The following is a 57,671-nucleotide window of genomic DNA, read 5'->3' on the forward strand; positions in this document are numbered from 1 at the left end:
TTTCGTCCGAGGACGTTAAGAATCCATGTCACTTTGAGTGCCCACACAGATTGTCTGATAAATTGTTAAAGAGCAGTGCCGCTTCGTTTTTCGCTGCGGCGCGGGGTGTGCATATTACGCTTTCCCGCTGCAGAGTCAAGCATTTATTTTCGCTTTTCTCTGCGAGGTTCTCACCGGAACCCCGCTGACCCGGCGGCTTGCTTGCCGTTGTTCCGTGTCAGTGGAGGCGCATTATAGGGAGTAATTCTGAGGTGACAAGGGGAAATGCAAAAAAACTTTTCAACCGTCTCTTTTTTCAACAATGCGGCGAGGAATGTCGCAAAAAACCGCCGTTTTGCTGTTTTAACCGACGAAACGGGGCGCCTGGTGGCATACTGTTAGTGTAGAGAAAAGAAAGGAACGGCATTTATGTCTTTAAGCGCACAGCAACTGGCGGCACAAAAGAACATCTCCTGGGTACTGGCCGAGAAGCTCGCCCAAAAGATACTGACTGGCGAATATCAGCCGGAAAGCATTCTTCCCGGCGAAATGGAGTTAGGGGAGCAGTTCGGCGTGAGTCGTACCGCCGTCCGCGAAGCGGTGAAGACGCTGACTGCAAAAGGCATGCTGCTGCCCCGCCCTCGCATTGGCACCCGGGTAATGCCGCGCAGCAGCTGGAACTTCCTGGATAAGGAACTACTCTCCTGGTGGCTCACGGAAGATAACTTCGAAGAGGTGGTGAGCCACTTTCTCGTCATGCGCAGCAGCCTGGAGCCACAGGCCTGTTTCCTCGCCGCCGCCCACGGCACCGCGGAACAGAAAGCGCAGCTCAATACCCTTATGGAAGAGATGATTGCCCTGAAACGTCATTTTCAGCGCGATCGCTGGATAGACGTCGATATGGCCTGGCATGAACATATCTATGAAATGAGCGGCAATCCTTTCCTCAGCTCATTCGCCTCTTTATTTCATTCCGTCTACCACACCTACTTCACGTCGATTACGCAAAATGAAGTCGTGAAGCTCGATCTCCACCAGGCGATCGTCGATGCCATTCTCAATAGCGATGCGCCAGGTGCCTTGCTCGCCTGCCAGGCGCTGCTGAACGCCCCACACCACGTACATCAATAACAAGGATTTGGCATGAGCGGAAAAAAAGGGCGCAGCATGGCTGGCCTGCCGTGGATCGCGGCGATGGCCTTCTTTATGCAGGCGCTGGATGCCACCATTCTTAACACCGCCCTCCCGGCTATCGCCCACAGTCTTAATCGTTCTCCCTTAGCGATGCAGTCGGCCATCATCAGCTATACGCTGACGGTGGCGATGTTGATCCCGGTCAGCGGCTGGCTGGCCGATCGCTTCGGCACGCGCCGGGTCTTTATCATCGCCGTTAGCCTGTTTACTCTCGGCTCCCTCGCCTGCGCGCTCTCGAGTTCATTAACGGAGCTGGTCATTTTTCGCGTTATTCAGGGGGTCGGCGGGGCGATGATGATGCCGGTGGCGAGGCTAGCCCTCCTGCGCGCCTATCCGCGCAGCGAACTGCTGCCGGTACTGAACTTTGTCACCATGCCGGGACTGGTAGGACCGATTCTGGGCCCGGTTCTCGGCGGGGTATTTGTGACCTGGGCCAGCTGGCATTGGATTTTCCTGATAAACATTCCCATCGGCGTGATCGGCATTCTGTATGCCCGTAAATATATGCCAAATTTCACAACGCCGCGCCGACGCTTCGATATAACCGGTTTTCTGTTATTTGGCTTAAGCCTGGTGTTATTTTCCAGCGGTATTGAACTGTTTGGCGAAAAAATCGTGGCGACATGGCTGGCGCTGGCGGTGATCGCCGTCAGTCTGATACTGCTCCTGGCCTATGTCCGTCACGCGCGCCGCCATCCTGCGCCGCTGATCTCGCTCTCTTTATTTAAAACCCATACGTTCTCGGTCGGCATTGCCGGAAACCTTGCCACGCGGTTGGGTACCGGCTGCGTACCTTTTCTGATGCCGCTCATGCTGCAGGTTGGCTTTGGCTATCCGGCCATTATCGCCGGCTGTATGATCGCCCCCACCGCTATCGGCTCGATTATTGCGAAATCTACCGTTACCCAGGTGCTGCGCTGGTTTGGCTATCGTAAGACCCTGGTGGGGATCACCGTGTTTATTGGCCTTATGATTGCCCAGTTCTCGCTGCAGTCGCCAGAAATGCCGCTGTGGATGCTGCTTCTGCCGCTGTTCGTGCTGGGGATGGCGATGTCCACGCAGTTTACCGCCATGAATACCATTACCCTGGCCGATTTGACGGATGACAATGCCAGCAGCGGCAATAGCCTGCTGGCAGTCACCCAGCAGCTTTCCATCAGTCTCGGAGTGGCCATCAGCGCTGCGGTGCTGCGCTTCTATGAAGGTTTTGACAGCGCCAGCACCGTAGAGCAGTTTCACTACACCTTTATTACCATGGGCGTGATAACCATCGTGTCGGCGCTGATGTTTATGCTGTTGAGAGCGAAGGATGGCCGCAACCTGATTAGCGAGCGGCACAAACGCTAAGCGGAGCCGCGGACCACCAGCTCCGGGGTTAACTGTACGCGCTGCTGTTTTTGCTGCGGGTCGGCCATGCGATGGATCAGCACGTCGATGGCCAGTTCCCCCAGCTCATCTTTCGGCTGGTGAATGGTGGTTAACGGCGGCGTCATATAGCGAGCCAGTTCAATATCATCGTAACCCACCAGCGCCATATCCTGCGGGATCTGCAACCCGGCCTGGTATAACGCCTGATAAGCGCCAACCGCCATGGCGTCGTTACCGACAAACACCGCCTGCGGCCGCTGCGGCAACGCCAGCAGCTGCTGCATCGCGCTAAATCCGCCGCCAAACTCAAAATCACTGGTCACCACGTCTCCCTCGGCTACGGGCAGACCGCAGCGCGCCATCGCGGCATGGTAACCTTCAAGGCGCAGACGCGCCGGGGTTTTATCCAGCGGGCCGGCAATGCAGGCAATGTGTGAATACCCTTGATCGATCAGGTACTGGGTCGCCATATCGCCACCGAGCAGCGAGTTATCCTGAATCAGATCGCTATCGCCATCAAACGGCGCCCAGTCCATCATGACCGTCGGAACCGACGGATAGCGCTGCATAATTTCCGGGGAGGGTTGGTGGGTCTCAGTGCACAGCAGCAGTAATCCATCGACGCGTTTTTGCATTAACGTCTCCAGATTACGATTCATTCGCTGCTCATCACCTTCCGTATTACAGAGTACGAGACTATAACCCCGCTCAAAGCAGCTGCGCTCCACGCCCCGCACCAGCTCGGAATAAAACGGATTGGTACTGGCGGTGATCAGCATGCCGATGGTGCGGGTTTGATTAAGCTTGAGGCTACGCGCCAGCGCCGAGGGGGCGTAGTTGAGGCTTTTGATCGCGGCGTCGACTTTGGCGGTAATCGCCTCGCTGACAAAGCGGTCCTTATTGATGACGTGTGACACCGTCGATGTGGAAACGCCCGCGACGCGGGCCACATCTTTCATCGTAGCCAAGCATTACCCCTGTTGTGCTAAAAATTCATCAATCTCTGTGCGCCACGGCACGGAAGGCTGCGCGCCTTTGCGAGTCACGGCAATCGCCGCCGCGGCATGCGCAAAGCGGATCGCCTCCGGCAGGGCGGTCCCTTCCAGCAGCGCGGTCACCAGCGCGCCGTTGAAAGTGTCGCCGGCCGCGATAGTATCAATAGCCTGCACGCGAAACCCTGGGATCCGGCGGCTTTCGCCTTCGGCACTGAGCCAGACGCCGCGACTGCCGAGGGTGATCATTACCGTACCAATGCCTTTGGCATGCAGCACGTCGGCGGCTTTTGCCGCATCCTCGTCACTCTCAACGCGAATCCCCGTCAGCTTTTCCGCTTCGGTTTCGTTGGGGGTAATGATATCCACCAGCGCCAGCAGTTCATCGGACAGTTCACGCGCTGGCGCGGGATTAAGCACCACGGTGGTCTGATGGTGATGGGCGATTTTCGCCGCCGCCAGCACGCTCTCCAGCGGCGACTCGAGCTGCATCAACAACGCCTGCGCGCTGGCGATCCGCTCTTTTTCCGCCTCTACCTGAGCGACGGATAAGGCCGCATTGGCGCCGGCATGAATACCGATGACATTCTCACCTTCGGCGTTAACGAAGATTAACGCCACGCCGGTTGCTTCCCCGGCGACCGCGCGCACAGGCGCCACATCGATTTTATCGCTCGCCAGCTGGCGGCGGATGCGTTCACCGATGTCGTCATCGCCGGTGCAGGCAATAAACGCGATATCCGCCCCGCTGCGCCCGGCGGCCACCGCCTGGTTGGCCCCTTTACCACCGAACGCCAGCTGGTAGTGGTTGCCGGTGACGGTTTCACCCGGCGTCGGGAAAGCGTCAAGGTTGAGAATGTGATCGGCATTGATGCTGCCAAGGACGACAAGTTTGCCTGCAGTTTTCATCGTTTCTGTTCCCGGGAAAGCGCGCCACCGGGATCCGGTGGCGCATGCCCTGCTTTTCTTTTTTTATATTGTCCCTCGGACCGTTGCCAGTCCGAATCGCATATTACTGCTTAACGACCAGCTTCAGCTCAACCGGGTAGTTAGCTTCCACTTTTTCGCCCTTCAGTACCTTATCAGCAGTCTCAACGCCTTTCGCGCCGATCTGCTCCGGCAACTGTGCGACGGTCGCCGCCAGTTTGCCACTGTTTACTGCTTTTTCGCCATCCGGAGTGCCGTCAAATCCAACCACCATCACATCGGACTTGCCTGCGGTCTGCAGCGCGCGCAGAGCGCCGAGCGCCATTTCATCATTCTGCGCGAACACCGCCTGGACGTCAGGATGGGCGGTCAGCAGGTTCTGCATCACGTTCAGCCCTTTGGTACGGTCGAAATCGGCCGGCTGGCTGGCCAGAACGTTGAACTTGTGCGCCGCCACGGCCTGTTTGAAGCCTTCGCCGCGCTCACGCGCCGCGGAAGTCCCGGCAATGCCCTGCAGCTCAATGACTTTCGCACTTTCACCCAGCTTTTTCGCAATGTAATCGCCCGCCATTTTTCCGCCCTGCACGTTGTCAGAGGCGATGTGGCTCACGACATCCCCTTTTGTCGCCTGACGGTCGAGGGTGATGACCGGGATTTTCGCCTGGTTCGCCATCTTCACGGCATTGCCGACGGCATCAGAGTCGGTTGGGTTGATCAGCAACAGCTTCGCGCCGCGCACCGTTAAATCCTGAACGTTAGCCAGCTCTTTCGCCGGGTTGTTCTGGGAATCGAGCACCACCAGGTTGTAGCCCAGTTTGTCAGCTTCTTTTTGCGCGCCGTCTTTCAGCGACACGAAGAAGGGATTGTTGAGAGTAGAGATAACCAGAGCGATGGTGTCTTTGGCCATCGCGTTCGCGCTAACGGTCGCACTTAGCGCAACAGCAGAGACCAGGGTCGCCAGTTTTTTCATATTCATAGTTAAGATGTCCTGTAGAGTTCTCAGTTACTGCTTTTTGTTATCTACCAGTACCGCCAGCAAAATCACCACCGCTTTAACGATCATCTGGTAATAGGAAGAAACGCCTAAAAGGTTCAAACCATTATTCAGGAAGCCAAGGATCAGCGCGCCAATCAGCGTGCCGACAATGCGTCCTTTGCCGCCCGCCAGGCTGGTGCCGCCGAGCACGACTGCCGCAATGGCGTCCAGCTCATAGCCTGTCCCGGCCGTCGGCTGCGCGGAGGAGAGGCGCGCCACTTCGATAATCCCGGCCAGCGACGCCAGCATCCCGCACAACGCGTAGACGATAATTTTGACTTTATTGACGCTAATCCCGGACAGGCGCGTCGCCGCCTCATTACCGCCAAGGGCGTAGATATAACGACCCAGGCGAGTATGGTGCAGCATGTACCAGGCCGCCAGGAAGACAATCGCCATGATCCATACCGGCGTCGGGATCCCCAGCGGACGCCCGATACCAAACCAGCCGAACAGATCGGCATTATCGCTAAAGCCGGTATTGATCGGGCTGCCGTTGGTGTACACCATGGTCACGCCGCGCAGCAGCAGCATCATCACCAGGGTGGCGATGAAAGCCTGCACGCGGCCTTTCGCCACAATCACCCCGGTGACTGCGCCGATCGCCGCACCTAATGCGAGGGCAGCAGCGACCGCCACCAGCGCATTCACTTCAATGCCAACGATCGACGCCGCCACCGCGCCGGTGAGCGCCAGCAGGGAACCGACGGACAGGTCGATCCCCGAGGTCAGTATGACCAGCGTCATCCCTACCGCCATAATGGCGTTAACGGAGGTCTGCTGCAGAATATTGAACAGGTTATTGACGGTAAAAAAGTTGGGGCTCATGGTCGATACCACCGCGATCAGCACCAGCAGGGCAATCAGCGATTTTTGCTCCATCAGCCACGCTTTCGTGAAATAACGGCGACCAGAAACAGCCTGGGTTGTCATCTTTCTTACTCCTGATTCACACGGTTAAGCTTGCCCACAGCGGCAGCCATCAATACTTCCTGGGTGGCCTGCTCGCGTGTGAATTCACCGCCGAGATGCCCTTCATGCATCACTATGATGCGATCGCTCATGCCCAACACTTCCGGCATCTCGGAGGAGACCAGAATGATGCTCAGGCCATCGGCTTTGAACTGATTGATAAGCTGGTAGATCTCTTTCTTCGCCCCAACGTCGACGCCACGGGTCGGCTCATCGAGGATCAGGACCTTCGGCCGGGTCATCAGCCCGCGGGCGATGGCGACCTTTTGCTGGTTGCCGCCGGAGAGCAGGCCGATCGCCTGCTCCATGGACGGCGTTTTCACGTTAAACAGCCGGATGAAATCACTGACCGCCTGCTGTTCATCTTTATGCTTGAGACTCCCCCCCGTCCGGCTGAAGTAGCGCAGGGCGGTCAGGGACATGTTTTCTTTTACCGACATCCCGAGCACTAAGCCGTCACGCTTACGGTCTTCGGAGATATAGACAATGCCGTTCGCCAGACCATCCTGCGGCGAACGGGTCACCACTTCGTGACCGTCGAGCGTCACGGAGCCGCTGCTGCGCGGCAGCGCGCCATACAACACTTTCATCAGCTCGGTCCGCCCGGCGCCCATCAGCCCGGCGACGCCGAGGATTTCCCCCTGGCGCAGGGTAAAGGTCACGTTTTCCACGCCCGGGCCGCAGAGATTATCGACTTTCAGGCGCACCGCGCCCGGCGCCTTAGCCAGATGCGGATACTGATCTTCCAGCTTCCGGCCAACCATCATTTCAATCAGACGGTCTTCATCCAGCGAGGAGACCTCGCGTTCGGCAATAAACTGCCCGTCGCGGAACACGGTCACGTCGTCGCAAATCTCGAAGATCTCTTTCATGCGGTGGGAGATGTAGACGATGCCGCGTCCCTGCGATTTCAGTTCGCGGATCACACGGAACAGCGATTCGGTTTCGGTATCGGTCAGCGCGTCGGTCGGTTCATCCATAATGATGACCTTCGACTCGAAGCTCAGCACTTTGGCGATCTCCACCATTTGCTGATCGCCAATCGACAGATCGCCCACCAGCTTCTGGCTGGTAAAACGGAGATTCAGCTTCGCCAGCAGCTTGTCGGCTTCGGCATACATCCGCTTCCAGTCGATTTTGCCAAAGCGGTTAACGAATTCGCGGCCGAGGAAGATGTTCTCGGCGATCGTCAACTGCGGGATCAGGTTCAGCTCCTGATGGATAATGCCGATCCCGGCTTCCTGGGAAGATTTTGGGCCGCTAAAGGTGGTCTCTTTGCCCAGCCACAATAAAGCGCCAGCATCACGGGTATAGATCCCGGTCAGCACTTTCATCATGGTGGATTTACCGGCGCCGTTCTCACCCACCAGCGCCATCACCCGGCCAGGGTAGACATTCAGCGAGGCGCCGGAGAGCGCCTTGACGCCTGGGAACGCTTTATCGATCCCTTTCAGTTGCAATAAGGCTTCCATGACGGCGATCTCAGAAGGTGACGCCGGCACAGAGAATGATATTCGCAAACGGGGAACACTCCCCGCTGCGAATTACCGCCTGACTGTCTGCGGTTTGTTTTTTGAACTGCTCATGACTGGTGTAACGAATTTCAATGGTGTTTCCCTGGTGCTGCTGCAGCTGCTCAAGATAGTTGAGCAACGTCGCGTGGAGCTGCGGATTATGCGTCTTAATTTCCTCCGCGATGACAGCCGCTTCAACCTGCATTTCCGTCGTCACCACTTCCAGAACCTGCATAAATGAAGGTACGCCCTGGGTCAACGCCATATCGATGCGCGCGCTGCTGCGGGGAACCGGTAATCCGGCATCGCAGACCACCAGCGTATCGGTGTGGCCCAGGCGGGAGATAACCGCGGAAATATCAGCGTTAAGTACGGTGCCTTTTTTCATTTTTTCTCTTTTGCTCCACTAGCGAAACGTTTCGCTAAAATAATTATTATCAATGCGTGAGCAGAAAACCATCACCAGAAGAGAGAAATGTGATCGCTATCGAAACGTTTCGCGAGACAGCGACAGGAGATGACAGCCGGAGTGAGAAACAAAAAGCCCTTCGCAACGGAAGGGCTTTTTTGACATCAGATTTCGACCTGAGTACCGAGCTCGATAACCCGGTTTGGCGGGATTTCAAACTGATCCGGCGCGCGCAGGGCGTTACGCTGCAGCAGCAGATAAAGCTTGCCGCGCAGGCGCAGATACCACGGCCGTTTGCCGATAATCAGCGACTCATGGGACATAAAGAACGAGGTCTCCATCATCCGGCAGCTGAGTCCTTCCAGGCCACAGCGATGGAACACCTCTTCGACATTTGGCGTTTCCCGCCAGCCGTAGCTGGCCACCACCCGCCAGAACGAGGGCGACAGCTGCTCAATCTGCACCCGGCGAACGTTATGCACGTAAGGCGCGTCTTCGGTGCGCAGGGTCAGGAGGATCACTCGCTCATGCAGCACCTTGTTGTGCTTCAGGTTATGCAGCAGGGCAAACGGGATCACGTTCAGGGCGCGGGACATATACACCGCAGTACCCGGCACGCGCACCGGCGGCGATTTCTCCAGCGAAGAGATCATCGCTTCCAGCGAGTTGCCGTGCTCGTGCATTCGACGCAGCAGGCGGAAACGCTCGCTCTTCCAGGTAGTCATCACCGTAAACATCACCAGACCCAGGGACAACGGCAGCCAGCCGCCGGAGACAATCTTATCGAGGTTCGCCGAGAACAGCGGAACATCAATGCACAGGAAGGCCACCAGCATCAGCCCAACGAACAGTTTATTCCAGTGCCAGTTTTTGCGCGCCACCGTTGCCGACAGGATGGAGGTCAGCACCATGGTCCCCGTGACCGCGATACCGTACGCCGCCGCCAGGTTAGACGAATGTTCGAAGCTGACGATGACGATCACTACCGAGACATACAGCAGCCAGTTAATGAACGGGATATAGATCTGGCCGGACTCCATTTCCGAGGTGTGGATGATGCGCATCGGCGACAGATAGCCCAGACGCACCGCCTGACGGGTTAAGGAGAAGACTCCGGAGATCACCGCCTGCGAGGCGATAACCGTCGCCAGTGTGGCGATAATCAGCATCGGGATCAGCGCCCACTCCGGCGCCAGCAGGAAGAACGGGTTTTTAATCGCTTCCGGATGCTTAAGCAGCAATGCCCCCTGGCCAAAATAGTTCAGCACCAGCGAAGGCAGCACGACGGAGAACCAGGCGACACGGATCGGCAGTTTGCCGAAGTGCCCCATATCGGCGTACAGCGCTTCCACCCCGGTAATCGACAGCACCACCGCGCCAAGCGCAATAAAGGAAACCGTTTTGTACTGCAGGAAGAAGTGCACCGCCCAGTAGGGGTTTAGCGCCTGCAGAACTTCCGGGTTAGCGTAAATGCTTCGCGCGCCAAGCACCGCCAGCAGCAAGAACCAGATCAGCATAATCGGCGCAAACAGCTTGCCGACCATCCCGGTCCCGTGCTTCTGGATCATAAACAGCAGGGTAAGCACGATAATGGAGATCGGCACAATCCAGCTATCGAGCTGCGGAGCGATAATTTCTAACCCCTCTATCGCCGACATCACCGAAATCGCCGGGGTAATCACCACTTCGCCATAGAAGAAACTGCCGCCGATCAGGCCGAGGATCACCAGCACAGAGGTCATCCGCGCCGAGGTATTGCGTCCGGCCAGCGACATCAGCGTTAAGATCCCGCCTTCCCCGGCGTTATCCGCCCGCATCACGAAGGTGATGTATTTAATCGATACGGTAAAGATTAACAGCCAGAAAATCAGCGACAAAAAGCCAAATACGGCATCGCGCTCAACGCCAAAGCCAAACTGACCTGACAGGCATTCACGCAGGGTATACAGTGGACTGGTACCGATATCACCGTACACCACGCCGATGGCCGCCAGCGTTAACGCCGGCAACGATTGTTTATTATCAGTGCTCATAGACTAGTCTTTTCGTTTATAAAACAAATGTGTGCCTAGTCCCTTGGCCCACAAAAAGCGCACAGTATGCACGATTATTTGTGAAATCGTACCCCTAACAGACACCATATTAACCTGGCTCAAAAAAAATAAATCGATTCTTCAGGCTATTACCGCCCCTGCTCTAACATCTATACTCGTCCCAATAACGATACATGACAAAGCACGCAACTCAATTATGGCTCAAACACATTTACTGGCTGAAAGAATTTCCCGACTCAGCGCGGCACTCGAAAAAGGACTCTTTGAACGCAGCCACGCGATACGCCTGTGCCTGCTGGCGGCGCTCAGCGGCGAGAGCGTATTTTTGCTCGGTCCGCCGGGGATTGCCAAAAGCCTGATTGCCCGCCGCCTCAAGTTCGCCTTCCAGCAGGCGCGCGCTTTTGAATACCTGATGACCCGCTTTTCCACCCCGGAAGAGGTTTTTGGCCCGCTGTCCATTCAGGCGCTGAAAGATGAAGGCCGCTACGAGCGTTTAACCGCCGGCTACCTGCCGGAAGCAGAAATCGTGTTCCTCGATGAAATATGGAAAGCGGGTCCGGCTATCCTCAACACCCTGCTGACGGCGATTAACGAACGTCACTTTCGCAATGGCGCTCACGAAGAGAAAATCCCGATGCGCCTGCTGGTGGCCGCCTCGAACGAACTGCCCGAAGCCGACAGCAGCCTGGAAGCGCTGTATGACCGCATGCTGATCCGTCTGTGGCTCGATAAAGTACAGGATAAAGGTAATTTCCGTTCGATGCTGGTCAGCCAGCAGGATGAAAACAGCAATCCTGTGCCCAGCGCGCTGCAGGTTAGCGATGAAGAGTTTACGCAATGGCAGCAGCAGATCGGCAATATCAAACTGCCGGACGCGGTGTTTGAGCTGATATTCCAGCTGCGCCAGCAGCTGGATGCCCTGCCAAACGCGCCATACGTTTCGGATCGCCGCTGGAAAAAGGCTATTCGCCTGCTGCAGGCCAGCGCCTTCTTCAGCGGCCGCGACAGCATCGCGCCGATAGATCTTATCCTGCTGAAAGATTGTCTGTGGCACAACGTCGAGAGCATGAACCTGATGTCGCAGCAGCTGGAAACGCTGATGACCTGCCACGCCTGGCAGCAGCAGGCGATGCTGACGCGGCTCGGGGCGATTGTGCAGCGACGCATTCAGATCCAACAGCAGCAAAGTGACAAAACGGCGCTAAAGGTCACCCGCCTTGGCGGAATGTTTAGCCGCAAGCCGCACTATGAGCTGCCGGCGGAGATCCAGGGGACCCCCCTGACCCTGCTGCTGCAGCAGCCGCTCAAACTCCACGATATGGAAGTGATCCACATTACTTTTGAGCGCGAGGCGTTAGCCAGCTGGCTGGAAAAGGGCGGCGAGATCCGCGGCAAGCTCAACGGGATCGGCTTTGCCCAACTGCTCAATATGGATGTCGACACCAGCCAGCATCTGGTTGTTCGCGACGTCAGCCTGCAGGGCTCACGCCTCTCGCTGCCCGGCAGCGCGTCGCAGGAAAACATGCCGGCGGAAATTCGCCAGCAGCTGGAGGCGCTGGACGATGAGTGGCATCAGCAACATAACCGCTTCAGCGAGCAGCAGAAGTGCCTGTTTATCCCGGTCGAGTGGCTGGGAAGAATCGAAGCCAGCCTGCAGGACGTCGGCGCGCAGATTAAACAGGCGAAGCAGCCATGACGCTCGATATGCTGAATGTCATGCTGGCAGTCAGCGAAGAGGGAATGATCGAGGAGATGCTGCTGGCGCTGCTGGCCTCTCCGCAGCTGGCGGTTTTCTTTGAGAAATTTCCCCGCCTGAAAAACATCATCGCGGCGGATATTCCGCGCTGGCGGGAAGCTGTTCGCGCCCGCTTAAAAGAGGTTAACGTCCCGCCGGATCTCGACGCCGAGGTGCAAACCTATCAGCAGGCTCAGCTGCTCTCTACCTCGCAGTTTATCGTCCAGCTGCCGCAGATCCTCGGCAAGCTACACCAGCTCCAGTCCCCTTTTGCCGCCCAGGCGCAGAAGCTGGTGGACGACAATGCGACCTTTACCCCGGCGCTGCATACGCTGTTTTTACAGCGCTGGCGCCTGAGCCTGGTGGTGCAAGCCACCAGCCTTAACCAGCAGCTGCTGGATGAGGAGCGCGATCAGTTGCTCAGCGAGGTCCAGGAACGAATGACGCTCAGCGGTCAGCTCGATCCGGTGCTGGCTGAGAATGACACCGCCGCCGGACGCCTGTGGGATATGAGCGCCGGCGAACTCAAACGTGGCGACTATCAGCTGATCGTGCGCTATGGCGATTTTCTTAACCAGCAGCCGGAGCTACTGCAGCTGGCGGAACAGCTGGGGCGCTCACGGGAAGCGAAATCCGTGCCGAAGAAAGACGCGCCGATGGAGACCTTCCGTAGCCTGGTGCGCGAGCCAGCGACGGTGCCGGAACAGGTCGACGGCCTCCAGCAGAGCGATGACATTCTGCGCCTGCTGCCGCCGGAGCTGGCGACGCTCGGCATCACGGAGCTGGAGTTTGAATTTTATCGCAAGCTGGTGGAGAAACAGCTCCTGACCTACCGGCTGCACGGCGACGCCTGGCGAGAAAAAATCACCGAACGCCCGGTGACGCGGCAGGATTTTGATGAACAGCCGCGCGGGCCCTTTATTGTCTGCGTCGATACGTCAGGATCGATGGGCGGTTTTAACGAGCAGTGCGCCAAAGCCTTTTGTCTGGCTCTGATGCGCGTCGCGCTGGCGGATAACCGCCGCTGCTTTATTATGCTGTTCTCCAGCGAAGTGGTGCACTACGAACTGACCTGCGAGGGCGGCCTGGAGCAGGCGATCCGCTTTCTGAGCCAGCGCTTTCGCGGCGGCACCGATCTGGCCAGCTGTTTTCGCGCCATTATTGAACGTCTGCAAAACCCGCAGTGGGTGGATGCGGATGCCGTGGTGATCTCCGACTTTATTGCCCAGCGGTTGCCGGATGAGGTGATTGCTCAGGTGGGGGAGTTACAGCGAAAGCATCAGCACCGTTTTCACGCGGTGGCGATGTCGGTACACGGCAAACCCGGCATCATGCGCATCTTCGATCATATCTGGCGCTTTGATACCGGGTTGCGTAGCCGCCTGCTGCGACGCTGGCGGCGCTAATCGTTACAGCAGCGCGGAAACGCTTTCGCGAACCTGTGCCGGCCATACGCCGCACTGCACCTGGCCGATATGGTCGAGCTGCAGCAACAGCATCGTCAGCCGAGACTGGCCAATGCCGCCGCCGATAGTCTGCGGCATCTCGCCGCGCAGCAGCGCCTGGTGCCACTCCAGTTTCAGGCGATCTTCATCGCCGGTCAGCGCCAGCTGGCGTTTCAGCGCCGCGGCGTCAACGCGGATCCCCATTGAGGAGATCTCGAACGCATCTTCCAGCGCGGGGTTCCACACCAGGATATCGCCGTTCAGTCCGGCAAAGCCTTCAGAAACCTCAGTGCTCCAGTCATCATAGTCCGGCGCACGTACATCATGGCGCTTGCCATCAGAGAGTTTGCCGCCGATGCCGATTAAGAAGACGGCGCCCAGCTCTTTAGCAATCGCTCGCTCGCGGCCCTTGGCATCAAGATCCGGATAGCGACTCAGCAGCGCCTGGCTGTGAACAAAGTGGATCTGTTCCGGCAGGAACGGCGTCAGGCCAAATTCCTGGCTGACCGCCAGCTCGGTGGCTTTGATCCCGGCGTAAATCGCTTCGACGGTCGCCTTCAGCGTGCCGACGTGGCGCTCTTCATCCCCCATCACCCGCTCCCAGTCCCACTGGTCGACATAGACGGAATGGATCGGCGTCAGACGGTCTTCATCGGGGCGAAGGGCCTTCATGTGCGTGTACAGCCCTTCGCCCGCGCTGAAGTCGTGTTGTCCCAGGGTTTGACGCTTCCACTTCGCCAGCGAATGAACCACTTCGAACTGGGCGTCGGGCAGTGTTTTCACTTTCACCTGAACCGCTTTCTCACAGCCGGACAAGTTATCCTGCGTCCCATCGCCCACGCGGCTTAAGATTGGCGCCTGGACTTCAATCAGGCCAAGCTTCTCTTCCAGCTGACGGGAAAAGTGGGATTTAACGAAACTGATCTGGCGTTGTTTTGCGATATATGCGGTTTTCATTTTTATGACTCCTGCGTCCTGTTGCCATTGATTAAGCAACAAAAAAGGCCAACAATACAATAATCAATCAATAAAAAGGCTCATCAACTTTTAATTCATCAAAATATGGCGCTAAAATAGTAAGAACCCTCAAACTTCATAAGAAAAAGATATGGAAAATTATCAGATCGACAATCTGGACCGCGGCATTCTCGATGCGCTAATGGCCAACGCCCGTACCGCCTATGCCGAACTGGCCAAACAGTTCAGCGTCAGCCCCGGCACTATTCATGTACGCGTCGAAAAGATGAAACAGGCGGGCATCATTACCGGCGCGCGCATTGACGTCAGCCCCAAACAGCTGGGCTATGACGTCGGCTGCTTCATCGGCATTATTCTCAAAAGCGCCAAAGACTATCCCTCCGCCCTCGCCCGCCTGGAAAGCCTGGAGGAGGTCACCGAGGCTTATTACACCACCGGCCACTACAGCATCTTTATTAAGGTGATGTGTAAATCCATCGATGCCCTGCAGCAGGTACTTATCAACAAGATCCAAACAATTGATGAAATTCAGTCCACCGAGACCCTGATCGTGCTGCAGAACCCGATCATGCGCACCATTAAGCCCTGATCGTTTTTTTTAATCCCACATTTTTCCACAGGTAGATCCCAGCTCGCTCACAGCGTACAATACGCCACTCTGAACAGTTGAGCGGGCGATCGGCGATCTATGGCAGACATTACACTTATCAGCGGCAGCACCCTGGGCAGTGCGGAATACGTAGCGGAACATCTGGCGGAAAAGCTGGAAGAAGCAGGCTACAGCACTGAAATCCAGCACGGCCCGCTGGTGGACGATCTGCAGGCGCAGGGGATCTGGTTAGTTATCTCTTCCACCCATGGCGCCGGCGATATTCCCGACAACCTGGTTCCCTTCTATGACGCGCTGCTGGCGCAGCAGGCCGATCTTTCCGCCGTGCGCTTTGGCGCCATCGGGATCGGCAGCCGCGAATACGACACTTTTTGCGGCGCGATCGATAAATTAGAAGCGGCGCTGAAGGCCTGCGGGGCAAAACAGATCGGCGAGACCCTGAAGATCAACGTGCTGGAACATGAAATTCCCGAGGATCCGGCGGAAATTTGGCTGGGATCCTGGAAAAATTTGCTCTGAGATTTGTAAAGATCGTCCGTTCTTCTGTGGATAACCATGCTTAAAAGCTTGGATCAACCGGTAGTTATCCAAAGAATAACCGCAGTACGCTTTTTGAGCTGTGTATAACCCTTCATTCTGATCCCAGCTTATACGGACCAGGATCACCGATCATTCACAGATAGTGATCCTTCTTAAGCTTTTGATCTTACTTCGCGGATCCGACTTATCCACAAAGAGAGTCGATCCTAATAAGAGATCACAATAGAACAGATCTCTATATAAAGATCTTCTTTTTAATACTCAGGATCCCGGAGTCTTTCTCAAAAGACCAAAGCCGAGTAGAATCCACGGCCCGGGCTTCAATCCATTTTCAAACCGCGTTATGCGAGGCAGACCACCATGTTTTATCAGGATCCTTTTGACGTCATTATCATTGGCGGGGGTCACGCAGGCACTGAGGCCGCAATGGCCGCAGCGCGTATGGGTCAACAGACCCTGCTTTTGACACACAATATCGACACGCTGGGGCAGATGAGCTGCAACCCGGCGATTGGCGGCATTGGGAAAGGACACCTGGTAAAAGAAGTGGACGCGCTCGGCGGCCTGATGGGCAAAGCGATCGATCAGGCAGGCATCCAGTTTAGGATACTAAACGCCAGCAAAGGCCCCGCGGTGCGCGCCACTCGCGCCCAGGCTGACCGCGTGCTGTACCGTCAGGCGGTACGCACTGCGCTGGAGAACCAGCCGAATTTGATGATCTTCCAGCAGGCAGTGGAAGATCTGATTGTCGAAAACGATCGCGTCGTAGGCGCAGTCACCCAGATGGGCCTCAAATTCCGTGCCAAAGCGGTGGTGCTGACCGTCGGAACCTTCCTTGACGGCAAAATCCATATTGGTCTGGATAACTACAGCGGCGGACGCGCCGGCGATCCGCCGTCGATCCCGCTGTCTCGTCGTCTGCGTGAACTGCCGCTGCGCGTAAGCCGACTGAAAACCGGGACCCCGCCGCGCATTGACGCGCGCACCATCGATTTCAGCGTGTTGGCTCAACAGCATGGCGATAACCCGATGCCGGTCTTCTCGTTTATGGGATCTGCCGATCAGCATCCGCGTCAGGTGCCGTGCTACATCACCCACACTAACGAGAAAACCCATGACGTGATCCGCAATAACCTCGATCGCAGCCCCATGTACGCCGGGGTGATCGAAGGGATCGGTCCACGCTACTGCCCGTCGATCGAAGACAAAGTCATGCGCTTTGCCGATCGCAACCAGCATCAGATCTTCCTCGAACCGGAAGGCCTGACCTCAAACGAAATTTATCCGAACGGCATCTCCACCAGCCTGCCGTTCGATGTGCAAATGCAAATCGTCCGTTCCATGCAGGGGATGGAAAATGCGCGGATCGTCCGTCCTGGCTACGCTATTGAGTACGACTTCTTCGACCCGCGCGATCTGAAACCGACGCTCGAGAGCAAATTCATTCAGGGTCTGTTCTTCGCCGGTCAGATCAACGGCACTACCGGTTATGAAGAAGCGGCGGCTCAGGGTCTGCTGGCCGGTCTTAACGCTGCTCGCTTCTCGGCGGAAAAAGAGGGCTGGGCGCCGCGTCGCGATCAGGCCTACCTCGGCGTGCTGGTGGATGACCTGTGTACTCTGGGTACCAAAGAACCGTACCGCATGTTTACCTCTCGTGCTGAATATCGTCTGATGCTGCGCGAAGACAACGCCGACCTGCGTCTGACTGAGCAGGGGCGTGAGCTGGGTCTGGTGGATGATGAACGCTGGGCGCGTTACAACGAGAAGCTGGAAAGCATTGAGCGCGAACGCCAGCGCCTGAAATCGACCTGGGTGAACCCGCAGGCTGAGAGCGCTACCGAAGTGAACGCTCACCTGACCGCGCCGCTGTCGCGCGAAGCCAGCGGTGAAGATCTGCTGCGTCGCCCGGAAATGACCTACGAGCAGCTGGTTCAGCTCTCGCCGTTCGCGCCGGGGCTGGAAGATCGGCAGGCGGCTGAGCAGGTTGAGATCCAGGTGAAGTATGAAGGCTATATCGCGCGCCAGCAGGATGAGATCGAGAAACAGCAGCGCAACGAGAATACCTTGTTACCGGCGACACTCGACTACCGTCAGGTCACCGGACTGTCTAATGAAGTGATCGCTAAACTAAACGACCATAAACCGTCGTCGATAGGGCAGGCGTCACGTATTTCCGGGATCACTCCGGCGGCGATCTCTATTTTGCTGGTTTGGTTGAAAAAGCAGGGGATGCTGCGTCGCAGCGCCTGATTGCGGCAGCCTGCCGCGCTGATTTCCCACTTGCATAATCAGCGTTCGCCTTTATCATTCCTGGCCCGGTAAGCGTTAGCGCCTCCGGGCTCATTATTTTTTGAAGGTACTTACCGTGCTCAACAAACTTTCTCGTCTGCTGGATGAAGCGGGTATTTCGCTCACCGATCACCAGAAAAATCAGCTGGTGGCTTACGTCGGGCTGCTCGATAAGTGGAACAAAGCCTATAACCTGACCTCCGTTCGCGATCCAAATGAGATGCTGGTGCGTCATATCCTCGACAGCATCATCGTCGCGCCTTATCTGCAGGGCTCGCGCTTTATCGATGTCGGTACGGGACCGGGGCTGCCGGGGATCCCGTTGGCTATCGTGCGCCCGGAGTCGCATTTCACCCTGCTGGACAGCCTTGGCAAACGCGTGCGCTTCCTGCGTCAGGTGCAGCATGAACTGAAGCTGGATAACATCACCCCGGTGCAGAGCCGCGTGGAAGCTTTCCCGGCCGAGCCGCCGTTTGATGGCGTGATAAGCCGCGCCTTCGCGTCGCTTAATGATATGGTGAGTTGGTGCCATCATTTGCCGGCCGCGAACGGTCACTTCTATGCGCTCAAAGGGTTAGCGCAAAAAGACGAAATGGAAAACCTGCCGGGAGGGTATGCCATAGCCGAGGTCATTGAGCTGCATGTTCCTCAGCTGGAAGGGGAGCGGCACCTGGTGGTGATTACGCCAAAAGCGAGTTAATTTTTATCAAAAAATGTGGAAAAAATGTGGCCCATGAATGTTACAAAAATAAAGGTCACCTCCTGATATTATCGGGCTGCATTTAACCATGTTTTTACTATGGTTTTTCTTGCGGTTAACTTAGCGTAAGTGATTCACTGACAAAATAGTCAACTTTGAAAATATCAGGGTGCTAAAAATCGACAATGATGATCAGCATCGTGATGTTAAATTTTTATTATAAATGTCAATAAAAGGTTTTTATTGTATGTGGGGTTGTTTTAGATAATGTCCTCACTTTTTATCTTGAATATCAAAAACATGAAAAATAGTGTTTTATGTCCTTGATTCATTAAAGGGCGCTTGAAATGTTTATTATGTGATCTAATGCACGCTTTAATTGCCGTGTTTCCACGTTATTTGCAGTTTTGTATGACCGCTCACAGAACGCTGAAATGCACGGAAAGTTGTCCGTTGGAAAATAATTAAACATTTATTCACTATTTTGCTACTTATTGTTTGAAATCACGGGGCGTCACCGTATAATTTGTCCGCTTTTTGATGCTTGACTCTTCGTCTTAAAGGACGTTTTATACGACACGCGACATACCTCAAAGGGAGCAGGAGTAAAAACGTGATGTCAGTGTCGCTCTTGAGTCGAAACGTTGCTCGCAAGCTTCTGTTTATTCAGTTACTGGCAGTAATGGCAAGTGGACTGCTGTTTAGCCTCAAAGACCCCTTCTGGGGCATTTCCGCGGTATGCGGCGGTTTGGCAGTGGTTTTGCCAAACCTGATGTTTATGATTTTTGCCTGGCGTCATCAGGCGCATACACCAGCAAAAGGCCGTGTGGCCTGGACCTTCGCCTTCGGTGAAGCCTTCAAGGTGTTGCTGACCTTCGCCCTCCTGGCGGTGGCGCTGGCCGTTTTAAAAGTGGTATTTTTGCCACTGATCGTGACGTGGGTTTTGGTGCTGGTGGTACAAGTTCTGGCGCCAGCTGTAATCAACAACAAAGGGTAAAAGGCATCATGGCTTCAGAAAATATGACGCCGCAGGAATACATAGGTCACCATCTGAACAACCTTCAGATTGATCTGCGTACTTTCTCGCTGGTGGATCCGCACAACCCCCCGGCCACCTTCTGGACGCTCAACATTGACTCCATGTTCTTCTCGGTGGTTCTCGGTCTGCTGTTCCTGGCCATGTTCCGTAGCGTTGCTAAGAAAGCGACCAGCGGCGTACCAGGGAAATTCCAGACCTTCATCGAAATGATCATCGGCTTCGTCCATGGCAGCGTCAAAGACATGTACCATGGCAAGAGCAAGGTTATCGCGCCGCTGGCGCTGACCGTGTTCGTCTGGGTCTTCCTGATGAACCTGATGGACCTGCTGCCAATCGACCTGCTTCCTTATATCGGCGAACACATTTTCGGCCTGCCTGCACTGCGCGTGGTTCCGTCTGCTGACGTGAACATCACCCTGTCGATGGCGCTTGGCGTGTTCATCCTGATTATTTTCTACAGCATCAAAATGAAAGGCGTAGGTGGGTTCGTTAAAGAACTGACCATGCAGCCGTTCAATCACTGGGCGTTCATTCCTGTCAACTTAATCCTTGAAGGGGTAAGCCTGCTGTCCAAACCGGTCTCTCTCGGTCTGCGACTGTTCGGCAACATGTATGCCGGTGAGCTGATTTTCATTCTGATTGCTGGTCTGCTGCCGTGGTGGTCACAGTGGGTTCTGAATGTGCCTTGGGCCATTTTCCACATCCTGATTATTACGCTGCAAGCCTTCATCTTCATGGTTCTGACGATTGTCTATCTGTCGATGGCGTCTGAAGAGCATTGATTTTTACCAACACTACTACGTTTTAACTGAAACAAACTGGAGACTGTCATGGAAAACCTGAATATGGATCTGCTGTACATGGCTGCCGCTGTGATGATGGGTCTGGCGGCAATCGGTGCTGCGATCGGTATCGGCATCCTCGGAGGTAAATTCCTGGAAGGCGCAGCGCGTCAGCCGGATCTGATCCCTCTGCTGCGTACTCAGTTCTTTATCGTTATGGGTCTGGTGGATGCTATCCCGATGATCGCTGTAGGTCTGGGTCTGTACGTGATGTTCGCCGTCGCGTAGTAAGTTGTTAGAAACCTAAGCCACAGAGTTAATTAAAGAGGTATTGTGCTGTGAACATGAACGCAACAATCCTCGGCCAGGCCATCGCGTTTGTTATCTTCGTATGGTTCTGCATGAAGTACGTATGGCCGCCTTTAATGGCTGCCATCGAAAAACGCCAGAAAGAGATTTCTGACGGTTTAGCTTCTGCAGAACGCGCTAAGAAAGATTTGGACCTTGCACAGGCCAACGCGACCGACCAGCTGAAAAAAGCGAAAGCGGAAGCCCAGGTAATCATTGAGCAGGCGAACAAGCGCCGCTCTCAGATTCTGGACGAAGCTAAAGCTGAAGCAGAACAGGAACGCACCAAAATCGTTGCACAAGCGCAGGCTGAAATTGATGCTGAGCGTAAACGTGCACGCGAGGAGCTGCGTAAGCAGGTCGCTATCCTGGCTGTTGCTGGCGCCGAGAAGATCATCGAACGTTCCGTGGATGAAGCTGCTAACAGCGACATCGTGGATAAACTTGTCGCTGAACTGTAAGGAGGGAGGGGCTGATGTCTGAATTTGTAACGGTAGCTCGCCCCTACGCCAAAGCAGCTTTTGACTTTGCCGTCGAACACAACAGTGTTGAACGCTGGCAGGATATGCTGGCGTTTGCCGCCGAAGTGACCAAAAACGACCAAATGGCAGAGCTTCTCTCCGGTGCTTTGGCGCCGGAAACGCTCTCAGAAGCGTTTATCGCTATCTGCGGCGAGCAACTTGACGAAAACGGCCAGAACCTGATTAAGGTGATGGCGGAAAACAATCGTCTGAAGGTGCTCCCGGACGTTCTTGAGCAATTCATTCACCTGCGCGCGGCCAGTGAGGCCATCGCAGAGGTAGAAGTCATATCTGCCAACCAACTGAGTGATGAACAGCTTGCCAGGATCGTCAGCGCGATGGAAAAACGTCTGTCACGCAAAGTTAAGCTGAATTGCAAAATCGATAAGTCTGTTATGGCAGGTATTATCATCCGTGCGGGTGATATGGTCATTGATGGCAGCGTACGCGGCCGTCTTGATCGCCTTGCAGACGTCTTGCAGTCTTAAGGGGACTGGAGCATGCAACTGAATTCCACCGAAATCAGCGAACTGATCAAGCAGCGCATTGCTCAGTTCAATGTTGTGAGCGAAGCTCATAACGAAGGTACTATTGTTTCTGTAAGTGACGGTGTTATCCGCATCCACGGCCTTGCCGAATGTATGCAGGGTGAGATGATCTCCCTGCCGGGTAACCGTTACGCTATCGCACTGAACCTGGAGCGCGACTCCGTTGGTGCGGTGGTGATGGGTCCGTACGCTGACCTCGCCGAAGGCATGAAGGTGAAATGTACTGGCCGTATCCTGGAAGTTCCGGTTGGCCGTGGCCTGCTGGGCCGCGTGGTTAACACCCTGGGCGCGCCAATTGATGGTAAAGGTCCGCTGGAAAACGACGGTTTCTCCGCCGTTGAAGCGATCGCGCCGGGCGTAATCGAACGTCAGTCCGTCGATCAGCCGGTACAGACCGGTTATAAATCCGTTGACGCCATGATCCCAATCGGTCGTGGTCAGCGTGAACTGATCATCGGCGACCGTCAGACCGGTAAAACTGCGCTGGCTATCGATGCCATCATCAACCAGCGTGATTCCGGCATCAAGTGCGTCTATGTTGCTATCGGCCAGAAAGCGTCCACCATCTCTAACGTGGTGCGTAAACTGGAAGAGCACGGCGCGCTGGCTAACACCATCGTGGTGGTAGCGACTGCATCCGAATCTGCTGCACTGCAATACCTGGCGCCATACGCGGGTTGCGCAATGGGCGAATACTTCCGCGACCGCGGTGAAGATGCGCTGATCGTTTACGATGACCTGTCTAAACAGGCTGTTGCTTATCGTCAGATCTCCCTGCTGCTCCGTCGTCCGCCAGGACGTGAAGCGTTCCCGGGCGACGTATTCTACCTCCACTCTCGTCTGCTGGAGCGTGCTGCGCGTGTTAACGCCGAATACGTTGAAGCCTTCACCAAAGCTGAAGTGAAAGGGAAAACCGGTTCTCTGACCGCGCTGCCGATTATCGAAACCCAGGCGGGTGACGTTTCCGCGTTCGTTCCGACCAACGTAATCTCCATTACCGATGGTCAGATCTTCCTGGAAACCAACCTGTTCAACGCCGGTATTCGTCCTGCGGTTAACCCGGGTATCTCGGTATCCCGTGTGGGTGGTGCAGCGCAGACCAAGATCATGAAGAAACTGTCCGGTGGTATCCGTACCGCGCTGGCGCAGTATCGTGAACTGGCGGCGTTCTCCCAGTTTGCATCCGACCTTGACGATGCAACCCGCAAACAGCTGGACCACGGTCAGAAAGTGACCGAACTGCTGAAACAGAAACAGTATGCGCCGATGTCCGTCGCGCAGCAGTCTCTGGTTCTGTTCGCAGCAGAACGTGGTTATCTGGCTGATGTAGAACTGGCGAAAATCGGTAGCTTCGAAGCCGCTCTGCTGGCTTACGTCGACCGTGATCACGCTCCGCTGATGCAAGAGATTAACCAGTCCGGTGGCTATAACGACGAAATCGAAGGCAAGCTGAAAGGCATCCTCGATTCCTTCAAAGCAACCCAGTCCTGGTAACGTCTGGCGGTCTGTCTTAGGGCAGGCCGCAAGGCATTGAGGAGAAGCTCATGGCCGGCGCAAAAGAGATACGTAGTAAGATCGCAAGCGTCCAGAACACGCAAAAGATCACTAAAGCGATGGAGATGGTCGCCGCTTCCAAAATGCGTAAATCGCAGGAGCGCATGGCGGCCAGCCGTCCTTACGCAGATACTATGCGCAAAGTGATTGGTCACCTTGCGAACGGTAATCTGGAATATAAGCACCCTTACCTGGAAGAACGCGACGTTAAGCGCGTGGGCTACCTGGTGGTGTCGACCGACCGTGGTTTGTGCGGCGGCTTGAACATTAACCTGTTCAAGAAACTGCTGGCGGAAATGAAAGCATGGTCCGATAAAGGCGTTCAGTGCGACCTCGCAATGATCGGCTCTAAGGGCGTCTCTTTCTTTAACTCCGTTGGCGGCAACGTCGTTGCACAGGTGACCGGTATGGGGGATAACCCATCCCTGTCCGAACTGATCGGCCCGGTAAAAGTGATGTTGCAGGCCTATGATGAAGGCCGTCTGGACAAGCTGTACGTTGTCAGCAACAAATTTATTAACACCATGTCTCAGGTTCCGACGATCACTCAGCTGCTGCCGTTACCGGCATCAGAAGACGCTGATCTGAAACGTAAATCCTGGGATTACCTGTATGAGCCCGATCCGAAAGCGCTGCTGGATACCCTCCTGCGCCGCTACGTCGAGTCTCAGGTTTATCAGGGCGTGGTTGAAAACCTGGCCAGCGAGCAGGCCGCCCGTATGGTGGCGATGAAAGCCGCGACCGATAATGGCGGCAGCCTGATTAAAGAGCTGCAGTTGGTATACAACAAAGCTCGTCAGGCCAGCATTACTCAGGAACTCACCGAGATCGTCTCGGGGGCCGCCGCGGTTTAACCAGGTTATTTCGTAGAGGATTTAAGATGGCTACTGGAAAGATTGTCCAGGTAATCGGCGCCGTGGTCGACGTCGAGTTCCCTCAGGATGCCGTACCACGCGTGTACGAAGCCCTTGAGGTACAGAATGGTAATGAAGTTCTGGTGCTGGAAGTTCAGCAGCAGCTGGGCGGCGGTATCGTGCGTACCATCGCCATGGGTTCTTCCGATGGTCTGCGCCGCGGTCTGGATGTAAAAGACCTCGAGCACCCGATCGAAGTCCCGGTTGGTAAAGCTACGCTGGGTCGTATCATGAACGTACTGGGTCAACCGGTCGACATGAAAGGCGACATCGGCGAAGAAGAGCGTTGGGCTATCCACCGCGCAGCACCGTCTTATGAAGAGCTGTCCAGCTCTCAGGAACTGCTGGAAACCGGCATCAAAGTTATCGACCTGATGTGTCCGTTCGCGAAGGGCGGTAAAGTCGGTCTGTTCGGTGGCGCGGGTGTAGGTAAAACCGTAAACATGATGGAGCTGATCCGTAACATCGCGATCGAGCACTCCGGTTACTCCGTGTTTGCGGGCGTAGGTGAACGTACTCGTGAGGGTAACGACTTCTACCACGAAATGACCGACTCCAACGTTATCGACAAAGTATCCCTGGTGTATGGCCAGATGAACGAGCCGCCGGGAAACCGTCTGCGCGTTGCGCTGACCGGCCTGACCATGGCTGAGAAGTTCCGTGACGAAGGTCGTGACGTACTGCTGTTCGTCGATAACATCTATCGTTACACCCTGGCCGGTACGGAAGTATCCGCACTGCTGGGTCGTATGCCTTCAGCGGTAGGTTACCAGCCGACCCTGGCGGAAGAGATGGGCGTTCTGCAGGAACGTATCACCTCCACCAAAACCGGCTCTATCACTTCCGTACAGGCGGTATACGTACCGGCGGATGACTTAACTGACCCATCCCCAGCCACTACCTTTGCTCACTTAGATGCAACCGTAGTACTGAGCCGTCAGATCGCATCCCTGGGTATCTACCCGGCCGTTGACCCGCTGGACTCCACCAGCCGTCAGCTGGATCCGCTGGTTGTTGGTCAGGAGCACTACGACACCGCTCGTGGCGTTCAGTCCATTCTGCAGCGTTATCAGGAACTGAAAGACATTATCGCCATCCTGGGTATGGATGAACTGTCTGAAGAAGATAAACTGGTGGTAGCTCGCGCACGTAAGATCCAGCGCTTCCTGTCCCAGCCGTTCTTCGTGGCAGAAGTATTTACCGGTTCTCCGGGCAAATACGTCTCCCTGAAAGACACCATCCGTGGCTTTAAAGGCATCATGGAAGGCGAATACGATCACCTGCCGGAGCAGGCGTTCTACATGGTCGGTTCTATCGACGAAGCCGTGGAAAAAGCCAAAAAACTTTAACGCCTTAATCGGAGGGTGATATGGCAATGACTTACCACCTGGACGTCGTCAGCGCAGAGAAACAAATGTTCTCTGGTCTGGTCGAGAAAATCCAGGTAACGGGTAGCGAAGGTGAACTGGGTATTTACCCGGGGCACGCGCCGCTGCTCACCGCCATTAAGCCTGGTATGATTCGCATCGTTAAGCAGCACGGTCACGAAGAATTTATCTACCTGTCAGGCGGCATTCTTGAAGTGCAGCCGGGTAGCACGACCGTCCTGGCGGATACCGCAATTCGTGGCCAGGATCTCGACGAAGCGCGAGCCCTGGAAGCGAAACGTAAGGCTGAAGAGCACATTAAGAGCTCTCATGGTGACGTGGATTACGCTCAGGCGTCCGCGGAACTGGCCAAAGCGATCGCTAAACTGCGCGTTATCGAGTTGACCAAAAAAGCGATGTAACACCGGCTTGAACGTAAAAAGCCAGTCTGGTTTCCAGGCTGGCTTTTTTTATGGCCAGCTGCTGACGAGCGGATGAAGTGAAAACAGAGTTCACCCTTAATTGTTATTGATTAGTTAAATGATGAAGCGTAGACTCTGTTTTATGTGATGTGTGTCACATAAAATAGCGTTATCAAATTGCACCTGCGTCAGGAATTCATCATGAAACTGTTCCATAAAATCATCGCTAAATTTAGCGTCCTGAGCTTCTAAGCTCCGCGCTATCTCCCCCGCTGACACGACGTATCGCCCATCAAAACGACAACACTGGCGATGTGAAACCGGGCAAAGAAGGTCACCTGACGGTGGCCTTTCGTTTTTAATCACTACATCAATCACTTTGCCGCCCTCCCCCCGCCAGCGACTGGCGACGATTATCCTGGTTCTTCCCGCTATGGGTGCTGAAAACCGCTTTCCGCAGCGGCTTTATTCAGGTGGCGAAAAAACAGCAAAAGCAGTGAGATAGTCAATGATTATCCTCCCTACCCTCCTTTTTCAGCGTTAAACTGATTTGCAGTGGTTAAAAATAGCGTCATAAAATGGTGTATAGCGGTGAGCCTGGACGTTTTCTCCACGTCTCGTTTTATGATGAAAAATATGTAGAAATTTCAACGTGAAAGGCTTTTACTTTTCGTTCTAACTACCGTCAGGATGAGTATGTCAAATAGTGCGATGAGCGTGGTTATCCTTGCCGCAGGCAAAGGGACCCGCATGTATTCCGATCTTCCTAAGGTGCTGCATACCCTGGCCGGGAAGCCAATGGTGCAGCATGTCATTGATGCCGCTAACGATTTAGGCGCATGTGCGGTACACCTGGTGTACGGCCACGGCGGCGATCTGCTGCGTCAGACGCTGCATGAAGACAACCTGAACTGGGTGCTGCAGGCCGAGCAGCTAGGAACCGGGCACGCCATGCAGCAGGCGGCGCCGTTCTTCAATGATGATGAAGACATCCTGATGCTCTACGGCGACGTGCCGCTGATCTCCGTCGAGACGCTACAGCGCCTGCGCGCCGCGAAACCGCAGGGCGGGATTGGTCTGCTGACGGTGAAGCTGGATGATCCAACCGGCTATGGCCGCATTACCCGTGAGAATGGCCAGGTGACAGGCATCGTTGAGCACAAAGATGCCAGCGAGACGCAGCGCCAGATTCAGGAAATTAACACCGGGATCCTGATCGCCGGCGGAGCAGATCTCAAGCGCTGGCTGGCGAAGCTCACCAATAACAACGCCCAGGGCGAATACTACATCACCGATATCATCGCCATGGCGCATCAGGAAGGTCACGAGATCGTTGCCGTGCATCCCCAGCGCCTGAGCGAAGTCGAAGGCGTCAACAATCGCCTGCAGCTTGCGCGCCTGGAGCGCGTCTACCAGGCTGAGCAAGCGGAAAAGCTGCTGCTGGCGGGGGTGATGTTGCGCGATCCGGCGCGTTTCGATCTGCGCGGTACGCTGCAGCACGGGCGCGATGTGGAGATCGATACTAACGTTATTCTGCAAGGCCGCGTCGTGCTGGGCGATCGCGTGAAAATCGGCGCCGGCTGTGTGATTAAAAACAGCACTATCGGCGATGATTGCGAAATCAGCCCCTACAGCGTGGTGGAAGATGCCCGGCTGCAGGCGGCCTGCACCATCGGCCCATTTGCCCGTCTGCGCCCGGGCGCCGAACTGCTGGAAGGCGCCCACGTTGGCAACTTCGTGGAAATGAAAAAGGCGCGTCTCGGCAAAGGCTCCAAGGCGGGTCATCTGACCTATCTGGGCGATGCGGAGATCGGTGATAACGTCAATATCGGCGCGGGCACCATCACCTGCAACTATGATGGCGCGAATAAATATAAAACGATTATTGGCGATGATGTTTTTGTCGGCTCGGATACCCAGCTGGTGGCCCCGGTCACGGTAGGCAACGGCGTCACGATCGCCGCCGGCACCACCGTCACACGCAATATCGCCGATAACGAACTGGTGTTGAGCCGCGTACCGCAGGTCCACAAACAGGGCTGGCAGCGTCCGGTGAAGAAAAAATAAACAGGATTGTCGCCGGGGGTGAAAAACGCCCGGCGAACCAGGATGAGAGGGTCAATATAGATCCCCGTCCGCAGGCAGTACCATAACAATAACCCCACTCTCTACAAGGCTCGGGGCGCCCGGAAAACGGGCAAATACAGGTCAGCGACAACGCATGGCATATCGCCATTATCAGGAAATTTAACTATGTGTGGAATTGTTGGCGCAGTCGCGCAGCGTGATATTGCTGAAATCCTTCTCGAAGGTTTACGTCGTCTGGAATACCGTGGCTATGACTCTGCCGGTCTGGCGGTAGTCGACAGCGAAGGTCATATGACCCGCGTGCGTCGCCTGGGTAAGGTACAGATGCTGGCTCAGGCGGTCGAAGAGCAACCGTTACACGGTGGTACCGGGATCGCCCATACTCGTTGGGCGACGCACGGCGAACCGTCTGAGAGCAATGCGCATCCGCATGTTTCTGAACACATTGTGGTGGTCCATAACGGGATCATCGAAAACCACGAGCCGCTGCGCACACTGCTGCAGTCTCGCGGCTATGTCTTCGTCACTGAGACCGATACCGAAGTTATCGCCCATCTGGTGCACTGGGAGCTGGAACAAGGTGGTACCTTACGTGAAGCCGTGCTGCGCGCCATCCCGCAGCTGCGCGGCGCCTACGGCACCGTCATCATGGATACCCGCGACCCGGGAACTCTGCTGGCGGCCCGCTCCGGTAGCCCACTGGTTATCGGTCTGGGCATGGGTGAAAACTTTATCGCCTCCGACCAGCTGGCGCTGCTGCCGGTTACCCGCCGCTTTATCTTCCTCGAAGAGGGCGATATTGCGGAAGTGACTCGTCGCTCGGTGGTGATTTTCGATAAATCCGCTGCGCAAGTGAAGCGCCAGGAGATCGAATCCAATCTGCAGTATGACGCCGGCGATAAAGGTATCTATCGCCACTATATGCAGAAAGAGATTTTCGAACAGCCGAACGCGATTAAGAACACCCTGACCGGGCGTATCAGCCACGGCGAAGTCGATCTCAGCGAGCTGGGGCCGAACGCCAATGAAATGCTGGCTCAGGTCGAACATATTCAGATTGTTGCCTGCGGGACTTCCTATAACTCCGGGATGGTCTCCCGCTACTGGTTTGAAGCGTTAGCCGGCGTGCCGTGCGATGTGGAAATCGCCTCCGAATTCCGCTATCGCAAGTCCGCGGTGCGTCGTAACAGCCTGATGATCACCCTTTCCCAGTCCGGTGAAACTGCCGATACGCTGGCGGCGCTGCGATTGTCGAAAGAGCTGGGCTATCTCGGCTCGCTGGCCATCTGCAACGTGCCGGGCTCGTCGCTGGTGCGCGAATCCGATCTGGCGCTGATGACCAAAGCCGGAACGGAAATTGGCGTGGCCTCGACCAAGGCCTTTACCACTCAGCTGACGGTGCTGCTGATGCTGGTGGCGAAACTGGCGCGATTGAAAGGTCAGGATGCGTCCATTGAGCATGATATCGTCCACGGCCTGCAGGCGCTGCCGAGTCGTATCGAGCAGATGCTCTCTCAGGACAAGCGTATTGAGCAGCTGGCAGAGCGTTTCTCTGATAAGCACCATGCGCTGTTCCTCGGCCGCGGCGATCAGTATCCGATCGCCATGGAAGGGGCGCTGAAGCTGAAAGAGATCTCCTACATTCACGCGGAAGCCTACGCGGCGGGCGAGCTGAAGCACGGCCCGCTGGCGCTGATTGATGCGGAAATGCCGGTGATCGTGGTGGCGCCGAACAACGAGCTGCTGGAAAAACTGAAATCCAACATCGAAGAAGTTCGCGCCCGCGGCGGTGAGCTGTACGTCTTCGCCGACGGTGACGCCGGCTTCAACGGCAGCGACAACATGCACATCATTGAGATGCCGCATGTCGAAGAGACCATCGCCCCCATCTTCTACACCGTGCCGCTGCAGCTGCTGGCTTATCACGTTGCGCTGATCAAAGGCACAGACGTTGATCAGCCGCGTAACCTGGCGAAATCGGTCACGGTTGAGTAACGTATTACCTCTTTTGCAAAGGGCTGCCGGCGGTGGCCCTTTTTTTATTTTCACCTGCTGTTTTTCGCCGATCTTGTGCGCAATATGTGGGATGGCGATAGACGACAACCGATCGTTTTGCACTGCGATTTGGCTGTCATAAAAATAAAATTATTCCGTCATTGTATGGTCATGCTTGCAAGTAACCATTTGAGTTATAAGCGTATTATTTGACGCAAAATCCCGTCTCCCGGCCTGTCATAAAACTGTCATAATTCGTACATTTTACTGTCACCTCTTTGACCTATTTTGCTCACCATAGCCTCGAAACAATGATTTACGAATCCCAGCAGGAGACATTATGAACGTTATGCGTACCACCGTCGCAACAGTTGTCGCCGCGACCTTATCGATGAGCGCTTTCTCTGCTTTCGCAGCAGCAAGCCTGACTGGCGCAGGTGCAACTTTTCCTGCGCCGGTGTATGCCAAATGGGCTGACACCTATCAGAAAGAAACCGGCAATAAAGTGAACTACCAGGGTATTGGTTCCTCTGGTGGCGTTAAGCAGATTATTGCCAACACCGTTGATTTCGGTGCTTCTGATGCTCCGCTGGCTGATGACAAACTGACCCAGGAAGGTCTGTTCCAGTTCCCGACCGTGATTGGCGGCGTGGTGCTGGCGGTTAACCTGCCTGGCGTGAAATCCGGCGAGCTGGTGCTGGATGGCAAAACCCTCGGCGATATCTATCTGGGTAAAATTAAAAAATGGGATGACGAAGCGATCGCTAAACTCAACCCGGGTCTGAAGCTGCCGTCGCAGAATATCGCCGTGGTTCGCCGCGCCGATGGTTCCGGTACCTCCTTCGTCTTCACCAGCTACCTGTCCAAAGTGAATGAAGAGTGGAAATCGAAAATCGGCGCAGGCTCTACCGTTAACTGGCCAACCGGTCTTGGCGGTAAAGGCAACGACGGTATCGCCGCCTTTGTTCAGCGTCTGCCGGGCTCGATTGGTTACGTCGAATACGCTTACGCCAAACAAAACAATCTGGCGTACACCAAACTGGTCTCTGCCGATGGCAAACCGGTTAGCCCGACTGAAGACAACTTCGCTAACGCCGCAAAAGGCGTTGACTGGAGCAAGTCTTTCGCTCAGGACCTGACTAACCAGAAGGGTGAAAATGCATGGCCGATCACCTCAACCACCTTCATCCTGGTGCATAAGGCGACTAACAAGCCTGAGCAGACCGCTGAAGTGCTGAAGTTCTTCGACTGGGCGTATAAAAACGGCGGGAAAGAAGCGAATGCGCTGGATTACGCATCGCTGCCGGAAAGCGTGGTTGAGCAGGTTCGTGCGGCATGGAAAACCAACGTCAAAGACAGCAGCGGTAAAGCGCTGTACTAACAGTAGATTTTTGACGAAGATGGCGGGGGCGTTCAGCGCTGCCCGCCCTACGGTTCAGACTGTAGGCCCGGAAGCGAACGCCACCGGGCATTTATTCGAACAAGCTTTAATACGTAAAGAGTAATCTATGGCTGCAACCAAGCCTGCATTTACCCCTCCGGGGAAAAAGGGTGACATGATTTTCAGTGCGCTGGTAAAACTGGCTGCGCTGATTGTGCTATTGATGCTGGGCGGCATCATCGTTTCCCTGATCATCTCTTCCTGGCCGAGCATTCAAAAGTTTGGCTTTGCCTTTTTGTGGACCAAAGAGTGGGATGCGCCCAACGAAATCTTCGGCGCGCTGGTGCCGATTTACGGGACCCTGGTGACTTCTTTTATCGCGCTGCTGATCGCCGTACCGGTGAGCTTCGGCATCGCGCTATTTCTGACGGAACTGTCCCCCGCCTGGCTCAAGCGTCCGCTGGGCATTGCGATTGAGCTGCTGGCCGCGATCCCGAGTATCGTGTACGGCATGTGGGGCCTGTTTATTTTCGCCCCGCTGTTTGCGACTTACTTCCAGGAGCCTGTCGGTAACGTCCTGTCGACTATTCCGTTCGTCGGCGCGCTGTTTGCTGGCCCGGCGTTTGGTATCGGTATTCTCGCCGCTGGCGTTATTCTGGCCATCATGATCATCCCTTATATCGCCGCGGTAATGCGTGATGTTTTCGAACAGACGCCGGTGATGATGAAAGAGTCGGCCTATGGCATCGGCTGCACCACCTGGGAAGTGATCTGGCGCATCGTTTTACCGTTCACCAAGAACGGGGTGATCGGCGGCGTGATGCTCGGTCTGGGCCGCGCGCTGGGTGAAACCATGGCGGTCACCTTTATCATCGGTAACACCTACCAGCTCGACAGCATATCGCTGTATATGCCGGGGAACAGCATTACCTCCGCGCTGGCCAACGAATTCGCCGAAGCCGAAACCGGTCTGCACGTGGCGGCGCTGATGGAACTGGGTCTGATCCTGTTCGTTATCACCTTTATCGTTCTGGCGGCGTCGAAGTTTATGATTATGCGCCTCGCGAAGAATGAGGGGGCACGCTAATGGCGACCATTGAAATGCAAAGCACCGCCGAGCTGGCGGAGTCTCGCCGCAAGATGCAGGCTAAACGCCGCATGAAGAACCGCATCGCCCTGGCGCTGTCGATGGCCACCATGGCGTTTGGTTTGTTCTGGCTTATCTGGATCCTGATGGCGACGATAACCCGCGGCTTCGACGGCATGAGCCTGGCGCTGTTTACCGAAATGACGCCGCCGCCGAATACCGCGGGCGGCGGTCTGGCCAACGCCCTCGCCGGCAGCGGCCTGCTGATCCTGTGGGCAACTATCTTTGGTACGCCGCTGGGTATCCTCGCTGGAATTTATCTGGCGGAGTATGGCCGCAAGTCGGTGCTGGCGGAAATTATCCGTTTTATTAACGATATTCTGCTTTCCGCGCCGTCTATCGTGGTTGGTCTGTTCGTCTACACCATCGTGGTGGCGCAGATGCAGCACTTCTCCGGCTGGGCGGGGGTGATCGCCCTGGCGCTGCTGCAGGTGCCTATCGTTATTCGTACCACCGAAAACATGCTGAAACTGGTGCCGGATAGCCTGCGTGAAGCGGCCTATGCGCTGGGTACGCCGAAGTGGAAGATGATCTCGGCGATCACCCTGAAAGCGTCCGTCTCGGGGATTATGACCGGGATCCTGCTGGCTATCGCCCGTATCGCCGGGGAAACGGCGCCCCTGCTGTTTACCGCGCTGTCCAACCAGTTCTGGAGCACCGACATGATGCAGCCGATTGCCAACCTGCCGGTGACCATTTTCAAATTTGCCATGAGTCCGTTTGCGGAGTGGCAGCAACTGGCATGGGCCGGGGTATTGATTATCACCCTGTGCGTCTTGCTGCTGAACATCCTGGCGCGCGTTATCTTCGCCAAGAAGAAACACGGTTAATTTTTGCGGCGCAGCGACAGCTGCGCTGAATGAGGAAGAGATTGAGATGAGTATGGTGAATACAGCCCCGGGTAAGATTTCAGTTCGCAACCTGAACTTCTACTACGGTAAATTCCATGCCCTGAAGAACATCAACCTGGATATCACCAAAAACCAGGTGACGGCGTTTATCGGTCCGTCAGGCTGTGGTAAATCCACCCTGCTGCGTACGTTCAACAAAATGTTTGAACTGTATCCGGAGCAGCGCGCGGAAGGCGAGATCCTGCTGGATGGCGACAACATTCTGACCAACACCCAGGATATCGCCCTGCTGCGTGCCAAGGTTGGCATGGTATTCCAGAAGCCAACGCCGTTCCCGATGTCCATTTACGACAACATCGCTTTCGGCGTGCGCCTGTTTGAAAAGCTGTCCCGTGCCGATATGGATGAGCGCGTGCAGTGGGCGTTGACCAAAGCCGCATTATGGAATGAAACCAAAGATAAACTGCACCAGAGCGGGTATTCTCTCTCCGGCGGTCAGCAGCAGCGCCTGTGCATCGCCCGCGGTATCGCGATCCGCCCGGAAGTCCTGCTGCTTGATGAACCTTGCTCAGCGCTGGACCCGATCTCTACCGGGCGTATCGAGGAGCTGATCACCGAGCTGAAGCAGGATTACACCGTCGTTATCGTGACTCACAACATGCAGCAGGCTGCGCGTTGCTCCGACCATACGGCATTTATGTATCTTGGCGAGCTGATTGAGTTCAGCAACACGGATGACCTGTTCACCAAGCCCGCGAAGAAACAAACTGAAGATTATATTACTGGCCGCTACGGTTGATTTGCCCTTGTGCTTTCAGGCTCTCACCAGTTGGGCAATCAGGAGACACCATGGACAACCTAAATCTTAACAAACATATTTCCGGCCAGTTCAACGCTGAACTGGAGTATATCCGCACCCAGGTGATGACCATGGGTGGGCTGGTGGAGCAACAGCTTTCTGATGCGATCACCGCCATGCATAACCAGGACAGCGATCTGGCGAAACGCGTGATTGACGGCGACAAGCAGGTCAACATGATGGAAGTGGCGATCGATGAAGCCTGCGTGCGCATCATCGCCAAGCGCCAGCCGACCGCCAGCGACCTGCGCCTGGTGATGGCGATCATCAAGACCATCGCTGAGCTGGAACGCATTGGCGACGTGGCGGATAAAATCTGCCGCACCGCGCTGGAGAAGTTTTCCCAGCAGCACCAGCCGCTGCTGGTGAGCCTCGAATCGCTGGGCCGCCATACGGTGCAGATGCTGCATGACGTGCTGGATGCCTTCGCGCGTATGGATCTCGACGAGGCGGTACGTATCTATCGCGAAGACAAGAAAGTCGACCAGGAGTATGAAGGCATCGTGCGTCAGCTGATGACCTACATGATGGAAGACTCGCGCACTATCCCCAGCGTTCTGACGGCGCTGTTCTGCGCGCGCTCCATCGAACGTATCGGCGACCGCTGCCAGAATATTTGCGAATATATTTTCTACTTCGTCAAAGGCCAGGATTTCCGTCATGTGGGCGGCGATGAACTGGATAAACTGCTCGCCGGAAAAGATCCGAAAGAGTAATAATCATTTTGTCTAATTCTGATAAATGGATTTATCAGAATTAGATATGCTTCCTCCAGCGGCAGCGATATTGCTGCGATTATCGTCACAATTAACAGGCTGCCCGTTTGAGTTCTTCATTTTATCGCGTAACAATCAGTATCCACTGACTGAGCGCGCAAGCTCAGAATGTTTTAAACGGATTGTTACTGCGACAGCAGGCAAAACCTGATATTGCCCCCCCACGGCGGCGATATCAGGTTTTTTTATGCGCGCTAAGAATGACTTAATAAGGGTTGCTACCGCGATGCGCGGGCAAAACCTGAAGAGGATTATGTGTTTAGGCAGATCGTCTTCTTCGGGTTTTTTTGCTTTTTTCTCACCGCAAAAATAACAGCCCTCGCGCCCTTAAGCGGTATGGATACAGCTATTAGAACCCGCGCGATGCTTGTCGCTGTCGTATTTATTTATGCCAACACTTATATAAGGGAATATTATGTTTAGAAAAACCAGGATCGCTTCGGCGATGGTATTGCTGGCGCCGCTTTGTTATTCAACCACGCTGTTCGCGAGCCAGTTGACGGTAGAGCAACGGCTTGAGTTGCTGGAAAAAGCGCTTAGCGATACGCAAAAAGAGCTCAAAAAATATCAGGACCAGGAGAGAAAAAGAGACCAGATTTGGGCCACATGGTCTTCGCCTGCAGAGAGCCAGAAGCGCACCGTCGCGGCGGCGGCAGGACCGAAAGCAGCAGTGAAACCGGATGCGGTACTGGTCAAAAATCAACAACCTGCCACAGACGGCGCGCCAGCCTACAGCGCGATGACGCTGAAAGACTTTAGCAAGTTCGTCAAAGATGAAATTGGCTTTAGCTATAACGGCTACTTCCGCTCGGGCTGGGGAACCGCCTCGCATGGCTCGCCAAAGTCGTGGGCCATTGGCTCGCTTGGCCGTCTGGGCAATGAATATTCCGGCTGGTTCGATCTGCAGCTGAAGCAGCGGGTGTTTCAGGAAGGCGATAAACGCGTCGACGCCATCGTGATGCTCGACGGGAACGTTGGCCAGCAGTATTCCACTGGCTGGTTTGGTGACAATGCCGGCGGCGAAAACTACATCCAGTTCTCGGATATGTACGTCAACACCAAAGGATTCCTGCCGTTTGCCCCGGAAGCCGATTTCTGGGTCGGCAAACACGGTGCGCCAAAAATCGAGATCCAGATGCTGGACTGGAAAACGCAGAGAACCGATGCGGCGGCTGGCGTGGGGCTGGAAAACTGGCAGGTAGGCGCCGGGAAATTCGATATCGCGCTGGTCCGGGAGGATGTTGATGACTACGATCGTTCTTTAAGCAATAAGCAGCAAATTAACACCAATACCCTCGATATCCGTTACAAAGAGATCCCGTTGTGGGATAAAGCCAGTCTGATGGTCAGCGGACGCTATGTCGCCGCCAACCAAAGTTCTTCTGAGAAATATAAAGAGGGCAATGAAGGCTATTATCCATGGAAAGATACCTGGATGGCCGGCACCTCGTTAACGCAAAAATTTGCTCACGGCGGCTTTAACGAATTTTCTTTGTTGCTGGCGAATAACTCCATTGCCAGCAGCTTCTCGCGCTATGCCGGATCCAGCCCCTATACCACCTTTAACGGCCGCTATTATGGCGACCATACCAATGGCACCGCCGTGCGCTTAACCTCGCAAGGGGAAACCTATTTACGCGATGACATTATTATGGCGAATGCCATCGTTTACTCCTTTGGCAACGACGTTTACAGCTACGAGACCGGGGCCCACTCCGATTTTGAATCCATCCGTACGGTCCTGCGGCCGGCCTATATCTGGAATAAATATAACCAGACCGGCGTCGAACTGGGGTACTTCAGGCAGCAAAACAAAGATGTGACCGGCAAGAAATATAACGAGTCCGGCTATAAGACCACGCTGTTCCATACCTTCAAAGTTAATACCAGTATGCTGACCTCGCGCCCGGAAATTCGCTTCTATGCCACCTATATTAAAGCGAAGGATATCGACCTGGATAAGGCCGCGAATAACACCACCCACATTTTTGAAGACGGTAAAAACGATCAGTTTGCCGTAGGGGCGCAGGCGGAAATCTGGTGGTGAGACGATAACAGAACGGACACAACGTAAGAGGAATAACGATGAAACGACATGCCATTTATTTCGCCCTCGCGCTGGCGGGCGCGGCGTTCACCATTCAGGCGGCACCGTTGCCAGCGATGCCCGAGCCCTCCCTGCCGGTGAGCCACTTTATCACTCAGGTTAACGCGGATAAGAGTATCACTTACCGCCTGTTTGCCCCTGATGCCCGGCGGGTTTCGGTGGTGACAGGCGCCACGCCGGACACCTTTGTCTCGCACGACATGACCAAAGCGGACCACGGGGTCTGGACATGGAAAAGCGAGCCAATGAAACCCAATCTCTATGAATACTATTTTGATGTGGACGGCTTCCGCTCGGTGGATACCGGCAGCCGCTATCAGAAGCCGCAGCGTCAGGTGAACACCAGCCTGATTCTGGTTCCCGGCAGTATTCTTGACGATCGCCCGGTCGCGCACGGCGATCTGCGCACCCTTACCTATCACTCGAAGGCGCTGAATGCGGAACGGCGGCTCTATGTCTGGACGCCGCCGAACTATAGCGGCAGCGGCGAGCCGCTGCCGGTGCTCTATTTCTATCATGGCTTTGGCGACAGCGGGCTGTCGGCCATCGATCAGGGGCGTATTCCGCAAATCATGGATAACCTGCTGGCGGAGGGCAAGATCAAGCCTATGCTGGTGGTGGTCCCGGATACCGAAACCGATACCCCGGAAGCCATCGCGGAAAACTTCCCGCCGCAGGAGCGACGCAAAACCTTCTATCCGCTGAATGCGCAGGCGGCGGATAAGGAGCTGATGCAGGACATCATTCCGCTGATCGATGCCCGGTTTAACGTGCGTAAAGATGCCGACGGTCGGGCGCTGGCTGGCCTCTCTCAGGGCGGGTATCAGGCGCTGGTTTCCGGGATGAATCATCTGGAGAGCTTTGGCTGGCTCGCCACGTTTAGCGGCGTCACGACCACCACGGTGCCGAATGCCGGTGTGGAAGCGCAACTGAAACATCCTGAGGCGATCAATCAACAGCTGCGTAACTTTACCGTGGTCGTCGGGGAAAAAGATTCCGTGACCGGCAAAGACATCGCGGGTCTGAAAAGCGAGCTGGAAAAACAGAAGATCAACTTTGACTATCACGCCTATCCCGGCCTGAACCATGAAATGGACGTCTGGCGCCCGGCCTACGCGGAGTTTGTGCAAAAACTGTTTAAATAGCCGGTGGGGGCGTTTAGCCCCCGCTTTCCGCGAGTGAAGAAAGACAAGATGAAAGTGATTGTGTCCGAAGATGATGAAGAGATAGCCGGTCGCCAGCCGTCCTGTTCTGGGCTAGAACATAGCGCTACCTGCCAACCGTCGCCCGGCTGGGCGACGCCGGGGGCTAGCGAGTGATATCCCAACCGCGCGCTTTCCACAATGCCGGAAGCGCAGCCAGATCGGTAAAGGTCGTCACGTTGGGATGATCGATGGGCGGGTTGTGCGGATCGGCGCAGAAGTAGAACACCTCCATGCCGGCGGCTATTCCCGATTGTGCACCTGCCCTGGAATCATCAACCAGAATACAGTTCTCAACGTTAACGCTCATCGCCTTTGCGGCATGGAACATCAGCGCCGGATCGGGTTTCCAGCGCTGAATATCGTAGCCGCTGTACAACCGGTCAGCGAAATGGTGCAGCAGGCCGGTGCGGCCGAGAGAGTGTTGCATCTTACTGACCGGGCCATTGGAAACCACGCACATCGGGACGCTTACCGCATCCAGCAGCGCCTGGGCTCCGGCAATCACCTCCAGTTCGCTATCAAACAGGCGGGCGACTTCCGCACGGTAAATCGGCTCCAGAGTGGCCTTTTGCAGGTTAACGCCATGCTCGGCGTTGATGGTGTCGATTATTTCGTACAGCTTTACGCCTTTGAAGCGCTTAAAAATCTCTGCCAGCTCCAGCGTAATGCCAAATTCCTGGAACATATGCACGTAGGCGCGGGAGCAAATCACCTCGCTGTCGACCAGCGTGCCGTCACAGTCAAAAAATACTGCTTCTGGTTGAGTCATAGCCATTCCATATTAACAAGTTTAACGTTTTCGTCATGTCCAATACCGCGACGCAATCGTTGCCGTATAAGCAAAATAAATGAAAAAAATTACCATACAACCGCGCCTGGTGCTGTAATTTGGTATAGGATAGCGTCGAATTTTCCCTCCTTACGTTCGGAAACCGATAATGAGTCAACAACAAACCAGCCAGTCTTCTGGCCAGGGTCTGCTGGAGCGCGTATTTAAACTGCGCGAGCACGGCACCACGGTGCGCACGGAAGCCATCGCCGGTTTCACCACGTTCCTGACGATGGTGTATATCGTTTTTGTTAACCCACAAATTCTTGGCGTAGCGGGCATGGATACCAGCGCCGTGTTTGTGACCACCTGTCTGATTGCCGCTTTCGGCAGTATCCTGATGGGGCTGTTCGCGAACCTGCCGGTCGCCCTGGCGCCGGCGATGGGCCTGAACGCCTTTTTCGCCTTTGTGGTGGTGCAGGCGATGGGCCTGCCGTGGCAGGTCGGGATGGGCGCGATTTTCTGGGGCGCCGTCGGCCTGCTGCTGCTGACGATCTTCCGCGTACGCTACTGGATGATCGCCAATATTCCGCTGAGCCTGCGCGTGGGCATCACCAGCGGTATCGGTCTGTTTATCGGTATGATGGGCCTGAAGAACGCCGGGGTTATCGTCGCAAACCCGGAAACGCTGGTCAGCATTGGTCATCTGACCTCCCACAGCGTGCTGCTGGGCGTGCTGGGCTTCTTTATCATCGCAATTCTGGCGTCGCGCAACATTCATGCCGCGGTTCTGGTCTCTATCGTGGTGACCACCCTGCTGGGCTGGATGCTGGGTGATGTACACTACACCGGTATCGTCTCGGCGCCGCCGAGCGTGACTTCGGTGATCGGTCATGTCGATCTGGCGGGCTCCCTGAATCTGGGCCTGGCCGGTGTGATCTTCTCCTTTATGCTGGTCAACCTGTTTGACTCCTCCGGGACGCTGATCGGCGTGACGGATAAAGCGGGTCTGGCGGACGCCAACGGTAAATTCCCGCGCATGAAGCAGGCGCTGTTTGTCGATAGCGTCTCGTCGGTGGCAGGCTCCTTCATCGGCACCTCGTCGGTAACAGCGTATATCGAATCCTCCTCCGGCGTTTCCGTAGGCGGGCGCACCGGCCTGACCGCCGTGGTCGTCGGTATCCTGTTCCTGCTGGTTATCTTCCTCTCTCCGCTGGCGGGGATGGTTCCGGCCTATGCGGCAGCCGGCGCGCTGATTTACGTCGGCGTGCTGATGACCTCAAGCCTGGCGCGCGTGAAGTGGGATGACCTGACGGAAGCGGTACCGGCGTTTATCACCGCGGTGATGATGCCGTTTAGCTTCTCGATCACCGAAGGCATTGCCCTGGGCTTTATCTCCTACTGCGTGATGAAAATTGGCACCGGCCGTCTGCGCGACCTCAGCCCTTGCGTCATTATCGTCTCGCTGCTGTTTGTGCTGAAGATTGTCTTTATCGATGCACATTAATCCGCACGTATGATGAAAAAGCCCGGCATCGCTGCCGGGCTTTTTTTATGCTTTAACCCGCTGAATATAGTCGCCAAAGGCAGTCAGCTGGCCGCGCAGATGGTCGAGGGTGCTCTGATCGACCACTTCACCCGACTGCGGATCCACTTTGTTCTGGATCACGCCGCCCATAAATTCCGGTTTATTCATCACCATCGCATCGAGGAACACCAGAATCTGCCGCAGATGATACTGGCAGCGCGCGCCGCCGATGGCGCCCATAGAGCTGGTTTGAATCAGCACCGGCTTGCCGGACAGCGGCTGCTCGGGCAGACGTGAAAGCCAGTCGATGGCGTTTTTCAGGCCGCCAGGCACGGAATAGTTATACTCGGGGGTGACAATCACCACGCCATCCGCCTCGCGGATCTGCTGCGCAATCTCCTGCACGCTCTGCGGGAATCCCTCTTCCTCCTGAATATCAGCATCGTACAGCGGAATATCGCCGATCGACGGCAGCGCGGAGATGTGCATGCCCGCCGGCGCGATGCCGGGCAGGGTACGCGCGACCATTCCATTAAACGACCCTTTACGCAGGCTGCCGAGTAACGTAACCACTTTCAAGGTATCTGACATGATTGCTCCTTTGGATCATGATGCCGGCAAGACCGGTCAATTGAGGGATAAGGTTTTTTCCGTGGGCAGACTGGTAAAGCGCATCAGGCGGGCTGAGGGTTCGCGTGCGCGGCGCTGAGCGTCCGCCAGGCTGTGCCAGTCGCCTCCCTTAGCATCATACTCCCAGACCTTCAGCGGGCCGATATTCGGGGTAGCGGCAATCGACCACACCAGCAGCGATTCGGCGTCACAGACGGCTTCGATCGGCAGGCTGCCGGCGGTACGCAGGCGGCCGGAGCCAGGCAGCAGCTGCAGCTGCGTTGATGTCTCACCGGTCAGCTTCAGCACGCTGCGGCGCAGCGCCACCAGCTGGCTGCGCGCTTCGTCCGGGTCATGCTGAATGTTAATCCACAGATTCTCATTGTTACTGAAATTTTGCCGGTCGGCGTCGTGGCTGCGAACGGCGCGCTGCAGCTCCATGTCGAGGCCGCAATCCCCCTCGGTGGTCAGCGCCACGCCAACGATATTGCCAGTATAAGAGATAGAGAAGCGGGGAAGGTGACGATCGCTAAAAACCGGTCTGCCATTGGCTTCGTTAACGATTTCAGGCAGCTCGCTGATGCCGTAAAGCATAAACAGCAGTTCGGCGAGCAGCGACCGCGAAGCGCGAAAGCGGGCTTGCCGGTATTCAGGGAGCCGACGTGCGGATTGATGACAGGCCGCTGACAAACGTGTCGATAGCGGCTCCCCGGTACTGAGTATCCCTCGTGCAAAATGCGTTGCCATACGTCGCTCCGTGAGTAATGGTCTGAATAAAACGGCGGGCGCTATTATCGCCTGGTATTAACAGGTTTTAATGCCGAAATCCCCCCTTGAAAAGGGAATTTGTTTGAATTTTACAAATTCTTGCGCAAATAAGGTGCTATGGGCACGAAACAAGGCTTACAGCGTACCGGAATAGAGCGCTTTCAGCGTATCTCTAAGCCAGACAAGCTTCGGGTTGTAGCTGTTGCGTTTATGCCATAGCAAGGTGAAGGGGACGCGAAGCTTTTCCAGATGCTGCGGCTCCAGCGGCAGCGGTCGGGAGACCAGGGGGAGCTGGTGCTGCTGATTATAGTGCTGGCAGTAGCGCGGCGCGGTGGCCAGCATGGTGTGCTGCGGCTGGGCCGCCATAAAGAGGGATTGCTCAAACCCCGGCACGGTCAGCGCCACGTTACGTTTATGCCCCAGCTCCTGCAGCACGTCGTCCAGCGCCCAGGTATCGCGTTGTTCCCAGCAGATGGTGATATGCGGATAGCGTAAGAATGCCGCCAGATCCCACTCCTCCCTGAGCGCCGGATGATCGGCGCGCAGCCAGACCTGCGGCAGGTCGGTGAACAGCACATCAAAATCGATATACCACGGCAGCAGGCTTAGCAGCTCCCGCGACTGCGGATGGCTTTCGCGCCCGCAGAAGCCGATATCCACCTCGCCGCGAATGATGGCGTCCAGGGAGTCGTAGTCCCAGTTGCGCAAACGAATCAATGCCTGCGGATAGCGCTGATAGATGCGCTGGGAGAGGGTGTTAAACAGGATCATCAGCAGCGGCGTTTCCGCCGCCAGCTCGAACTTGAGGCCGCTCGGCATGGTGTGGTGCGGTTTATCGAGGATCTGGTTGCCCATCTGCATCCAGTCCGCCAGATCCTGCTCCATGCTGCTGACCAGCGGCGTGGGCGCCAGGCCCAACGGCGTTTTGACAAACAGCGGATCGTCAAACCAGGCGCGCAGTTTGGCCAGCGATTTGCTCACCGCCGAGGGCGAAACGTTCATCCGCTTCGCCGTACGGGTAACGCTGAGCTCCTGGGTCAGGAGCTGCAGGCAGAGGAGTAAATTAAGATCGAGACTCGAAAGCGGCTTCTTCATCGTGTTGCGCAACCCGCGGCGGGGTGGCGACCAGTAGCAGAACAAGACTCACTATGCTACAGGCAATGAGTATCCCGATCAGCATATTCATTGCGCTGAGTCCGATGATAGCGGCGAGCCAAATCCACAGCGACGAACCGCACACCTGCGCGATGCCGAGGACCGAGCTGGCGACACCGGCGCGCAGCGTGAATGGCCCCAGGGCCTGGCTCATCGCGACGCCGAAGCCGACGGAGAAGCCGGCGCAAATCATGCCCAGCCCGACCAGGGTGACGGCCTGGTGGGTGGCGAGGCTCAGCGCCACGCCAGCCGCCAGAAACAGCAGCTGCGAGGTTATCATCAGGGTGCGCGGTTTAAACAGCGACAGGGCGAACGGCGTCGAGAAGGAGACCGCCATGCTGACCATCGCCATCAGCGCCATCGTCATGGAATAGGTGCCGCGATCGAACCCCATCTCCTCCATCATCAGTACCGGCGAGACGTTCACGTAGGTGAGGATCGCCGTTACGCTGAGGGTGGTGATGAGAATGCGGCTGAGGAAAAAGCGATTCAACAGCGATTCGTCCGCGCCATGCTGCGGCATAGCCGTCTGCGGAGGCGCCGTCGGACGCGTCTCGCGCAGGATAAATACCGCCAGTAAACCCACCGTTACCCCCATGCCGATCATGGTGTAGAACAGACTCTGCCACGGGTATTTCAGCATGATCAGGTGGCCGAGCACCGGCGCCAGAACGGGGATGATGCAGGTAATGCCGTTGAGCAACGACAGCACTTTGGCCCGCCGACGGTCGTCCAGCGTATCGCGCAAAATAGCGAAAGCCACCACGTAGCAGCAGCCGGCGCCGATCCCCTGGATAAAGCGTCCGGTAAGGAAGTGGCTGCTGGTGTGCGCCTGCGCGCAGAGCAGGGAGGCGATAACAAAGATCGCCGCGCCCACAATGGCGACAGGCTTGCGCCCCGAGCGGTCGGCGATACGGCCAGCAAACAGCATCGCGGAGGCCATTCCGGCCAGATAGACCGAGAAGGCGATATGTAATTGCGCCTCGCTGGCTCCCAGATCCTGAGCAATACGCGGCAGGCCGACGAGATACATATCGATGCCGGAGGGATAGAGCAGAACCAGGGCAAAGCTGCAGAGAAGAAAGCGTGTCATGAGATCCTCGCGATGTGAATGGCGTTCAGCATAGTGAGATACGCTCCGCAAGACGAGTTGCCATTTGGACAACGCTATTTTCCTGGCAGGAAACGCGAACTAGCGGCCCCGGCGTCGCCAGACGCGGGCCATCCCTTCGCTTTCCGGCCGAACGCTTTCGAAGCCAAACTTCGCGTACAGCTCCGGAACATCCGCCACCAGCGTAACGTAGGCGCCGTCAAAGGCGTTCGCATCCAGCCAGGCGACCAGTTTCTCCATCACCAGCCGGCCAAGGCCCTTCCCCTGGTGAGCCGGATCGACGGCGACGTCGACAATGTCGAAATTAATCGCGCCGTCGCCGACGATGCGCCCCATGGCGATCGGCGTCTCCTGCCAGAGGATATGTACGCCATAACAGCTTTGCGGCAGCCCGGCTCTGGCGCCTTCTACGGGGCGCGGCGACATGCCCGCTACCAGCCGCAGGTGGCAAAACGCTTCGGCGGAGGGTACCTTCTCGATCACGGTATATTCAACGGTCATGCTTTAGTCTCGTGGTTAGGGGGAGATAAAAGTAGAGAACGTTGCGCCGCAAAGGGCAAGAAAAAACCCGCATTAACGCGGCGCTAATGCGGGTGAGTGAACGTTTACGGACTAAACGTTATTTGCCGATACAGAAGCTGGAGAAGATGCGGCCCAGCAGGTCGTCGGAGGTGAACTCCCCGGTGATCTCGCTCAGCGCCTGCTGCGCGAGACGCAGCTCTTCCGCCAGCAGCTCGCCGGCCCAGGCGCCCAGCAGCTGGGCTTTGCCCTGCTGCAGATGGTTCGCCGCCTCTTCCAGCGCCTGCAGATGGCGACGGCGGGCGAGGAAGCCGCCTTCCATATTGGTATCGAAGCCCATGCTCTGCTTGAGGTGATTACGCAGCACCTCGACGCCTTCGCCGGTGCGTGCCGACAGGCGGATCAGTGAGTGGCCATTTACTTCGCTGATACCCAGCGCTTCGCCGGTAACATCGGCTTTATTGCGCACCACGGTAATCGGCAGTTTAGCGGGCAGGCGCTCGATAAAATCTGGCCAGATCTCCGCCGGGTCAACGGCGCTGGTGGTGGTGCCATCGACCATAAACAGCACCCGGTCAGCCTGCGCAATCTCCTGCCAGGCGCGCTCGATGCCGATACGCTCCACTTCGTCATTGGCGTCGCGCAGGCCCGCGGTATCAATGATATGCAGGGGCATGCCGTCGATATGGATATGCTCGCGCAGCACATCGCGGGTGGTGCCCGCAATGTCGGTGACGATCGCCGCTTCGCGGCCCGCCAGGGCGTTCAGCAGGCTTGATTTACCGGCATTTGGCCGCCCGGCGATCACCACTTTCATCCCTTCGCGCAGCAGACTGCCCTGACGGGCTTCGGCGCGGACGGCGTCGAGGTCGACCATCACCTCGTTCAGCTGGGCTTCAATTTTGCCGTCGGAGAGGAAATCAATTTCTTCATCCGGAAAATCAATCGCCGCTTCCACGTAGATGCGCAGGTGAGTGAGCGCTTCCACAAGGTGGTTCACCCGCGCGGAGAACGCCCCCTGCAGCGAGTTCAGCGCCGAGCGCGCCGCCTGTTCTGAGCTGGCGTCGATAAGATCGGCGATGGCCTCTGCCTGCGCCAGGTCGAGCTTGTCGTTAAGGAACGCGCGCTCGGAGAATTCGCCCGGTCTGGCGATGCGCAGGCCCGGCAGGGTCAGAATACGTTTGAGCAGCAGGTCGAGAATGACCGGGCCGCCGTGGCCCTGCAGCTCAAGCACATCTTCCCCGGTAAAGGAGTTCGGCCCGGGGAACCACAGCGCAATCCCCTGATCCAGCGGCGTACCGTCAACGTCGTTGAACGGCAGGTAGTCGGCATAGCGCGGCTTCGGCAGCTTGCCGAGTACCGCCTGCGCGACGTCGCGCGCTTTGAGGCCGGAGATACGCAGGATGCCCACACCCCCGCGTCCCGGTGGGGTTGCCTGGGCGACGATAGTGTCGTTATGGCTCATGGTGACTCTCTATGTAGATGTAAAAAAGGCGGTCCATTGACCGCCTTCTCTGGCATTAACGTTACCGTAACTACTCTAAATTATCCAAGTCGCAGATGCGTTGGCTTGAAGAATGAAGAGTATCAGGATTTCTTCTTCTCGCGGCTATGCAGGCCACGCTTCTCCAGACCACGGTAAATCAGCTGCTGCTGGATAATGGTCACCAGGTTGCTGACGATGTAGTACACCACCAGGCCAGACGGGAACCACAGGAAGAACACCGTGAAGATGACCGGCATAAAGGTCATGATCTTCTGCTGCATCGGGTCGGTCACGGTGGTCGGCGACATCTTCTGGATGAAGAACATCGTCGCGCCCATGATGATCGGCAGGATGTAGTACGGGTCTTGCGCAGACAGATCGTGGATCCACAGGATAAACGGCGCATGACGCAGTTCTACCGAGGCGCTCAGCATGTAGTACAGCGCAAGGAAGATCGGCATCTGGATAATCAGCGGGAAGCAGCCGCCCAGCGGGTTCACTTTTTCCGCTTTATACAGCGCCATCATCTCCTGGCTTTGACGTTGTTTATCGTCGCCCAGACGCTCGCGCATGGCCTGAATTTTCGGCTGCAGCATACGCATCTTCGCCATGGAGGTGTACTGCGCTTTGGTCAGCGGGTACATGATGCCACGAACGATAAAGGTGATGACGATAATCGAGAAGCCCCAGTTGCCGAGGAAGCCGTGGATGAATTTCAGCAGCTTGAACAGCGGTTGGGAGATGAACCACAGCCAGCCGTAGTCGACGGTCAGATCCAGGTGCGGCGCGACGGCAGCCATTTTGTCCTGAATCGCCGGGCCGACCCACAGCGTGCTCTGCAGTTTGTCGGTTTGACCAGGCTGCACCAGTACCGGCTGAGATTTATAGCCGATAGCGACAATGCCGTTGCCGAGGTTGGCGGTGTAGAAGTTATTCGTCCCGTTATTCTGCGGCACCCACGCGGTGGTGAAGTACTGCTGCAGCATGGCAACCCAACCGTTTTTGGTGCTGACGTTCAGGTTTTCATTGTCCAGGATGGTATCGAATTTGTATTTTTCGTATTTCGAATCCGCGGTGGAGAACGCTGCGCCACGGAAAGTATGCATCGTGGACAGGCCGCCGGTCTGCGTATCGCGACTGGACGGCAGCGCGGCGGTCTGCTTCAGCTGACCGAAGGTCGAGACTTCCAGCGGTTTCTCGCTGGCGTTCTGCACGCTATAACCCACGTTCACCGCATAATCACCGCGTTTCAGGGTGAAGGTCTTGGTGAAGACGTTGCCGGCTTTGTCGGTATAGGTCAGCGGAATAACGATTTCGTTCTGGCCATCAGCCAGTACATACGCATCTTTATCAGCGTTATACAGCGGACGCGGGCCGTTAGCCGGGTTATCCGGGCCGTCACGACCGGTTAAGCCGCTCTGCGCCTGGTAGATAAACTGTGGCGTAGTTTCCAGTAACTGGAACGGTTCAGTCGATTTCAGCGCTTTCGGGTAAGCCGGAAGCAGCGCTTGCTCAACATCACCACCGCGGGTGTTGATGGTCAGATCAAGCACATCAGTTTTAACCGTAATCAGTTTCCCCTGGCCACTGGCCGGTACGCCCTGGTCGGCGGCGCTACCCGCTGCTGTGGTCGTAGTCTGCGTGGTCTGCTGCTGGGGTTGCGGATTTTTGTCCTGCTCCCAGGCTTGCCAGATCATGAAAGACACGAACAACAAAGCGATGATAAGAAGATTGCGTTGCGAATCCATCGTTAGTGTTCTCTGGTATCAAATGGTCCAGGCGGGACGGGATCGTCACCACCAGGGTGTAAAGGGTGGCATTTTAATACGCGTTTCATCGTCAACCAACTGCCTTTTATCACTCCAAACCTGCGTAAGGCCTCAATTCCGTATTGAGAACAGGTTGGGGTGAAACGGCAATGCGGCCCGAGTAGCGGACTAATCAGGCGCTGATAAACTCGAATCAGGCCGATCAGGACCCGCGAGCCAGGCGACAATGGCGGCGCCATAATTTTTCCAACGCTTCCGAGAGAGCACGGTTATCGAGGTCGGCAACCCCTCTTTTCGCCACCACCACGAAATCCATTGGCGGGAGTTCATGTTGACGCAAACGAAAACTTTCACGCGTCAGACGTTTAATCCGATTGCGTTCATGTGCGCGTTTCACGTTTTTCTTGGCGACGGTGAGACCGATGCGGGGATGCCCCAGCGAATTCAGGCGGCCGAGGATGGTGATTTGCGGCGTGCCAGCCCGTTGTGGCTGCTGGAAGACGAAAGTGAAATGACTGGGAGTTAACAAGCGTAACTCCCTGGGAAATGCGAGCTTAACCACGCAGGGTTAGCTTTATTACTTGGAAACGGTCAGACGAGCGCGGCCTTTAGCACGACGACGTGCCAGAACCTGACGACCATTTTTAGTAGCCATACGAGCACGGAAGCCGTGAGAACGGTTGCGCTTCAGTACAGACGGTTGAAAAGTGCGTTTCATGGCGATTTCTACCTAAACTTGAATAAATTCACTGACTTTTGCGTAGACCCGAACGAACTTCGAACGACTTACGCCTCAGCGTGGGTGATTAAAGAGGCCGGATTGTAATAATTGTACACTCCGGAGTCAATTCTCTTTCCTTATTTCTCGCACCTCGTCGCACAAAAAATAAGCTGAGACGCGTGACGAAAACGGGCATTACGCGCCGGGTGGGGGATTATACGGCCTGGCCAGTAAAGCGCAAGGATCCTGAAGGATCTTTGTTAGATCGTTTCCGCCCAAAAGCGGCATAGCTCATTAATTTTTCCAATATGCGGCGGAAATCGTGCTTCACTCCTCCCAGGATCGATTACACTTACCCGGTTTCGATCCTTCCTGTGGATAAATCGGGAAGAATCTGTTGAGAAACACAAGATCTCTTTCTCAGTTTAGGCTATGATCCCCGGTCCCGATCGCGATCCCCGGATCCGCAGCGGGAAATAACCGCAGATAGCGGTTCGCACGTCACCCCTTTTGTGCAGGGGCTTTTCGGCTAATGCAGGGTCTTGTCGACGTGTGCCAACAATCACGATTGTTTCAGTTTTTCTTTGATATCGATTTTATGTTCGAGTGGAGTCCGCCGTGTCACTTTCGCTTTGGCAGCAGTGTCTTGCCCGATTGCAGGATGAGTTACCAGCCACAGAATTCAGCATGTGGATCCGCCCATTGCAGGCGGAACTGAGCGATAACACGCTGGCACTGTATGCGCCAAATCGTTTTGTGCTCGACTGGGTAAGGGACAAATACCTCAATAATATCAATGGACTCCTCAATGATTTTTGCGGTGCGGACGCCCCGCAGCTGCGTTTTGAGGTGGGAACTAAGCCCGCCAGCTCGCTGCAGAAAGGGGCGGTAAGCCCGGCCGCAGCGACTATCCCGGCGGCGCAGGTGCAGACCGCGCGCGTGGCGCCGACGATCGTGCGCCCTGGCTGGGATAATGTCCCGGCGCCGGCGGAGCCGACCTACCGTTCTAACGTTAACGTGAAACACACGTTTGATAACTTCGTCGAAGGTAAATCTAACCAGCTGGCCCGCGCGGCGGCGCGTCAGGTGGCGGATAACCCGGGCGGCGCCTATAACCCCCTGTTCCTCTACGGCGGAACGGGTCTGGGTAAAACCCACCTGCTGCACGCGGTGGGGAACGGTATCGTGGCGCGTAAACCGAACGCCAAAGTGGTCTATATGCACTCGGAGCGTTTCGTTCAGGACATGGTTAAAGCGCTGCAGAACAACGCCATCGAAGAGTTTAAGCGCTACTACCGATCCGTTGACGCCCTGCTGATCGATGACATTCAGTTCTTCGCTAATAAAGAGCGATCCCAGGAAGAGTTTTTCCACACCTTCAATGCCTTGCTGGAAGGTAATCAGCAGATCATTTTGACTTCGGATCGTTATCCCAAAGAGATCAACGGCGTTGAAGATCGTCTGAAATCCCGCTTCGGCTGGGGGCTGACGGTGGCGATCGAGCCGCCGGAGCTGGAAACCCGCGTCGCGATCCTGATGAAAAAAGCCGATGAGAACGACATCCGCCTGCCGGGCGAAGTGGCGTTCTTTATTGCCAAGCGCCTGCGCTCAAACGTGCGTGAACTGGAGGGGGCGCTGAACCGCGTTATCGCCAACGCCAACTTCACCGGCCGGGCGATCACTATCGATTTCGTGCGCGAAGCGCTGCGCGATCTGCTGGCGCTGCAGGAAAAACTGGTCACCATCGACAATATTCAAAAGACGGTGGCGGAGTACTACAAGATTAAGGTAGCGGACCTGCTGTCCAAACGCCGCTCCCGTTCGGTGGCGCGTCCTCGCCAGATGGCGATGGCGCTGGCCAAAGAGCTGACCAACCACAGCCTGCCGGAAATCGGCGATGCGTTTGGCGGCCGCGACCATACCACCGTGCTGCACGCCTGCCGCAAGATTGAGCAGCTGCGTGAAGAAAGCCACGACATTAAAGAAGATTTTTCCAATTTAATCAGAACATTATCCTCGTGACGCTATGAAATTTACCGTAGAACGTGAACATTTATTAAAACCGCTGCAACAGGTGAGCGGTCCGTTAGGTGGTCGTCCGACGCTGCCCATTCTCGGTAACCTGCTGCTTCAGGTCGCGGACGGCGCGCTGTCGCTGACCGGTACCGATCTTGAAATGGAGATGGTGGCGCGCGTGGCGCTGGTTCAGCCGCACGAAGCGGGCGCCACCACCGTTCCGGCGCGTAAATTCTTTGATATCTGCCGCGGCCTGCCGGAAGGCGCGGAGATCGCGGTGCAGCTGGAAGGCGATCGCATGCTGGTGCGTTCCGGCCGCAGCCGCTTCTCGCTGTCGACCCTGCCCGCTGCCGACTTCCCGAATCTTGACGACTGGCAGAGTGAGGTGGAATTTACCCTGCCGCAGGCGACCATGAAGCGTCTGATCGAAGCGACGCAGTTCTCGATGGCGCACCAGGATGTTCGTTACTACTTAAACGGTATGCTGTTCGAAACCGAAGGCAGCGAACTGCGCACCGTCGCTACCGACGGTCACCGGCTGGCGGTCTGTTCGATGCCGCTGGAAGCGTCGCTGCCGAACCATTCGGTGATCGTGCCGCGTAAAGGGGTGATTGAGCTGATGCGGATGCTCGACGGCGGTGATACGCCGCTGCGCGTGCAGATCGGCAGCAATAATATCCGCGCCCATGTCGGCGATTTTATCTTCACTTCGAAGCTGGTTGATGGCCGTTTCCCGGATTATCGCCGCGTACTGCCGAAAAATCCGGATAAACACCTCGAAGCGGGCTGCGATATTCTGAAGCAGGCCTTTGCCCGCGCGGCGATTCTCTCCAATGAGAAATTCCGCGGCGTGCGGCTGTACGTTAGCGAAAATCAGCTGAAAATCACCGCCAATAACCCGGAGCAGGAAGAAGCGGAAGAGATTCTGGACGTGACCTACGCCGGCACGGAGATGGAGATTGGCTTCAACGTTAGCTACGTGCTGGATGTGCTGAACGCGCTGAAGTGCGAGAATGTGCGCATTCTGCTGACGGATTCGGTGTCGAGCGTGCAGATTGAGGATGCGGCTTCACAAAGCGCAGCCTATGTTGTCATGCCTATGCGCTTATAGAAAATATCGGGCTATCTTACTTGCCATTTTCAACCTGGGCTGTGCTCGTCCCTGTCACGTACTTCGTGTACGCTCCAGGGTCTGCGCGCAGTCCGCGTTGAAACTGGCTGCGCCGATTACGCCCTGGCCCGAAGAAACCCAGATATGTCACTGACGCGCTTACTTATCAAAGATTTCCGCAATATTGAACATGCGGATCTCGCTTTATCTCCCGGCTTTAACTTCCTGGTTGGCGCGAACGGCAGCGGCAAAACCAGCGTGCTGGAAGCCATCTACACGCTTGGCCATGGCCGGGCGTTTCGCAGTTTGCAAATTGGCCGGGTGATCCGCCACGAGCAGGAGGCCTTTGTTCTGCATGGCCGTCTGCAGGGCGAAGAGCGGGAAACCGCCATCGGCCTGACCAAAGACAAACAGGGCGACAGCAAGGTGCGTATCGACGGCACCGACGGCCACAAAGTGGCGGAGCTGGCGCACCTGATGCCGATGCAGCTGATTACGCCGGAGGGGTTTACTTTACTCAACGGCGGCCCCAAATACAGAAGAGCATTTCTTGACTGGGGATGCTTTCATAACGAAGCCGGATTCTTCACCGCCTGGAGCAACCTGAAGCGCCTGGTCAAGCAGCGCAACGCCGCGCTGCGTCAGGTCAGCCGTTATGCCCAGCTGCGGCCATGGGATCTGGAATTAATCCCGCTGGCGGAGCAGATCAGCCGCTGGCGTGCCGAATACAGCGCCGCTATCGTCGAAGACATGGCGGATACCTGTCAGCAATTTTTACCGGAATTCTCGCTCTCTTTCTCCTTCCAGCGCGGCTGGGAAAAAGAGACCGACTACGCTGAAGTGCTGGAGCGGAATTTCGAGCGTGACAGAATGTTAACCTATACCGCCCACGGCCCGCATAAAGCGGATTTCCGTATTCGCGCCGACGGGGCGCCGGTGGAAGATACCTTATCGCGCGGGCAGCTTAAGCTGCTGATGTGCGCCCTGCGTCTGGCGCAGGGCGAGTTCCTCACCCGCGTCAGCGGGCGGCGCTGCCTGTACCTGATAGATGATTTTGCCTCGGAACTCGATGATGCCCGCCGCGGTCTGTTATCCAGTCGCCTGAAAGCGACGCAGTCGCAGGTTTTCGTCAGCGCCATCAGCGCTGAGCACGTTATGGACATGTCGGACAAAAATTCGAAGATGTTCCGCGTGGAAAAAGGTAAAATAACGGATTAACCCAAGATTAAATGAGCGAGAAACGTTGATGTCGAATTCTTATGACTCCTCCAGTATCAAAGTCCTGAAAGGGCTGGATGCGGTGCGTAAGCGCCCGGGTATGTATATCGGCGACACGGATGACGGCACCGGTCTGCACCACATGGTATTCGAGGTTGTGGATAACGCTATCGACGAAGCGCTCGCGGGTTACTGCAAAGATATCGTGGTGACCATCCACAGCGATAACTCCGTCTCCGTCCAGGATGACGGCCGCGGCATCCCGACCGGCATTCACCCGGAAGAGGGCGTCTCCGCAGCGGAAGTTATCATGACCGTCCTGCACGCTGGCGGTAAATTCGATGATAACTCCTATAAAGTCTCCGGCGGTCTGCACGGCGTAGGCGTCTCGGTGGTTAACGCCCTGTCGCAGAAGCTGGAGCTGGTTATCCAGCGCGATAACAAAGTGCACAAGCAGATGTATGAGCACGGTGTGCCGCAGGCGCCGCTGGCCGTGACCGGCGAGACCGACAAAACCGGCACCATGGTGCGTTTCTGGCCGAGCCTGGAAACCTTCACCAACGTCACCGAGTTTGAATACGATATCCTGGCGAAACGCCTGCGCGAACTGTCGTTCCTGAACTCCGGAGTCTCTATCCGCCTGCGCGATAAGCGCGACGGCAAAGAAGATCATTTCCACTACGAAGGCGGCATCAAGGCGTTCGTTGAGTATCTCAACAAGAACAAAACGCCGATCCACCCGAATATCTTCTATTTCTCTACTGAAAAAGACGGTATCGGCGTGGAAGTGGCCCTGCAGTGGAACGACGGCTTCCAGGAAAACATTTACTGCTTTACCAACAACATTCCGCAGCGTGACGGGGGGACTCACCTTGCCGGCTTCCGCGCGGCGATGACCCGTACCCTCAACGCCTACATGGACAAAGAGGGCTACAGCAAAAAAGCGAAAGTCAGCGCCACCGGCGACGACGCCCGTGAAGGCCTGATTGCCGTGGTATCGGTGAAAGTGCCGGATCCGAAATTCTCCTCGCAGACCAAAGACAAGCTGGTCTCCTCCGAGGTGAAATCGGCGGTTGAGCAGCAGATGAACGAACTGCTGAGCGAATACCTGCTGGAAAATCCGTCCGATGCGAAAATCGTGGTCGGCAAAATTATTGACGCCGCGCGCGCGCGCGAAGCCGCGCGTCGTGCCCGTGAGATGACCCGCCGTAAAGGCGCGCTGGATCTGGCTGGCCTGCCGGGCAAACTGGCGGACTGCCAGGAACGCGACCCGGCGCTCTCCGAACTGTACCTGGTGGAAGGGGACTCCGCGGGCGGCTCTGCGAAGCAGGGGCGTAACCGCAAGAATCAGGCGATCCTGCCGCTGAAGGGCAAAATCCTCAACGTTGAGAAAGCCCGCTTCGACAAGATGCTCTCTTCCCAGGAAGTGGCCACGCTGATCACCGCTCTGGGCTGCGGCATCGGCCGCGATGAGTACAACCCGGACAAACTGCGCTATCACAGCATCATCATCATGACCGATGCGGACGTCGACGGCTCGCACATTCGTACCCTGCTGTTGACCTTCTTCTATCGTCAGATGCCGGAGATCGTCGAGCGCGGCCATGTCTATATTGCTCAGCCGCCGCTGTACAAAGTGAAGAAAGGCAAGCAGGAACAGTATATTAAAGACGACGAAGCGATGGATCAGTATCAGATTGCCATCGCCCTCGACGGCGCCACCCTGCATACCAACGCCAATGCGCCAGCGCTGGCGGGCGAACCGCTGGAAAAACTGGTTGCTGAGTTTAACGCCACCCAGAAAATGATTGGCCGCATGGAGCGCCGCTTCCCGAAAGCGCTGCTGAAAGAGCTTATCTATCAGCCGACCCTGACCGAGGCCGATCTGGCGGACGAACAGAAGGTGACCCGCTGGGTGAACACACTGGTCTCCGAGCTGAATGAGAAAGAGCAGCACGGCAGCCAGTGGAAATTTGATCTCCATGAGAACAAAGAGCTGCAGCATTTTGAACCGGTTATTCGCGTTCGTACCCACGGCGTGGATACCGACTATCCGCTGGATAATGAGTTCATTATGGGGCCGGAATATCGCCGTATCTGTACCCTGGGCGAGAAACTGCGCGGCCTGATGGAAGAAGATGCTTACATCGAGCGCGGCGAACGCCGTCAGCCGGTAGCCAGCTTTGAGCAGGCTCTGGACTGGCTGGTGAAAGAGTCCCGTCGCGGCCTCTCTATCCAGCGCTATAAAGGTCTGGGCGAGATGAACCCGGATCAGCTGTGGGAGACCACCATGGATCCGGACAGCCGCCGTATGCTGCGCGTGACCGTCAAGGACGCGATTGCCGCCGACCAGCTGTTCACTACCCTGATGGGTGATGCCGTTGAACCGCGTCGCGCGTTTATCGAAGAGAACGCCCTGAAAGCGGCGAATATCGATATCTAAGCCGTGTGTTCCCCCGGCGCGAGTTTGACCGGGGTAACGGAATGTCTGAGCCCGGTCGCATAGCGCGACCGGGCTTTTCTTTGCCAGTAAAAGGGGAATCCTCTGCTGCGGTTCCATCCCCCTTTCTGGCCGACACTTTTACTGTTTTTTGAGCGGAATCGCGTTAGCATGAGGGAAGACTCATCTTACCCGGGGATCCTATGGCTATTAAACTGATTGCAATTGATATGGACGGCACGCTGCTGCTGCCCGATCACACTATCTCTCCCGCCGTTAAAAACGCCATTGCCGCCGCCCGTGAAAAAGGGGTGAACGTGGTGCTGACCACTGGCCGCCCTTACGCGGGTGTCCACAGCTATCTGAAAGAGCTGCATATGGAGCAGCCGGGTGATTACTGCATCACCTACAATGGCGCGCTGGTGCAGAAAGCCGGGGACGGCAGCACCGTCGCACAAACCGCGCTGAGCTATGACGACTATCGCTTCCTCGAACAGCTCTCCCGCGAAGTCGGCTCCCACTTCCACGCGCTCGATCGCAATACGCTGTATACCGCGAATCGCGATATCAGCTACTACACCGTGCATGAATCCTATGTGGCGACCATCCCGCTGGTGTTCTGCGAAGCGGAAAAGATGGACCCTGAGATCCAGCTGCTGAAGGTAATGATGATCGATGAGCCGGCGATCCTCGACAAGGCCATCGCCCGTATCCCGGCGGAAGTGAAAGAAAAGTACACCGTGCTGAAAAGCGCGCCTTACTTCCTCGAAATACTGGATAAACGCGTCAATAAAGGCACCGGCGTGAAGTCGCTGGCCGATGCGCTGGGTATCAAACCGGAAGAGATTATGGCGATTGGCGATCAGGAAAATGATATCGCGATGATTGAATTTGCCGGCGTCGGCGTGGCGATGGATAACGCCATTCCGGCGGTCAAAGAAGCGGCGAACTTCATTACCAAATCGAACCTCGATGATGGCGTCGCCTTCGCTATTGAAAAATACGTTTTAGCGTAAGCTTCCTTCAGGTCCGGCGTTCGTCGGGCCTGTCTTCTCTTTTTTCATGAACAGATGTTAATCCGCATTTAAATCCCTTATTCCGCACAGGGGATTCTATAAGCTACCCGCCCTCTTTTTTTGCAATTCAGAACTAACATCAGATTTTTCATGAATAAACGCCATTATTTGATGTTGGTTACGCTGCCATTCGCCTCTGTTCAGATTTGCGCGGCCGCGGAACCAACAACGCCGCTTGAGCCAGCGTATGCCTATCACGGCGCCGAGCCCGCGGATCTGCCGGCGCCAGAAAGTCGCCAGCCTGCGGCGACAGCATCGTCTTCGCTACTCCCTTTGCTAGGCGACGAGGCCAGAAAGCGTGGCTACGTCCTGCCGCTGCCGTTTGGCGTCAGCATTAACTATATGGATATGCGGCAGAATATTAATGTCGACAGCATTAGCTTCACCGGCCTGTCGCTGGACGGCCGCAATATCGATTGCGGTAAGGATCCTGTTTGCAAACGCGCCGTGAAGCACATTTTCGGAAATGGGCCGGTCTCGCTGGACAACGCCTTCCAGATTGGCGTCGGTAATACGCGGGAAAGCAGCAAAACCGAGACGCTCAAGCTGGATGCCTGGCTGCTGCCGTTTATGAATGTTTATGGTCTCGTCGGACACACCGAGGGGCACTCCATTTCGCAGATTGCCGTCGGGCTGAAGGGGCCGAACGGCAAAGTGGTGCCGATGCCGGGGATGCAGGACCTCGACTTTCGCCTCGATTTTAAAGGCACCACCTATGGGATGGGCACC

The 57,671-nt window shown here is 56.0% G+C and carries 52 protein-coding genes (1 of these 52 running past the window's edge); 33 read left to right on the forward strand and 19 right to left on the reverse strand.

Features of this window, described 5'->3' with window-relative positions; genetic code table 11:
* Positions 1-408 precede the first annotated feature (408 nt).
* Both K5R89_RS19100 and mdtD read left to right on the forward strand, forming a co-directional pair.
* Positions 409-1,110: a FadR/GntR family transcriptional regulator gene (locus tag K5R89_RS19100; protein ID WP_217259533.1), complete on the forward strand. Its 702-nt coding sequence runs from the start codon at positions 409-411 to the stop codon at positions 1,108-1,110.
* A 12-nt stretch (positions 1,111-1,122) separates the two neighbouring features.
* Positions 1,123-2,520 (forward strand): multidrug transporter subunit MdtD, encoded by a 1,398-nt coding sequence (gene mdtD / locus K5R89_RS19105; protein ID WP_023291486.1) that lies wholly within the window; start codon positions 1,123-1,125, stop codon positions 2,518-2,520.
* Here the strand turns inward: mdtD and rbsR are convergent.
* The 7 genes from rbsR to kup all read right to left on the reverse strand — a co-directional run bounded on the left by rbsR (position 2,517) and on the right by kup (position 10,424).
* Positions 2,517-3,509, reverse strand: coding sequence for a ribose operon transcriptional repressor RbsR (rbsR, locus tag K5R89_RS19110; protein WP_087776367.1), 993 nt, complete (start codon positions 3,507-3,509; stop codon positions 2,517-2,519). The two genes, mdtD and rbsR, sit on opposite strands and share 4 nt — an antisense overlap.
* Before the next feature lie 3 nt (positions 3,510-3,512).
* Positions 3,513-4,442 carry a ribokinase gene (gene rbsK / locus K5R89_RS19115; RefSeq protein ID WP_023291484.1) on the reverse strand — a complete coding sequence of 310 codons (930 nt, stop codon included), beginning with the start codon at positions 4,440-4,442 and terminating at the stop codon, positions 3,513-3,515.
* 103 nt (positions 4,443-4,545) lie between these two features.
* Positions 4,546-5,436 carry a ribose ABC transporter substrate-binding protein RbsB gene (gene rbsB, locus K5R89_RS19120; protein ID WP_004202323.1) on the reverse strand — a complete coding sequence of 297 codons (891 nt, stop codon included), beginning with the start codon at positions 5,434-5,436 and terminating at the stop codon, positions 4,546-4,548.
* Between the two features lie 27 nt (positions 5,437-5,463).
* Positions 5,464-6,429: a ribose ABC transporter permease gene (rbsC, locus tag K5R89_RS19125; RefSeq protein ID WP_004202322.1), complete on the reverse strand. Its 966-nt coding sequence runs from the start codon at positions 6,427-6,429 to the stop codon at positions 5,464-5,466.
* 5 nt (positions 6,430-6,434) lie between these two features.
* The gene (gene rbsA, locus K5R89_RS19130; RefSeq protein WP_023291483.1) at positions 6,435-7,940 is read right to left on the reverse strand and encodes a ribose ABC transporter ATP-binding protein RbsA; all 1,506 of its coding nucleotides are present in this window, start codon (positions 7,938-7,940) and stop codon (positions 6,435-6,437) included.
* 10 nt (positions 7,941-7,950) lie between these two features.
* Positions 7,951-8,370, reverse strand: a complete 420-nt coding sequence (gene rbsD, locus K5R89_RS19135; RefSeq protein ID WP_032454446.1) for a D-ribose pyranase — start codon at positions 8,368-8,370, stop codon at positions 7,951-7,953.
* 185 nt (positions 8,371-8,555) lie between these two features.
* Entirely contained in the window at positions 8,556-10,424 is a 1,869-nt protein-coding gene (gene kup, locus K5R89_RS19140) for a low affinity potassium transporter Kup (protein ID WP_004202319.1), read from the reverse strand.
* 217 nt (positions 10,425-10,641) lie between these two features.
* Between kup and ravA the strand changes: the two genes are divergently transcribed.
* Positions 10,642-12,141 (forward strand): ATPase RavA, encoded by a 1,500-nt coding sequence (gene ravA, locus K5R89_RS19145; RefSeq protein WP_048335676.1) that lies wholly within the window; start codon positions 10,642-10,644, stop codon positions 12,139-12,141.
* Positions 12,138-13,586 (forward strand): ATPase RavA stimulator ViaA, encoded by a 1,449-nt coding sequence (gene viaA, locus K5R89_RS19150; RefSeq protein WP_032454444.1) that lies wholly within the window; start codon positions 12,138-12,140, stop codon positions 13,584-13,586. Before ravA ends, viaA begins: the two co-directional genes overlap by 4 nt.
* A 3-nt stretch (positions 13,587-13,589) precedes the next feature.
* On the opposite strand, the gene asnA is transcribed toward viaA, so the two are convergent.
* Positions 13,590-14,582, reverse strand: a complete 993-nt coding sequence (gene asnA, locus K5R89_RS19155) for an aspartate--ammonia ligase (RefSeq protein ID WP_217259534.1) — start codon at positions 14,580-14,582, stop codon at positions 13,590-13,592.
* 151 nt (positions 14,583-14,733) lie between these two features.
* On the opposite strand from asnA, the gene asnC reads away from it, so the two are divergent.
* From asnC to K5R89_RS19265, 22 genes are all read left to right on the forward strand, one after another.
* A complete protein-coding gene (asnC, locus tag K5R89_RS19160) occupies positions 14,734-15,192 on the forward strand; it encodes a transcriptional regulator AsnC (RefSeq protein ID WP_002882510.1) in 459 nt (152 codons plus the stop codon).
* 99 nt (positions 15,193-15,291) lie between these two features.
* A complete protein-coding gene (gene mioC, locus K5R89_RS19165) occupies positions 15,292-15,732 on the forward strand; it encodes an FMN-binding protein MioC (protein ID WP_017899651.1) in 441 nt (146 codons plus the stop codon).
* A gap of 381 nt (positions 15,733-16,113) precedes the next feature.
* The gene (mnmG, locus tag K5R89_RS19170) at positions 16,114-18,003 is read left to right on the forward strand and encodes a tRNA uridine-5-carboxymethylaminomethyl(34) synthesis enzyme MnmG (RefSeq protein WP_044525111.1); all 1,890 of its coding nucleotides are present in this window, start codon (positions 16,114-16,116) and stop codon (positions 18,001-18,003) included.
* A gap of 115 nt (positions 18,004-18,118) precedes the next feature.
* Positions 18,119-18,742 (forward strand): 16S rRNA (guanine(527)-N(7))-methyltransferase RsmG, encoded by a 624-nt coding sequence (rsmG, locus tag K5R89_RS19175; RefSeq protein ID WP_217259535.1) that lies wholly within the window; start codon positions 18,119-18,121, stop codon positions 18,740-18,742.
* 616 nt (positions 18,743-19,358) lie between these two features.
* Positions 19,359-19,739 (forward strand): F0F1 ATP synthase subunit I, encoded by a 381-nt coding sequence (gene atpI, locus K5R89_RS19180; protein ID WP_004202310.1) that lies wholly within the window; start codon positions 19,359-19,361, stop codon positions 19,737-19,739.
* An 8-nt stretch (positions 19,740-19,747) separates the two neighbouring features.
* Positions 19,748-20,563, forward strand: coding sequence for a F0F1 ATP synthase subunit A (gene atpB, locus K5R89_RS19185; RefSeq protein WP_023291475.1), 816 nt, complete (start codon positions 19,748-19,750; stop codon positions 20,561-20,563).
* Between the two features lie 48 nt (positions 20,564-20,611).
* Positions 20,612-20,851 (forward strand): F0F1 ATP synthase subunit C, encoded by a 240-nt coding sequence (gene atpE / locus K5R89_RS19190; RefSeq protein ID WP_000429386.1) that lies wholly within the window; start codon positions 20,612-20,614, stop codon positions 20,849-20,851.
* Between the two features lie 50 nt (positions 20,852-20,901).
* Positions 20,902-21,372: a F0F1 ATP synthase subunit B gene (gene atpF, locus K5R89_RS19195; protein ID WP_004107293.1), complete on the forward strand. Its 471-nt coding sequence runs from the start codon at positions 20,902-20,904 to the stop codon at positions 21,370-21,372.
* Between the two features lie 14 nt (positions 21,373-21,386).
* On the forward strand, positions 21,387-21,920 hold the full coding sequence (atpH, locus tag K5R89_RS19200) for a F0F1 ATP synthase subunit delta (RefSeq protein WP_004202307.1): 534 nt from the start codon (positions 21,387-21,389) through the stop codon (positions 21,918-21,920).
* Between the two features lie 12 nt (positions 21,921-21,932).
* The gene (gene atpA, locus K5R89_RS19205; RefSeq protein WP_217259536.1) at positions 21,933-23,474 is read left to right on the forward strand and encodes a F0F1 ATP synthase subunit alpha; all 1,542 of its coding nucleotides are present in this window, start codon (positions 21,933-21,935) and stop codon (positions 23,472-23,474) included.
* A 50-nt stretch (positions 23,475-23,524) separates the two neighbouring features.
* Entirely contained in the window at positions 23,525-24,388 is an 864-nt protein-coding gene (gene atpG, locus K5R89_RS19210) for a F0F1 ATP synthase subunit gamma (RefSeq protein WP_004144996.1), read from the forward strand.
* 26 nt (positions 24,389-24,414) lie between these two features.
* Positions 24,415-25,797: a F0F1 ATP synthase subunit beta gene (gene atpD / locus K5R89_RS19215; RefSeq protein ID WP_023291474.1), complete on the forward strand. Its 1,383-nt coding sequence runs from the start codon at positions 24,415-24,417 to the stop codon at positions 25,795-25,797.
* A 20-nt stretch (positions 25,798-25,817) separates the two neighbouring features.
* Positions 25,818-26,237, forward strand: coding sequence for a F0F1 ATP synthase subunit epsilon (locus K5R89_RS19220; RefSeq protein WP_004107274.1), 420 nt, complete (start codon positions 25,818-25,820; stop codon positions 26,235-26,237).
* 696 nt (positions 26,238-26,933) lie between these two features.
* A complete protein-coding gene (gene glmU, locus K5R89_RS19225) occupies positions 26,934-28,304 on the forward strand; it encodes a bifunctional UDP-N-acetylglucosamine diphosphorylase/glucosamine-1-phosphate N-acetyltransferase GlmU (RefSeq protein WP_217259537.1) in 1,371 nt (456 codons plus the stop codon).
* 186 nt (positions 28,305-28,490) lie between these two features.
* A complete protein-coding gene (gene glmS / locus K5R89_RS19230) occupies positions 28,491-30,320 on the forward strand; it encodes a glutamine--fructose-6-phosphate transaminase (isomerizing) (protein ID WP_217259538.1) in 1,830 nt (609 codons plus the stop codon).
* Positions 30,321-30,660: 340 nt separating this feature from the next.
* Positions 30,661-31,701, forward strand: coding sequence for a phosphate ABC transporter substrate-binding protein PstS (gene pstS, locus K5R89_RS19235; RefSeq protein WP_023291471.1), 1,041 nt, complete (start codon positions 30,661-30,663; stop codon positions 31,699-31,701).
* Positions 31,702-31,828: 127 nt separating this feature from the next.
* A complete protein-coding gene (gene pstC / locus K5R89_RS19240) occupies positions 31,829-32,788 on the forward strand; it encodes a phosphate ABC transporter permease PstC (protein WP_004145004.1) in 960 nt (319 codons plus the stop codon).
* Positions 32,788-33,678, forward strand: a complete 891-nt coding sequence (gene pstA, locus K5R89_RS19245; RefSeq protein ID WP_023291470.1) for a phosphate ABC transporter permease PstA — start codon at positions 32,788-32,790, stop codon at positions 33,676-33,678. Before pstC ends, pstA begins: the two co-directional genes overlap by 1 nt.
* Before the next feature lie 46 nt (positions 33,679-33,724).
* Positions 33,725-34,498, forward strand: coding sequence for a phosphate ABC transporter ATP-binding protein PstB (gene pstB, locus K5R89_RS19250; protein WP_004145006.1), 774 nt, complete (start codon positions 33,725-33,727; stop codon positions 34,496-34,498).
* A gap of 50 nt (positions 34,499-34,548) precedes the next feature.
* Positions 34,549-35,274, forward strand: coding sequence for a phosphate signaling complex protein PhoU (gene phoU, locus K5R89_RS19255; protein ID WP_004145007.1), 726 nt, complete (start codon positions 34,549-34,551; stop codon positions 35,272-35,274).
* Positions 35,275-35,749: 475 nt separating this feature from the next.
* A complete protein-coding gene (locus tag K5R89_RS19260) occupies positions 35,750-37,381 on the forward strand; it encodes a carbohydrate porin (RefSeq protein ID WP_049013454.1) in 1,632 nt (543 codons plus the stop codon).
* Positions 37,382-37,419: 38 nt separating this feature from the next.
* Complete coding sequence (locus tag K5R89_RS19265; RefSeq protein ID WP_217259539.1) at positions 37,420-38,586, forward strand: esterase; 1,167 nt, start codon at positions 37,420-37,422, stop codon at positions 38,584-38,586.
* Positions 38,587-38,749: 163 nt separating this feature from the next.
* Here K5R89_RS19265 and yieH read toward each other — a convergent pair whose 3' ends face one another.
* Positions 38,750-39,415, reverse strand: a complete 666-nt coding sequence (yieH, locus tag K5R89_RS19270) for a 6-phosphogluconate phosphatase (RefSeq protein ID WP_023291467.1) — start codon at positions 39,413-39,415, stop codon at positions 38,750-38,752.
* 169 nt (positions 39,416-39,584) lie between these two features.
* On the opposite strand from yieH, the gene K5R89_RS19275 reads away from it, so the two are divergent.
* Positions 39,585-40,922 carry an NCS2 family permease gene (locus K5R89_RS19275; RefSeq protein ID WP_023291466.1) on the forward strand — a complete coding sequence of 446 codons (1,338 nt, stop codon included), beginning with the start codon at positions 39,585-39,587 and terminating at the stop codon, positions 40,920-40,922.
* 45 nt (positions 40,923-40,967) lie between these two features.
* Here the strand turns inward: K5R89_RS19275 and K5R89_RS19280 are convergent, their stop codons facing one another.
* The 10 genes from K5R89_RS19280 to rpmH all read right to left on the reverse strand — a co-directional run bounded on the left by K5R89_RS19280 (position 40,968) and on the right by rpmH (position 49,078).
* The gene (locus tag K5R89_RS19280) at positions 40,968-41,534 is read right to left on the reverse strand and encodes an NADPH-dependent FMN reductase (protein ID WP_023291465.1); all 567 of its coding nucleotides are present in this window, start codon (positions 41,532-41,534) and stop codon (positions 40,968-40,970) included.
* Positions 41,535-41,570: 36 nt separating this feature from the next.
* Positions 41,571-42,146: a 4'-phosphopantetheinyl transferase superfamily protein gene (locus tag K5R89_RS19285; protein WP_072096716.1), complete on the reverse strand. Its 576-nt coding sequence runs from the start codon at positions 42,144-42,146 to the stop codon at positions 41,571-41,573.
* Between the two features lie 309 nt (positions 42,147-42,455).
* On the reverse strand, positions 42,456-43,415 hold the full coding sequence (gene yidZ / locus K5R89_RS19290) for an HTH-type transcriptional regulator YidZ (protein ID WP_004202291.1): 960 nt from the start codon (positions 43,413-43,415) through the stop codon (positions 42,456-42,458).
* Complete coding sequence (locus tag K5R89_RS19295) at positions 43,384-44,568, reverse strand: MFS transporter (RefSeq protein WP_044525103.1); 1,185 nt, start codon at positions 44,566-44,568, stop codon at positions 43,384-43,386. The genes yidZ and K5R89_RS19295 overlap by 32 nt, the downstream gene beginning before the upstream one ends.
* Before the next feature lie 99 nt (positions 44,569-44,667).
* Complete coding sequence (locus K5R89_RS19300; protein ID WP_101866088.1) at positions 44,668-45,087, reverse strand: GNAT family N-acetyltransferase; 420 nt, start codon at positions 45,085-45,087, stop codon at positions 44,668-44,670.
* 118 nt (positions 45,088-45,205) lie between these two features.
* Positions 45,206-46,570, reverse strand: a complete 1,365-nt coding sequence (gene mnmE, locus K5R89_RS19305) for a tRNA uridine-5-carboxymethylaminomethyl(34) synthesis GTPase MnmE (RefSeq protein WP_023291461.1) — start codon at positions 46,568-46,570, stop codon at positions 45,206-45,208.
* A gap of 122 nt (positions 46,571-46,692) precedes the next feature.
* Positions 46,693-48,339, reverse strand: a complete 1,647-nt coding sequence (gene yidC / locus K5R89_RS19310) for a membrane protein insertase YidC (protein WP_023291460.1) — start codon at positions 48,337-48,339, stop codon at positions 46,693-46,695.
* A 2-nt stretch (positions 48,340-48,341) separates the two neighbouring features.
* Positions 48,342-48,599, reverse strand: coding sequence for a membrane protein insertion efficiency factor YidD (gene yidD / locus K5R89_RS19315; protein WP_004151536.1), 258 nt, complete (start codon positions 48,597-48,599; stop codon positions 48,342-48,344).
* The gene (gene rnpA, locus K5R89_RS19320; protein ID WP_004151535.1) at positions 48,563-48,922 is read right to left on the reverse strand and encodes a ribonuclease P protein component; all 360 of its coding nucleotides are present in this window, start codon (positions 48,920-48,922) and stop codon (positions 48,563-48,565) included. Before rnpA ends, yidD begins: the two co-directional genes overlap by 37 nt.
* 15 nt (positions 48,923-48,937) lie before the next feature.
* Positions 48,938-49,078 carry a 50S ribosomal protein L34 gene (rpmH, locus tag K5R89_RS19325; RefSeq protein ID WP_000831330.1) on the reverse strand — a complete coding sequence of 47 codons (141 nt, stop codon included), beginning with the start codon at positions 49,076-49,078 and terminating at the stop codon, positions 48,938-48,940.
* A gap of 621 nt (positions 49,079-49,699) precedes the next feature.
* Here rpmH and dnaA point away from each other — a divergent pair.
* From dnaA to K5R89_RS19355, 6 genes are all read left to right on the forward strand, one after another.
* On the forward strand, positions 49,700-51,103 hold the full coding sequence (gene dnaA / locus K5R89_RS19330; RefSeq protein WP_217259540.1) for a chromosomal replication initiator protein DnaA: 1,404 nt from the start codon (positions 49,700-49,702) through the stop codon (positions 51,101-51,103).
* A gap of 4 nt (positions 51,104-51,107) precedes the next feature.
* The gene (dnaN, locus tag K5R89_RS19335; protein WP_004145090.1) at positions 51,108-52,208 is read left to right on the forward strand and encodes a DNA polymerase III subunit beta; all 1,101 of its coding nucleotides are present in this window, start codon (positions 51,108-51,110) and stop codon (positions 52,206-52,208) included.
* A gap of 144 nt (positions 52,209-52,352) precedes the next feature.
* Positions 52,353-53,426 (forward strand): DNA replication/repair protein RecF, encoded by a 1,074-nt coding sequence (gene recF / locus K5R89_RS19340; protein WP_023291459.1) that lies wholly within the window; start codon positions 52,353-52,355, stop codon positions 53,424-53,426.
* 28 nt (positions 53,427-53,454) lie between these two features.
* The gene (gyrB, locus tag K5R89_RS19345) at positions 53,455-55,869 is read left to right on the forward strand and encodes a DNA topoisomerase (ATP-hydrolyzing) subunit B (RefSeq protein WP_004202281.1); all 2,415 of its coding nucleotides are present in this window, start codon (positions 53,455-53,457) and stop codon (positions 55,867-55,869) included.
* 200 nt (positions 55,870-56,069) lie between these two features.
* On the forward strand, positions 56,070-56,882 hold the full coding sequence (yidA, locus tag K5R89_RS19350) for a sugar-phosphatase (protein WP_023291455.1): 813 nt from the start codon (positions 56,070-56,072) through the stop codon (positions 56,880-56,882).
* Between the two features lie 150 nt (positions 56,883-57,032).
* On the forward strand, positions 57,033-57,671 hold the 5' portion of the coding sequence (locus K5R89_RS19355) for a hypothetical protein (protein ID WP_023291454.1). Its footprint extends 444 nt past the window's final position; 639 of the gene's 1,083 nt are visible here — the first part of the coding sequence; the start codon lies at positions 57,033-57,035; its stop codon lies beyond the right edge, outside the window.

Origin of the sequence: Klebsiella sp. TF21-TM, from assembly GCF_019753495.1 — a bacterium.
In the GTDB taxonomy this organism is placed as follows: Bacteria; Pseudomonadota; Gammaproteobacteria; order Enterobacterales; family Enterobacteriaceae; genus Klebsiella; species Klebsiella quasipneumoniae.

Bases quoted from the DNA above. Each gene is read 5' to 3' on its own strand.
- mioC (WP_017899651.1), top strand. From the start codon at position 15,292: ATGGCAGACATTACACTTATCAGCGGCAGCACCCTGGGCAGTGCGGAA.
- phoU (WP_004145007.1), top strand. From the start codon at position 34,549: ATGGACAACCTAAATCTTAACAAACATATTTCCGGCCAGTTCAACGCT.
- K5R89_RS19295 (WP_044525103.1), bottom strand. From the start codon at position 44,568: ATGACACGCTTTCTTCTCTGCAGCTTTGCCCTGGTTCTGCTCTATCCC.
- K5R89_RS19300 (WP_101866088.1), bottom strand. From the start codon at position 45,087: ATGACCGTTGAATATACCGTGATCGAGAAGGTACCCTCCGCCGAAGCG.
- yieH (WP_023291467.1), bottom strand. From the start codon at position 39,415: ATGACTCAACCAGAAGCAGTATTTTTTGACTGTGACGGCACGCTGGTC.
- viaA (WP_032454444.1), top strand. From the start codon at position 12,138: ATGACGCTCGATATGCTGAATGTCATGCTGGCAGTCAGCGAAGAGGGA.
- atpG (WP_004144996.1), top strand. From the start codon at position 23,525: ATGGCCGGCGCAAAAGAGATACGTAGTAAGATCGCAAGCGTCCAGAAC.
- mdtD (WP_023291486.1), top strand. From the start codon at position 1,123: ATGAGCGGAAAAAAAGGGCGCAGCATGGCTGGCCTGCCGTGGATCGCG.
- yidD (WP_004151536.1), bottom strand. From the start codon at position 48,599: ATGGCGCCGCCATTGTCGCCTGGCTCGCGGGTCCTGATCGGCCTGATT.
- glmS (WP_217259538.1), top strand. From the start codon at position 28,491: ATGTGTGGAATTGTTGGCGCAGTCGCGCAGCGTGATATTGCTGAAATC.
- rbsB (WP_004202323.1), bottom strand. From the start codon at position 5,436: ATGAATATGAAAAAACTGGCGACCCTGGTCTCTGCTGTTGCGCTAAGT.
- mnmE (WP_023291461.1), bottom strand. From the start codon at position 46,570: ATGAGCCATAACGACACTATCGTCGCCCAGGCAACCCCACCGGGACGC.
- rbsC (WP_004202322.1), bottom strand. From the start codon at position 6,429: ATGACAACCCAGGCTGTTTCTGGTCGCCGTTATTTCACGAAAGCGTGG.
- yidZ (WP_004202291.1), bottom strand. From the start codon at position 43,415: ATGAAGAAGCCGCTTTCGAGTCTCGATCTTAATTTACTCCTCTGCCTG.
- pstC (WP_004145004.1), top strand. From the start codon at position 31,829: ATGGCTGCAACCAAGCCTGCATTTACCCCTCCGGGGAAAAAGGGTGAC.
- ravA (WP_048335676.1), top strand. From the start codon at position 10,642: ATGGCTCAAACACATTTACTGGCTGAAAGAATTTCCCGACTCAGCGCG.
- yidA (WP_023291455.1), top strand. From the start codon at position 56,070: ATGGCTATTAAACTGATTGCAATTGATATGGACGGCACGCTGCTGCTG.
- gyrB (WP_004202281.1), top strand. From the start codon at position 53,455: ATGTCGAATTCTTATGACTCCTCCAGTATCAAAGTCCTGAAAGGGCTG.
- rpmH (WP_000831330.1), bottom strand. From the start codon at position 49,078: ATGAAACGCACTTTTCAACCGTCTGTACTGAAGCGCAACCGTTCTCAC.
- pstA (WP_023291470.1), top strand. From the start codon at position 32,788: ATGGCGACCATTGAAATGCAAAGCACCGCCGAGCTGGCGGAGTCTCGC.
- rbsD (WP_032454446.1), bottom strand. From the start codon at position 8,370: ATGAAAAAAGGCACCGTACTTAACGCTGATATTTCCGCGGTTATCTCC.
- rbsA (WP_023291483.1), bottom strand. From the start codon at position 7,940: ATGGAAGCCTTATTGCAACTGAAAGGGATCGATAAAGCGTTCCCAGGC.
- atpD (WP_023291474.1), top strand. From the start codon at position 24,415: ATGGCTACTGGAAAGATTGTCCAGGTAATCGGCGCCGTGGTCGACGTC.
- pstB (WP_004145006.1), top strand. From the start codon at position 33,725: ATGAGTATGGTGAATACAGCCCCGGGTAAGATTTCAGTTCGCAACCTG.
- atpH (WP_004202307.1), top strand. From the start codon at position 21,387: ATGTCTGAATTTGTAACGGTAGCTCGCCCCTACGCCAAAGCAGCTTTT.
- atpB (WP_023291475.1), top strand. From the start codon at position 19,748: ATGGCTTCAGAAAATATGACGCCGCAGGAATACATAGGTCACCATCTG.
- K5R89_RS19265 (WP_217259539.1), top strand. From the start codon at position 37,420: ATGAAACGACATGCCATTTATTTCGCCCTCGCGCTGGCGGGCGCGGCG.
- K5R89_RS19220 (WP_004107274.1), top strand. From the start codon at position 25,818: ATGGCAATGACTTACCACCTGGACGTCGTCAGCGCAGAGAAACAAATG.
- kup (WP_004202319.1), bottom strand. From the start codon at position 10,424: ATGAGCACTGATAATAAACAATCGTTGCCGGCGTTAACGCTGGCGGCC.
- K5R89_RS19260 (WP_049013454.1), top strand. From the start codon at position 35,750: ATGTTTAGAAAAACCAGGATCGCTTCGGCGATGGTATTGCTGGCGCCG.
- rbsK (WP_023291484.1), bottom strand. From the start codon at position 4,442: ATGAAAACTGCAGGCAAACTTGTCGTCCTTGGCAGCATCAATGCCGAT.
- glmU (WP_217259537.1), top strand. From the start codon at position 26,934: ATGTCAAATAGTGCGATGAGCGTGGTTATCCTTGCCGCAGGCAAAGGG.
- asnA (WP_217259534.1), bottom strand. From the start codon at position 14,582: ATGAAAACCGCATATATCGCAAAACAACGCCAGATCAGTTTCGTTAAA.
- atpI (WP_004202310.1), top strand. From the start codon at position 19,359: ATGTCAGTGTCGCTCTTGAGTCGAAACGTTGCTCGCAAGCTTCTGTTT.
- dnaN (WP_004145090.1), top strand. From the start codon at position 51,108: ATGAAATTTACCGTAGAACGTGAACATTTATTAAAACCGCTGCAACAG.
- asnC (WP_002882510.1), top strand. From the start codon at position 14,734: ATGGAAAATTATCAGATCGACAATCTGGACCGCGGCATTCTCGATGCG.
- K5R89_RS19285 (WP_072096716.1), bottom strand. From the start codon at position 42,146: ATGCTTTACGGCATCAGCGAGCTGCCTGAAATCGTTAACGAAGCCAAT.
- atpA (WP_217259536.1), top strand. From the start codon at position 21,933: ATGCAACTGAATTCCACCGAAATCAGCGAACTGATCAAGCAGCGCATT.
- K5R89_RS19100 (WP_217259533.1), top strand. From the start codon at position 409: ATGTCTTTAAGCGCACAGCAACTGGCGGCACAAAAGAACATCTCCTGG.
- mnmG (WP_044525111.1), top strand. From the start codon at position 16,114: ATGTTTTATCAGGATCCTTTTGACGTCATTATCATTGGCGGGGGTCAC.
- K5R89_RS19280 (WP_023291465.1), bottom strand. From the start codon at position 41,534: ATGTCAGATACCTTGAAAGTGGTTACGTTACTCGGCAGCCTGCGTAAA.
- pstS (WP_023291471.1), top strand. From the start codon at position 30,661: ATGAACGTTATGCGTACCACCGTCGCAACAGTTGTCGCCGCGACCTTA.
- K5R89_RS19275 (WP_023291466.1), top strand. From the start codon at position 39,585: ATGAGTCAACAACAAACCAGCCAGTCTTCTGGCCAGGGTCTGCTGGAG.
- atpE (WP_000429386.1), top strand. From the start codon at position 20,612: ATGGAAAACCTGAATATGGATCTGCTGTACATGGCTGCCGCTGTGATG.
- yidC (WP_023291460.1), bottom strand. From the start codon at position 48,339: ATGGATTCGCAACGCAATCTTCTTATCATCGCTTTGTTGTTCGTGTCT.
- recF (WP_023291459.1), top strand. From the start codon at position 52,353: ATGTCACTGACGCGCTTACTTATCAAAGATTTCCGCAATATTGAACAT.